This window comes from Lysobacter antibioticus HS124 (genome assembly GCF_000336385.2).
Classification (GTDB): Bacteria; Pseudomonadota; Gammaproteobacteria; order Xanthomonadales; family Xanthomonadaceae; genus Lysobacter; species Lysobacter firmicutimachus.
On the sequence record NZ_HG424503.1, the window covers coordinates 1 to 50849 of the forward strand.

Here is a 50849-nt window from a genome sequence, read left to right on the forward strand (position 1 = left end):
GAAAACGCCATGGCCGTTTCGAATCAAAAGCCGCTATGGGACGCCGCTGACGCGGGGCTGCTCCGCACAGGCCCTCCCTGGCCTGGCTGTGCACGGCCCGCCTCCCTGCGGGCCGCCCTCCGGGGCTTCAGTGGTTCTCGCGAGATCGAAGCGGCGCCAAGCTATCCATAGCAACAACAACAGCGCCCGCCGGCGCTGTTGTTGTTGTGGGGGTAGGAGCGGCGCAAGCCGCGACCGCGGAGCTTCGATCTCGCGCCGCCAGCAGGGCAGGGGAAGGACGTCCCCGCTCGGCCCTGCACGCGCTCGCCGCCCCGGCCTTCGCCTGCAACCGCCCCGCCCGGCAAAGCCCGTCGCGCGGCGCCGGCTATAGTGGCGGCCATGACGCCCGAGACCTCCGACCCCGCCCTGCAGACGCTCGCCGCCGGCATCGGCGAAGCCGCCCGCCTCAACCACCATATGCTGGTCACCGCCGAAAGCTGCACCGGCGGCTGGATCGCCAAGACCCTCACCGATATCGCCGGCTCCTCGGCCTGGTTCGAATGCGGCATCGTCGCCTACAGCTACGAAGCCAAGCAGGCCTTGCTGAGCGTGCGCCCGCAGACCCTGGAACAGTTCGGCGCGGTCAGCCGCGAGACCGTGATCGAGATGGTTTCCGGCGCCCTGGCCAACACCGGCGCCACCGTCGCGGTCGCGGTCACCGGCATCGCCGGCCCGGGCGGCGGCACCGAAGGCAAACCGGTCGGCACGGTCTGGATCGCCTGGAAGCGCCGCGGCGGTTACCCGCATGCCGAAGCCTTCCATTTCGACGGCGATCGCGAAGCGGTGCGGCGCCAGACCGTGGCCGCGGCCCTGCACGGGCTGCAAACGCTGACCGTCTGAGCCGGGCAGGGCAGGCGTGGTCTCAGGGCAGCGCGCGTTCCCAGGTCTGCCCGACCAGGTTGTGGCCGAAGCTGCGGTGCCGGTTCTCCTCGACCAGGACGAAACCGCTGCCTTCGTAGAGGCGCCGCGCCGCGACCAGGACATCGTTGGTCCACAGCCGCATGCGCGCATAGCCGGCCTCGCCGGCGAAGCCGATGCAGGTGTCCACCAGGCGCCGGCCCACGCCAAGCCCGCGTGCGCGCGGGTCCACCAGCAGGCAGCGCAATTGCGCGACCTGGGGATCGCCGGCATGGGCGACCACGAACACGCAACCGACCCGCTCGCCGTCGATCTCGGCGATCCAGCAGCGCTCGCGCGCCGGATCGCGCCGGGTCGCGAACTGCGCGAACAGCGTCGCCACCAGCGCCTCGAACTCATGGTTCCAGCCGTACTCGTCGGCGTACAGCCGGGCATGGCGCTCGATCGCCCAGCCGAGGTCGCCGATCGCGTGCTCGCGCACGCGCAGCCGCTGCGGCGCCGGCAACGCGTGCGGGGTCAGCGCGCGCTCGGCGTCGGCGATCGCGCGCAGCAGGCGCTCGCGATCCAGCGGCGACAGCGCCGTCAGCATCGCCGCGGTGGCTTGATGCGAGTCGCGGTCCAGCGATGCGAACGCGGCGCGGCCGGAGGCGGTGAGGCGCAGCGCGAAGCTGCGCGCGTCTTGTTCGGAGCGTTGTTTCTCGACCAGCCCGGCCTCGACGAAGGCCTGCACGATCCGGCTCAGATAGCCCGGATCCAGGCCCAGGGTCTGGCCGATCTCGTGTGCCGCCACCGGCTCGCGCTGGGCCAGTTCGAACAACACCCGTGCCTGAGTCAGGGTGTAGGGGCTGTCGAGCAAGTCCTCGCGCAGCACGTCGATCCGGCGAGTGTAGAAGCGGTTGAAGGCGCGGACGGCGTCGACCTGGGACGGGGCGATTTCGGACGTCATGACGCAGACTCGCGGGAGGATGAGGGCAGCCTGCGGCATGTAATTGACTCAGTCAATTTAATTCGCGGACGAGCGGTCTTGCCCGGGTCGCGAGTTAGTAGTATTACTACTAACCATGAGCCTGACCGACACCCAGCAAGCCATCCTGGCCCTGATCGCCGAGCGCATCGATGCCGAGGGCCTGCCGCCCTCGCAGACCGAAATCGCCAAGGCCTTCGGTTTCAAAGGCGTGCGCGCCGCGCAGTACCACCTCGACGCGCTCGAGGCCGCGGGCGCGATCGAGCGCGTGCCCGGACGGGCGCGTGCCATCCGCGTGCTGCAGCCGCCGCCGCAGACCCAGCGCGAGCTCAGCCTGGTTCCGGCCAACGAAGAGGCGTTGCGCCTGCCGGTGCTGGGGCGGGTCGCGGCGGGCGCGCCGATCGGTGCCGGCGCCGGGGTCGAGCCCGACGATTACGTCCTGCTCGATCGCAACATGTTCTTCCCGTCGCCGGACTACCTGCTCAAGGTCAAGGGCGACTCGATGCGCGACGAGGGCATTTTCGACGGCGACCTGATCGGCGTGCACCGCACCCGCGACGCGCGCTCCGGCCAGATCGTGGTCGCCCGCATCGACGACGAAATCACGGTCAAGCTGCTCAAGATCGGCAAGGACCGCATCCGTCTGTTGCCGCGCAATCCCGACTACGCGCCGATCGAAGTCCAGCCCGACCAGGACTTCGCGATCGAAGGGCTGTATTGCGGCCTGGTGCGGCCGAACCGCTGAGCCATGGGCTGCGTCGATCCCGCCTACGACGGTTACGGTACGCCACGCGACTGCGTCGCGGTGCACGCCGCCGATGCCGCGCAGCGCGCGCTGGGCGCGGTTTCCTGGGCCGCGGCGCGGACAAATCCGACCCGGGATGCGGCGGTTTCCCGGCAGCCGGCATCGGCCGGTGCAGATAACTTGAATCTAGGCGCCACGATCTCAGTCTCTGCGATACGAGCCCTCTAACGTACCCCCACCACGACAAGACTTAGCAAGGACACCACGATGGACGAGAACAAGAAGCGCGCGCTTGCGGCCGCCCTGGGCCAGATCGAGAAGCAGTTCGGCAAGGGCTCGGTGATGCGCATGGGCGACCGCGCGGTCGAGGCCGCCGAGGTCGTCGGCACCGGTTCGCTGATGCTCGACATCGCGCTCGGCATCGGCGGCCTGCCCAAGGGCCGCGTGGTCGAGATCTACGGGCCGGAGTCTTCGGGCAAGACCACCTTGACCCTGCAGGCCATCGCCGAGTGCCAGAAGAACGGCGGCACCGCCGCCTTCATCGACGCCGAGCACGCGCTCGACCCGATCTACGCCGGCAAGCTCGGCGTCAACATCGACGACTTGCTGGTCTCGCAGCCCGATACCGGCGAACAGGCGCTGGAAATCGCCGACATGCTGGTGCGCTCGGCCGCGGTCGACATGGTCGTGGTCGACTCGGTCGCCGCGCTGACCCCGAAGGCCGAAATCGAAGGCGAAATGGGCGACCAGCTGCCGGGCCTGCAGGCCCGCCTGATGAGCCAGGCGCTGCGCAAGCTGACCGGCAACATCAAGCGCTCCAATGTGCTGGTGATCTTCATCAATCAGCTGCGCATGAAGATCGGCGTGATGATGCCGGGCCAGAGCCCGGAAACCACCACCGGCGGCAATGCGCTGAAGTTCTATGCCTCGGTGCGCCTGGACATCCGCCGCATCGGCTCGATCAAGAAGGGCGACGAGATCATCGGCAACCAGACCAAGATCAAGGTGGTCAAGAACAAGCTGGCACCGCCGTTCAAGCAGATCGTCACCGAGATCCTCTACGGCGAGGGCATTTCGCGCGAAGGCGAGCTGATCGACATGGGCGTGGAGGCCAAGCTGGTCGAGAAGTCCGGCGCCTGGTACAGCTGCGACGGCGAGCGCATCGGCCAGGGCAAGGAGAACGCCCGCCAGTACCTCAAGGAAAACCCCGAGATGGCCGCGCGCCTGGAAACGGCGCTGCGCGAGAAGTACGTCCCCGGCGAAGCGCCGCGCGGCGATGAAGACGAGGGCTGAGCGGGCTGAGCGTTCGCAGCGATGACGGCGGATCGGAACTCTTCCGGCGGCCGTGGCCGCAACGACGATCGGGCGGCCGGGCAGGGCGACCTGCCGGCCGGCTCGGCTGCGGCCAGGCAGCGCGAAGCGCTGCGTGCGCGGATTCGAGCGATCGAGGCCGGTCGCGCCGCTCGCGTCGCCAGCGAGCGTGCCGGCGCGCGACCGCCGACGCCCCGCGTCTCTGACGAACGCGACGCCCCAGGCGAACGCGTCGATGCCCCCGGAGGGCTGGATCCGGAAACGGCGACCCGCCGGGGGAGCATGGAACCGCGCTCGGTGCCGTCGTCGCGTCGTGCCGATGCGGACGGGCAGGGCGACGAGGAGCTGTCGCATGTCCGCCCGCGGCTTGGCGGTGGCGCCGGGCGTCGGGGTGTGGGCTGCGCGGGCGTCCCCGGCCTCGATCCCGACGAGAGCCAGGCCGCCTGGCTTCGGTCCGGTTCCGATGCGGAGCCCGCTCCGGGCTCCCCTCGCGGCCCCGCTCCGGATTCGGCGCCCGCCCCGGAGTTCGAAGATCCCGCTGCGGCGCCGCCCACCGGCCTGTTCGATCCCGAGGATGCCGCGACGGCACGTGGCCGGCGCCGCGGCAGCCGCGAGCAAAGCCCGACCCAGCGCGCTCTGGGCCTGCTGACCCGGCGCGAGCATTCGCGGCGCGAGCTGACCCGCAAACTGACCTCGCGCGGCCTGGACGCGGGCGAGGTCGAAGAGGCGGTCGACCGCCTCGCCGAAGCCGGCTGGCAGAACGACGAGCGCTTCGCCGAAAGCCTGGTCCGCAGCCGCGCCGGCAACGGCTACGGGCCGCTGCATATTCGGGCCGAGCTGGCCATGCACGGCCTGCCCGCCGACGCCGTCGCCGCCGCCCTGGCCGGCTACGAGGGCGACTGGGCCGAGAACGCCCGCGACCTGGTCCGGCGCCGCTTCGGCGAGGACCATGCGGCCGACCCCAAGCTGCGCCGCAAGGCCGCCGATCTGCTGCTGCGGCGGGGCTTCGACGGCGAAACCGCGCGGAATGCGAATCGTTCCCGGGACCCGGACTGAACGTCCGGAGACTTTTGTGTCGAACCCTTGCGCATTAGGGCCCTCGGCCTGCTAGGCTTACCGGCTTTCGGGTCCCCGGGTTGCCTGTTCCAGTCGATGCCCCCATAGACGGTGGCATGGGTTCGGTCGAGCGCCGCGCTCCCGACCAGGCGATTATCCCAGGCATGAAGACCACCACTGAAATCCGCAGCGATTTCCTCGAGTTCTTTCGGGGCAAGGGCCACACCATCGTGCCGTCGGCGCCGCTCGTGCCGGCCAACGATCCGACCTTGCTGTTCACCAACTCGGGCATGGTCCAGTTCAAGAACGTGTTCCTCGGCAGCGAGAAGCCGGGCTACGTGCGCGCGGCCGACGTGCAGCGCTGCCTGCGTGCCGGCGGCAAGCACAACGATCTCGATCAGGTCGGCTACACCGCGCGCCACCACACCTTCTTCGAGATGCTCGGCAACTGGTCGTTCGGCGACTACTTCAAGGAAGACGCCATCGTCTGGGCCTGGGAGCTGCTGACCGGCGTGTGGAAGCTGCCGGCCGAGCGCCTGCTGGTCACGGTCTACCAGACCGACGACGAAGCCTACGAGATCTGGAACAAGAAGATCGGCATCCCGGCCGAGCGCATCGTCCGGATCGGCGACAACAAGGGCGCGCCGTTCGCCTCCGACAATTTCTGGCAGATGGCCGATACCGGTCCCTGCGGCCCCTGCACCGAGATCTTCTACGACCACGGCGCGCACATCGCCGGCGGCCCTCCGGGCTCGCCGGACGAGGACGGCGACCGCTACATCGAGATCTGGAACCTGGTGTTCATGCAGTTCGACCGCCAGCCCGACGGCAGCCTGGTACCGCTGCCGGCGCCCTGCGTCGACACCGGCATGGGCCTGGAGCGTCTGGCGGCGGTGCTGCAGGGTGTGCACGGCAACTACGAAATCGACCTGTTCCGCCATTTGATCGCGTCCGCGGCCCAGGCCACCGGCACCGCCGATCTGGAGAACAAGTCGCTGCGGGTGATCGCCGATCACATCCGCGCCTGCTCCTTCCTGATCGTCGACGGCGTGCTGCCGTCCAACGACGGCCGCGGCTATGTGCTGCGCCGGATCATCCGCCGCGCTCTGCGCCATGGCTGGATGCTGGGCCAGAAGGGCACCTTCTTCCACAAGCTGGTTCCGGCCCTGGTCGAGGTGATGGGCGACGCCTATCCCGAGCTGACCGCCAAGGCCGACTTCGTCGCCGCGGCGCTGGCCGCCGAAGAAGAGCGCTTCGCCGCGACGCTCGACTCGGGCATGCGCATCTTCGACGAAATCGCCGCGCGCTCGCAGGGCGTCATCGCCGGCGCCGACGCGTTCAAGCTCTACGACACCTACGGCTTCCCGGCCGACCTGACCGGCGACATCGCGCGCGAGCGCGGCTTGAGCGTCGACATGGCCGGCTTCGAAGTCGAAATGGAGAAGCAGCGCGAGATCGCGCGCCAATCCGGCAAGTTCGGCAACAAGACCGCGATGCCGGCCGAAGTCGCCGCGCGCCTGGCGCCGACCGAGTTCCTGGGTTACGACCGTCTCACCGAAGGCGGCCTGCAGGTCGTGGCGTTGATCCGCGACGGCGTGGCCGTCGACGAGCTGCGCATCGGCGACGAGGGCGCGGTGATTCTCGACCGCACCCCGTTCTACGCCGAAAGCGGCGGCCAGGTCGGCGACACCGGCGAGCTCGACGAAGCCGGCACCCGTTTCGCGGTCGAAGACACCCAGAAGTTCGCCGGCCAGTTCCACGGCCACGTCGGTCGCCTGACCGCCGGCAGCCTCAAGGTCGGCGACCGCGTGCTCGGCGCGGTCGACCCGGCGCGCCGCGCCGCGACCGTGCTCAACCATTCGGCGACCCACCTGCTGCATGCGGCCCTGCGTCGCCTGCTCGGCGAACACGTGACCCAGAAGGGCTCGTTGGTCGCTCCGGATCGCCTGCGCTTCGACTTCTCGCACTTCAACCCGTTGAGCGATGCCGAGCTCGCCGAGCTCGAGCGCCAGGTCAACGCCGACGTGCGCCGCAACTACGCAGCCGAAGTGCATCACATGGGCATGCAGGAAGCCCTGGATTTCGGCGCGATGGCGCTGTTCGGCGAGAAGTACGGCGACAACGTGCGCGTGCTGCGCATGGGCGAGGCGTCGACCGAACTGTGCGGCGGCACTCACGTGTCGCGCACCGGCGATATCGGTTTGTTCAAGATCGTTTCCGAAGGCGGCGTCCAGGCCGGCGTGCGCCGGATCGAGGCGGTGACCGGGCAGGGCGCGCTGGACTACGTCGCCGAGGAAGAGCGTCGCCTGGAGCAGGCTGCGCGCCTGCTCGGCGGCAACGCCGCCGACGTGGCCGACAAGCTGCGCGCGCTGCTCGACCGGCAGAAGAAGCTCGAGCGCGAACTCGAAGCGATCAAGGCCAAGGCCGCCTCCGGCGCCGCCGCGGACCTGGCCGCTTCGGCGACCGAGATCGGCGGAGTCCGGGTCGTGGCGACCCGGTTGGAAGGTTTCGACGCCAAGGCGTTGCGCGAGGCGGTCGATCGCCTCAAGCAGCAGCTTGGCGACGCGGTGATCGTGCTGGCGGGAGCCAGCGACGGTAAGGCGGCTTTGGTCGCCGGTGTGAACGGAAGCGCGTCTGGCAAGGTCAAGGCGGGGGAACTCCTCTCGCACGTGGCCAGTCAGATCAACGGTAAAGGCGGCGGACGCCCCGACATGGCGCAGGGCGGCGGCGACGACGGCCCGGCTTTGTCGACGGCTCTTGCGGGCGTCGCGCATTGGGTTGAGAGTAGGCTTGTCTGAACGGCGAACAGTGATCCCTATCGCTTGCGACCATGTTTGGCCGGTCGCTAATATGGTTCACGTTTGTGTACAAATTGAAGCATTCGTCCTAGTGGAAAAGAATGCCAACGCCGGCACCGCGGTGCCGGCTCGAGGAGGTTTTCAATGCTGATCCTGACGCGTCGCGTCGGCGAAACCTTGATGATCGGCGACTCGGTGACGGTCACCGTGCTCGGCGTCAAGGGTAACCAGGTGCGCATCGGTATTACCGCACCCAAAGATGTCGCGGTCCATCGCGAGGAAATCTATCAGCGCATTCAGCGCGGCGAGGACGCGTCGGACGATTCGGGCAAAAACAGCGGCGGTTAAAAAAAAATCGTCGCGAGACATTGCCGCGGACTGGGTGAGCCGTTATGCTTCCCGCCCGCATTGCTTCATCGATGCGGAGAGTTGCCCGAGAGGCTGAAGGGGCTCCCCTGCTAAGGGAGTATAGGGTCAAAAGCTCTATCGAGGGTTCGAATCCCTCACTCTCCGCCAGTTGTACCGAAGCCGCCTCCGGCGGCTTTATTTTGCCGATCCATCCCGTGCGACACGGTCGGGTCGGCAAACGGTTCGAAAGGTATTGACGGAAAGCGGTTCGTTCGTCATAATTTTTCAACTAAGCGCCCGTAGCTCAGCTGGATAGAGCACCAGGCTACGAACTTGGGGGTCGGAGGTTCGAATCCTTCCGGGCGCGCCATTATCAAGAAGCCGGCAATCGCAAGATCGCCGGCTTTTTCTTTGTCCGCTTTCCTTCCGGCAGACGAGCCGCATCCCGGCACACAAGCCGCATCGTTTCGGCGTACCCGGCCGGCTCGGATTGCTGCAATCCGCCTGCTTTCCAATCGGGGCGGTACTGGCCGGCCCCGAGGCCGTTTCGTACCGACGACCCATCGGACGGACTGGATTTGCCTCGCTGATCGTGCCCGACGCGGCCAGCCGCCCTGGCAGGAGCGGCGCAAGCCCCGACCCACCGTAGCAGCGCCCGCAAGCGTTCTGTCCGCAGCCCCGATAGCCGGATGATTTCTCGGCGTCGGCCTGCGCGCAACCAGCCCCAACCGCGATCGCCGAGCGCCGCCGCACCTCATCGCCGCACGAAGAACAGGGTAGGAGCGGCGCAAGCTGCGACCCACCGCAGAGGCGCGCGCAAAAAACGTTCTGTCCGCAGCCCCGATAACCGAACGAACTTTTTGGCGTCGGCTCGTGCGGAATTCGAAAGCGATGCGCCCGAAGCCCGCGCAACCGCAAGGCGCCGCGTCCACCATGCCGTTTGCCCAGACTTCGAACCGAACGCGTGCGCGCCGCCACGATAGCGCCAGGCTCGTACCGTCCTCATGGGCTGCACTTCGTGCGGCGGCGCGATGCTGCGCCGATGCGGGGCTTGTCTGCGCCTGAGGTGCGGGGCTTGTCTGTGCCTGAGGTGCGGGGCATCGGCGATACGCATGACGTCGATGCGCGACATGCCCGCCATGCCGCGCAGAGACTTCCCGTCGCGTGAATTACACGGCATAATTCTTCGCCTTGGGCGCCCGTAGCTCAGCTGGATAGAGCACCAGGCTACGAACTTGGGGGTCGGAGGTTCGAATCCTTCCGGGCGCGCCACTTTTTTCGAACCCGGCAATCGCAAGATTGCCGGGTTTTTCTTTGCCCGCGCGTCGCACGCAGGCCTGGGCATGCGCACAGCGCACGCCATTCGCGCTTATGCGCGCAGCGAAGACGCTTGCGCCAGAATCGGCAAACGCATGCAGCGCACGCCGCCCTGCGGCCACGCGCAGCCAGCGCATCCGAATCTCCTGTAGGAGCGGCGTAAGCCGCGACGACGCGCAGCGCAGCCGTTCTGTCCGATATCCGGCCAAGCGGCGCCGGCATCGGGACGCCATCCGGCTCCCGGGTTTCGGCCGCATCGCTTCCGATCGTCGCTGCGGCTGTCGCGGCTTGCGCGGCTCCTACAAGGGCGACGCCGCCGCGTCGGCAGGGCTCAACGCTTGTCGATGAAGCGCAGGCCGACGCCGGGTTCGGTGGCGATGTAGCGCGGCGCGGCGGCGTCGTCGCCGAGTTTGTGTCGCAGCTTGCCGACCAGGATGCGCAGGTAGTGGGTGTCTTCCTGGTGCGTCGGCCCCCACAGCTCGCGCAGCAGCTGCGGCTGGGTGACCACGCGCCCGGCATGCTGGAACAGTAGCGCCAGCAGGGCGTATTCCTTGCGCGCCAGCGCCAGCGGTTCGCCGTGCAGTTGCACTTCGCGCCGGGCCAGGTCGATGCGCAGGCGGCCGTCGTCGAACACCGGCAAGGTCTCGCCTTGCGGGCCGTGTGCGCGCAGCAGGGCGCGCACGCGCGCCATCAGCTCCTGCACGCCGAACGGCTTGGTCACGTAGTCGTTGGCGCCGCCGTCGAGCGCGGCGACTTTCTCGGCCTCGCTGGAGCGCACGGTCAGCAGGATCACCGGTACGCCCGACCATTGACGCAGTTCGCGCAGTACGTCGTGGCCGTCGCGATCGGGCAAGCCCAGATCGAGGATCACCAGGTCGGCGCCGCGCGTGGCCAGGCGTTCCAGGCCGGCATTGCCGCTGTCCGCCGACTCCACCGCATAGCCTTGCGCGCGCAGGGCGATGTCGAGGAACTTGCGGATCTGCGGTTCGTCGTCGATCACCAGCACGCGCGCGGGCGCGGCGGAGGCGGGGGCGGCGTGGTCCTCGGTCATGGCGCGGGGGCGGAGTCGGCCTTGGGTTCGGGTTCGATGGGCGGCAGGGTAATGCGGATCGTGGTGCCGCGGCGACCCGGGGCGTCGGGCTGGCCGGGCAAGGCCACCACGCTGCCGCCGTGGGCGCCGATCATGCCCTGGCAGATCGCCAGCCCCAGACCGGTGCCCTGGCGGCCGCGGTCGCCGCGCTCGACGCTATAGAACATGTCGAAAATCCGTGCCCGCTCGTCCTCGGGTATGCCCGGGCCGCGGTCGGCGACATCGATCCGCAACACGCGTTCCGGACCATCGGGCTCGCCGTCGACGCGGCGCGCGTCCACCGTCACCGGAGCATCGGCCGGAGAGAACTTCACCGCGTTCTCCAATACGTTGAACAAGGCCTGTTCGATCAACGCCGGATGCACCCAGATCGGTCCGAGGCCGGGTTCGATGCGGATGTCGAAGCGCGCGCCCGGCTGGTAGCGCTGCAGTCGCGAGACCGCCGAGCCGATCAGTTCGTCGACGCCGATCCAGTCGCGATTGAGCGCCAGGCCGCCATGGCCGAGCCGGGTCATGTCGAGCAGGTTCTGGATATAGCGGTCCAGCCGCTCGCCTTCGATGCGGATGGTGTCGAGCAGGGCGTGGCGATCCTCGCGCGGCATCGCTTCGGCGTAGTGGTCCAGACTGCTGGCGGCGCCGATGATCGAGGCCAGCGGCGAGCGCAGGTCGTGCGAGACCGAGGACAGCAGGGCCGAGCGCAGGCGTTCGGTCTCGCCGCTGACGCGCGAGTCCTCCAGGTCGGCGACCAGGCGCGTGCGCAATACCGCCTGGGCGATGTCGTCGGTCATGGCCTCGGCGAGCCGGCGCTGTTCTGGGCCGAGCCGCGTCAGCGAGGGTGCGAAGCGCAGCCCGACCAGGCCCGCGGCGGGCTTGTCGCCGGCGTCGCCGCTCAGCGGCAACAGCCACCAGTCCGAGCCGGCCAGGGTATCGGTGTAACGGCCGGCGGGCTGGCGGTGCTTGAGCGCCCAGTCGGCGGCGGCGCGGTCCTTGTCGCTGAGTTCGGGCAGGTTCGATCCGGCCAGCGGCGCCGCGCCGACGTAAACGAACACCTCGGCGCCGAGCGAGCGTTTGAGCGCGCGCTTGCCGGCGCGTACCACCTGGCCCGCGTCCGCGGCCGTGGCCAGCTCGCGGCCCAGCGTCTGCAGTTCGGTGGCGTGCGCATTCGCCGCGCGCAGCGCCAGCACCTGCATTCGCAGCTTGGACGCCAGCCGCCCGGCGACCAGGGCGGCGACCAGGAACAAGGTCACCGTGGTCACGCCCTGGCTGGCGCCGATCAGCAGGGTGTAGCGCGGTTCGATGAAAAAGAAGTTGTAGGCGAGGAAGCACAGCGCCGAGGCGAGCACCGCCGCGGTCATGCGGGTGCGCGCGGCCACCATCACCACCGCGACGATGAACACCAGGGACAGGTCGTCCAGGCCGATCCAGCGCTCGGCGAAGCCGGCGAGCAGGGTCGCGATGGCGACCGCGACCACCGCCAGCGCGGCGTCGCTGCGGCTGAGCAGGCCACGCAGACGGCTGCCGCTGTCGCGCAGCGAACGACGCGCGCGGGCGCGCGCTTCGGGCGTGCTGACGATGGTCAGCTCGTAATGGGCGCCGCGTTGGATCAGTTGTTGGGTCAAGGTGCGGTTGATCATCCGCGCCAGCGGCCGCTCGCGGGTGCGGCCCAAAACGATCGTCGATGCGCCGGCGCGTTCGGCATGATCGAGCAGCGCGTCGACGATGCTGTTGCCGTGCAGGACCACGGCCTCGCCGCCGAGCCGCCGGGCCAGGGCGAAGGCGCGGTCGAGCTCGCTCTGCCGCGGTGCGTCGGGCGCGCCGCCGGTCTCCACCGTGACTACCAGCCAGGGCGCATCGCGCCGCTCGGCCAGGCGCCGCGCCACCCGCACCAGGTACTCGGACTGGCCGAGACCGTCGATCGCCACCATCACCGCGCGCCGCAGCGGCACGCCGGGCAGGCCGCGCGCGGTCTGCGCCTCGCGCAGGTCGCTGTCGACCCGGTCGGCGGCGGTCTGCATCGCCAGCTCGCGCAGCGCGGTGAGGTTGGACGGGGAGAAGAACGCCTGCAACGCGTGCGCGGCCTGTTCGGGCACGTAGACCTTGCCCTGTTGCAGGCGCTCGATCAGTTCTCGCGGCGGCAGGTCGACCAGGACGATGTCGCGCAGGCGATCGAACAGCGCATCGGGCACGGTCTCGCTGACGCGCACGCCGGTGATCCGGTGGACGACATCGTTGAGGCTTTCCAGATGCTGGATGTTGACCGTGGTGTAGACGTCGATGCCGGCGTCGAGCAATTCCAGCACGTCCTGCCAGCGCCGCTCGTGGCGGCTGCCGGGCGCGTTGCGATGAGCGAGCTCGTCGATCAGGGCGACCTGCGGGCGGCGTGCGAGCAGGGCGTCGAGATCGAGTTCCTCCAGGGGGCGGCCCTGGTAGTCGATGCGCTTGCGCGGCAGCAGGTCCAGGCCGTCGAGCAGGGCGGCGGTTTCGGCGCGGCCGTGGGTCTCGACCACGCCGACCGCGACGTCGCTGCCGCGCCGCTGCAGTTCGCGCGCGCGGCCGAGCATGGCATAGGTCTTGCCGACGCCGGGCGCGGCGCCGAGGAAGATGGTCAGCCGCCCGGCGCCCTGGCGTTGCAGTTCGCCCATCAGGGCATCGGCTTGGGCGCTGCGGGGATCGCTCATGGGGAGATTGTGCGCCGGGCGGGTGATGGGTGTGTAGTTGGACGCGGCGAGGACGTGGCTGTCCGGGGCACGGATCGGCACCGCGACAGCCACAGCGAACTCCCCGCGTTGCTGTGCGAGCGCCGTCCCCTTTTCGAGGGATGCCACAGCAAAAGCTGCGCTTCCATCTCAACCAGGAAGCGCCAGCATGAGCTTTGCTTCCCTTGCCACGGGGTCAGTTGCAGGAGCTGCGCCTTTCTTTCAAAGGGCAACGGTCGAATCCGCGAACCCCCCAGCCATGCAACGACCACCGAAGCATTCCCCCTTCGATAAGGCGGCTAGCGGGACTGGCTTTGGCTCAACGCAATGCCTGCATCGCATCCAGGGCCAGGTTGAGCTGCAACACGTTGACCCGCGGCTCGCCGAGAACGCCGAACTGCGGCGCCTCGATATGCCGCGCGATCAAGCTATCGATCGCGGCGACGCTGAGCCCGCGGGCGCGGGCGACGCGGGCGGCCTGCACCCGCGCCGAACGGGGCGAGATGTGCGGATCCAGGCCGCCGCCGGATTGCGTAGCCAGTTCCGCCGGCACCTCGCTCGGCGCGATGCCTTCGCGCGCGGCGATGGCGGCGGCTTCTTCGCTCAGACGCTTGCGCAGATCCGGGTTGCTGCGCGCCTGGTTGCTGCCGGACGCGGCCATCGGGTCGTACTTGGCCGCCGAGGGGCGCGGCTGGAAGTAGCGAGCGTCTACGAAGGGCTGGGCGACCAGGGCCGAGCCGATGGCGCGGCCTTCGCGTTCGATCAACGAACCCTGCGCCTGATCCGGAAAGGCGGTGCGGCCGATCGCGGTGCCGGCCAGCGAATAGGCCAGACCGAAGCCGAGCAGCGATACCAGGGCGAACAGCACCGGCGCGCGCAGGGACTGGCGGTCGTCGATGTTCGGGGCTTGCGTGGATGCGACGTTCATGGGAACTCCTTTGCGTGGGGAGGGGACGAGCCTCGCTCCAACCCCTCTCCCGCAAGCGGAAGAGGGACTTACGTGGTCAGAAAATCGACGACAGCGCCATGTCGATGAGCTTGATCGCCGCGAACGGCAGCAGCACCCCGCCGAGCCCGTAGACCAGCATGTTCCGGCGCAGCAGGGCGACCGCGGTCGCCGGCTTGAAGCGCACCCCGGCCAGGGCCAACGGAATCAGCGCCGGGATGATGACGGCGTTGAAGATCAGCGCCGCCAGCACCGCATGGGTCGGGCTCGACAGGCGCATGACGTTGAGCGCGGCCATCTGCGGGATGGCTGCGGCGAACAGCGCCGGCAGGATCGCGAAGTACTTGGACACGTCGTTGGCGAGCGAGAACGTGGTCAGCGCGCCGCGAGTGATCAATTGCTGCTTGCCGACCTCGACCACCGCCAGCAGCTTGGCCGGGTCCGAATCCAGGTCGACCATGTTGCCGGCTTCCTTGGCGGCTTGGGTGCCGGAATTCATCGCCAGGCCGACGTCGGCTTGGGCCAGCGCCGGGGCGTCGTTGGTGCCGTCGCCGACCATCGCCACCAGCCGGCCGCCGGCCTGCTCGGCGCGGATCCGGGCCAGCTTGTCCTCAGGCTTGGCTTCGGCGATGTAATCGTCCACGCCGGCTTCGGCGGCGATCGCCGCGGCGGTGAGCGGGTTGTCGCCGGTGATCATCACCGTGCGCACGCCCATCGCCCGCAGTCGCGCGAAGCGTTCCTTGACGCCGTGCTTGACCACGTCCGACAACTCGACCACGCCCAGCACGTAGCGGCCTTCGGCGACCACCAGCGGGGTGGCGCCGCCGCGCGCGACTTGTTCGATGCGCCCCGCCAATTCGGGAGTGACTTCGCCGCCCAGCGAGCGCACATGGTTGCCGATCGCATCGCCCGCGCCCTTGCGGATCGAGCGCGCACCGCCCGGGTAGTCCTGCGGCAGGTCGACGCCGGACATGCGGGTCTGCGCGGTGAACTGGATGTAGTCGGCGCGCTCCGGCTCCGGCACCGCGCTGTGCTGTTCTCGCGCCAGACGCACGATCGACTTGCCTTCCGGGGTCGGGTCGGCGAGCGAGGCCAGCAGGGCGGCGTCGCGCAGTCGCGAACGATCGATGCCGGCGAGCGGATGGAAGGCGGTGGCCTGGCGGTCGCCGTGAGTGATGGTGCCGGTCTTGTCGAGCAGCAGCACGTCGACGTCGCCGGCCACTTCCACCGCCTTGCCCGACTTCGCCAGAACGTTCGCCGATAGCGCGCGGTTCATGCCGGCGATGCCGATCGCCGGCAGCAGACCGCCGATGGTGGTCGGGATCAGGCACACCAGCAGCGCGATCAGCAGCAGCGGATCGAGCCTGGCGCCGACGAAACCGGCGAACAAGGGCAGGGTCGCGACCACGATCAGGAAGGTCAGGGTCATCGCCGCCAGCAGCATGGTCAGGGCGATCTCGTTGGGCGTCTTCTGCCGGTTGGCGCCTTCGACCAGGGCGATCATGCGGTCGAGGAAGCTGTGACCGGGCTCGGCGCTGACTTCGATCACGATTTCGTCGGACAACACCTTGGTGCCGCCGATGACGCCGGAACGGTCGGTGCCGGCTTCGCGCAGCACCGGGGCGGATTCGCCGGTCACCGCCGATTCGTTGATCGTGGCCAGTCCCTTGACGATCTCGCCGTCGGCCGGAATCAATTCGCCGGCCGACACGATCACCCGGTCGCCGGGCTTGAGCGTCGACGCCGGTACGCGGGTTTCGTTGCGGCCGACGGTATCGAGCTTGCGTGCGACCAGGTCGCGGCGTGCGGCGCGCAAGGACGCGGCCTGGCCGCGGCCGCGCGCTTCGGCGACGGCTTCGGCGAAGTTGGCGAACAGCACGGTCACGAACAGGATCGCCGTGACCGCGGCGCCGAAAGCGAGGTGGCCGGGGACGAAGAGGGTGATCAGCGCCGACAGTACGGTGCCGAGCAGCACCACCGCCATGATCGGGCTACGGACCGCGTGCTGCGGCGCCAGCTTGACGAAGGATTCGAGCATCGCCGCGCGCAGGCCGGCGGCGTCGAGGCCGGCGACCGCGCCTTGGCGGCGTTGCGCGCCGAGGTGGCTCTGGCGCGTTTGCGCGCCGGGATGGAGCATGTCGTTCATCGGGCTTTTCCTCACAGAACCTTGCTCGCCAGGGTCAGGTGATCGGCGATCGGGCCGAGCACCAACGCGGGCATGAATTGCAGGACGGTCAAGATCGCGATCACCGCGATCAGGGTCAGGGCGAAGGTCGGCGTTTCGGCGTGCAGCGTGCCGCCGGTCTGCGGTGCCACGCGTTTGCGCGCCAGCAGGCCGGCGACCGCGAGCGGCACGATCAGGGCCGGGTAGCGGCCCAGCGCGAGCACCGCGGCGCAGCTCAGGTTCCACCAATAGGTCGCGTCGCCAAGGCCTTCGAAACCCGAGCCGTTGTTGGCGAAGGCCGAGGTGTACTCGTAGAAGACCTGGCCGATGCCGTGGAAACCCGGGTTGGAGTTGCCGGTGAGCGAAGGAAAGGCCATCGCGACGGCGCTGAAGCCCAGCACCACCATCGGCTGCAACAGGATCAGCAACGCCAGCAGGCGCACTTCCGGCGCTTCGATCTTGCGTCCGAACAATTCCGGCGTGCGTCCGGTCATCAGCCCGGCCAGGAACACCGACAGCAGCAGATAGACCAGGAATTGCTGCAGGCCGCAGCCGATGCCGCCCCAGATGGCGTTGATCAGCATGTTGACCATCGCCACGCCGCCGGTCAGCGGCGCCAGCGAATCGTGCATGGCGTTGACCGAGCCGTTGCTGCTTTGCGTGGTCAGCGCCGACCACAAGGCCGAGCCTTCGGCGCCGAAGCGGGTCTCCTTGCCTTCCATCAGGGCCGCATCGGCGCTGCCCGACGAGTAGGCCTCGGACCACACCGACAAACCGGTGGACAGCAGCGACATCAACAGCATGCTGCCGAACACCAGCGCGGTGAGTTTGCGCCGGCCGGTGAGCGGACCGACCATGAAGGTGACCGCCACCGGAATCAGGATCAGCGCCAGCGCTTCCAGCAGATTCGAAAGCGGGGTCGGATTCTCCAGCGGCACGGTGCTGTTGGGGCCGTACCAGCCGCCGCCGTTGGTGCCCAGCTGCTTGGCCGCGACCATGGCCGCGACCGGGCCGACGGGGATTTTCTGTTGCTCAAGCTCGGCGCTCCGGTCCAGCGGCGAAACTGTCGCGCCGCTTTGCAAGGTCGACGGAACGCCCTGCCAGGTCAGCAGCGCAGCCCACAGCAAGCACAGCGGAATCATGAAGCGCAGGGTGGCGCGGGTGACGTCGACCCAGTAGTTGCCGAGGTCGCGGGGCTCGCCCTCGCGCATCGCCGCGCCGGGACCGGCCAGGGCCTGACGGCCGCCGAACAGGCCGCGCAAGGTGGCGACCACGATCGCCAGACCCATCATCGGGGTGACGACCTGCAGGCCGACGATGCCGACCATCTGCGAGAGATAGCTCAGTTGCGCCTGGCCGGAGTAATGCTGCTGATTGGTGTTGGTGAGGAAGGACACCATGGTGTGCAGCGCGGTGTCCCAACGCAGGTTGGGCACACCGTCGGGATTGAGCGGCAGCCAGGCCTGGGTCATGAACAGCGCCCAGACCAGCACCGCCAGTACCGCATTGCTGAGCGCGAACGCCAGCGCATAGCCCCGCCAGCTCATGCCGCGCGCGGGGTCGGTGCCGACGGCACGGTAGATCGCGCGTTCGATCGGCGCGAACAGGACGTCCAGGCGCGAGCGGTCGCCGCGCATGACGCGCGCCAGGTACAGGCCCAACGGCCAACCCAGGCCGATGGCGAGCGCGAATACGAGAAAGATTTCGATCATGACGAACACCGGACGGTGATGACGCCGTGGCCACGCGTCCGGCGCGGCTGCGGCTTGGCACGCGTCCGCTCAAGCGCGGACGCGCGTCGGTAGAGTGGAACCGCGTCGCGCTCCGTGCGGCGCGGGCGCGCGCTCAGAAGTCCTCGGGGCGCAGTACGACGTAGAGCAGATAGGCGCCGGTCACCAGGACCGAGATCGCGCACAGCATCGAGAGCCAACCGGGCATGTCGTGTCTCCTTCAGAAGCTCGCCTGGACCGCGGCTTCGATGCGCGAGCCGGCCAGGGCGTCGCCGAAGATCCGTTCGGCGCTGCGATCGGTGGCATGGGCGGTCAGGCGCAGCTCGAGGTTCGCGCTGGAGGCCGTTTTCGCCGTCCAGATCGCGCTGAGCTGGCCGTGGCTGTAGCTGCGGTCGTAGACGTCGTCCAGGACGTAGTGGCCTACCGCCGCTTCGAAGCGAATGGCGTCGTTGACCGGGAAGCGCGCGCCGAGCTGCGCGTACAGGCCGCGGTCCCGACTGCCCAGCGCTAGGTTGGAATAGGCCAGCGACAGCCAGTAGTCGTCGCGCCAGGTGAGCGTGCCGTTGAGCTCGGTCCAGTTCAGATCGGCCGTGGTCGAGGGATAACGGTAGTGCAGGAGGTTGACGTCCAGGCTCCAGTCCCGGGCGATCTTGCCGGCCCAGCCGACGCTGAAATCGAATTCGCTGCTGGCGTGCGTGCCGGGCGCGAACTCGACGTTGGAGCCCCACACCGAGGCGTAGACGCCGCTGCGGTGGGCGGCCTTGAAGCCGGCCTGCACGGCCGCGTCGCCCTGGGTCTGCGAACTGCCGCGCCAGACATAGTCGCTGGTCAGCGCGGCCGAACCGCTCAGGCCGAGGGCCGAGGCTTCCTCGGTCTGAGCGTTCGCGCCCAGTGCGAGCAGACCGAGTCCGGCGCAGAAAGCCGATAGCAGCGGGGCCGCGGCCTCGCGATGGCGGAACGGATGATGCGACGACATGGAGGTATCCGGAGAATGCATACGAGGCCGGTTCGGCCACGCGCTCATTCTCGGAAGGGGCGGCGTAAAGCCGCTATTTCGCGACCGCCGCCGCGGCATAAATTCGCCGTAAACAATCCCGGCCTCGGCATAAACCGCAGCATGTGAAGTGCGGGTTGCAGGGACGACGCAAGTCGCGACCACGGGACGCGCGGCCCAGCCGGGGCCTGCTGCGTTGATCGAAGCCCGAAATAGCGGCCTTCGAAGCGACCTGGGCCGCAGCACCCGCAGCGATGAACCGCCACGCAGCCGGCCGCAGCGGGCATGCGAAAGAAAACATCGGCCCGGCGGCCCAGGCTTCGGCTCCGGCGCTGTCGTGCGTCGCTGCGATTGTCGCGGCCGATGCCGTTCCTACGCAGAGCGGTCGCGCAGCAGGGCGGCCACGACCGCTTCGGGCTGCTTCATCCAGGCGAAGTGATCGGCGCGCGCGCCCAATTCGCGAGCGTCCATGTCGGTCGACTCGGCGCGCGCCCGGGGCAATTTGGACAGCAGGTAATCCTGCGAAGCGCGCGGCACCAGCCAGTCGTCGTCCAGGCGCACGCTGCGGGCCTGGATCTCGACCCGGGCCATGCCGGCTTCCAGGTCCTCGCCGACGCCGTGGGCGGCGTAGCGGCCGCTGAGCCCGGTGCCGGCCCAGTCGCGGATCAGGCCGCGCGCTTCGCTGCCGCCGAAGCCGATCCGGCGCCCCGGCAAGGTGCCGTTGACCTGGGCCAGCCAGGGCAGGAAGCGGTACATCCAGGACAGGCCGAGCTTGCGCGGCATCGGCCAAGTCCGCCAGTACGGCGAGCCGCTGGCGACCAGCCACAGCGCTTCCGGCATCGCTCGCCCGTGCAGCGCCATCAGGCCCAGGCGCACGCAGGCGAGTTGCCCGCCGAGGCTGTGGCCGCCGATCGCGCGCGCCACGCCCGGCAGGGCCGCCGCGGCCGCGGCTTCGCTGACCGGCAGGTCGTCGAGCAGGATCTGGCGGTAGCCCCAGTCGACCTTGCGGCCGGCGCGCAGGTTGCTGCTGCCGTTGCCGCGCCATTCGTGCAGGAACACCGCCACGCCGCGTGCGGCCAGGGCTTCGGCGAAGGGCAGGTAATGGCGCGCGGCGACGCCGAGCGCGGGCAGCCACAGCAGGCTCAGACGCGGTTGCGCGGGAACGCGCGCGAGCAAGGACCAAGCGTGGCCGTCGCTGGCCTTCAGGCCGATTTCCTTCGGCCCGGAACCGTCCGGCCCGCTCTGGGGCGGTGTGCTCTCGATCCGCCTGTTTTCGTTCGGCCTGCTCCCGTCCGGCATGCTCCCGTTCGGCATGCGTTCGTCGGCCGCGGCGCGGCCGCGGTCGGGAACTTTATGGTCGGCCATGCGGCGCCGCTCCGAAATGATCCAGCACCAGTACTTCGCCGCGACCTGGGCGATAGCCGCCGCGCAGGGCGGCATGGACATAATCGGCCGCCGCCGCGCAAGCCGGCTCCAGCGCCAGGCCGCGGCACAGGTTCGCCGCCACCGCCGAGGCGAGGGTGCAGCCGGTGCCGTGCGCGTCCACGGACAAGCGCGGGTGGGCGATTTCGCGCCGCGTGCCGGCGTGCGCGAACAGATCGACGACATCGCCGCCTCCCGGCAGATGACCGCCCTTGAGCAACACCGCCTGTGCGCCGATCGCGAGCAGGGCTTCCGCCGCCGCGCGCATGTCGGCGCGGTCGCCGATCCGGCGGCCGAGCAACAGTTCGGCCTCGGGCAGGTTGGGCGTGACCAGGCTGGCCAGCGGCAACAGGCGGCCGCGCAGCGCGTCCAGCGCGTCGGGCTCGAGCAGGCGCGCGCCGGAGGTCGCGACCATCACCGGGTCCAGCACGATCTGCGCCGGACGGTAATGCTCCAGCGCATCGGCGACGGCGTGGATCACCGCGGCGTTGGCGAGCATGCCGAGCTTGACCGCGCCGATCGCGAAGTCGTCGAAACAAGCGTCGATCTGGGCGCGCAGAAAGCCGATGTCGGGCACGTGCACCGCGCTGACGCCGCGGGTGTGCTGGGCGGTCAGCGCCGCCAGCGCGCTGAGGCCGTGCACGCCGTGCGCGGCGAAGGTCTTGAGGTCGGCCTGGATGCCCGCGCCGCCGCCGGAGTCGGAGCCGGCGACGGTGAGGGCGGAAACGGGGCGCTGGGTCATCGGATACGGTCGGCGGATAGGGTCGGACGGGCGCGGCGGCCATTCGCCACGACGGCCGCGCACGGCGGCCGCCGGACGCGCGGCCGCCCCCATCTTATCGGCCCGGCCGGTGCCCGTGCTTGCTAGTCCTTGCCGTCGTCTGTCCAGGCCCGGGCCATCAGCGAACCGGCAGCGACTTCACCGCCCAGGGCGGCTCGGCGTCGACCTGCAGCATCCCGCTCAATGCTTCGGCCATCACGGTCAGCATGACCGCGGTCACGCCGGGCGCGAGCTGCTGTCTCCGGTTCGATCGGGTAAGGCGACGGAAGGCCGGCGGATTCGCCGGCCTTCCGTTCGTTTGCGCGGCCGTGCGCCGCTTACAACACTTCCGACGCGTAATCGGCCAGGCGCGAACGTTCGCCGCGGCGCAGGGTGACGTGGGCGCTGTGCGCCCAGCCCTTGAAGCGGTCGACCGCGTAGGTCAGGCCCGAGGTGGTCTCGGTCAGGTAGGGCGTGTCGATCTGCTCCACGTTGCCCAGGCAGACGATCTTGGTGCCCGGGCCGGCGCGGGTGATCAGGGTCTTCATCTGCTTCGGGGTCAGGTTCTGCGCCTCGTCCAGGATCAGCCAGCGGCTGAGGAAGGTGCGCCCGCGCATGAAGTTCATCGAGCGGATCTTGATCCGCGAGGCGAGCAGGTCGTTGGTCGCCGCGCGGCCCCAGGCGCCGCCTTCCTGGTTGTGGGTCAGCACTTCCAGGTTGTCGGTCAGCGCGCCCATCCACGGGGTCATCTTTTCCTCCTCGGTGCCGGGCAGGAAGCCGATGTCTTCGCCGACGCTGACCGTGGCGCGGGTCATGATGATCTCGCGGTAGCGCTGCTGATCCATGGTCTGGGCCAGGCCGGCGGCCAGGGCGAGCAGGGTCTTGCCGGTGCCGGCGGTGCCGAGCAGGGTGACGAAGTCGATCTCCGGGTCCATCAGGGCGTTGAGGGCGAAGTTCTGCTCGCGGTTGCGCGCGATGATGCCCCACACCGCATGTTGGTTATGGCGGTAGTCGTCGACGATCTGCAGGGTCACGCGCTCTTCGCCGACCTTGACCACCTTGAGTTCGGACTCGTCGTCGCCGGGCAGGTACAGGAACTGGTTCGGGTACCAGTCGTCGTCCGGCGCGCGGCTGAGTTCGTAATAGGTGCGGCCTTTCTCGGTCCAGGACTTGAGGTCCTTGCCGTGGCGCTGCCAGAAGTCCTCCGGCAGCGCGGTCGCGCCGGTGTAGAGCAGGCTGAAGTCGTCGAGGGCGCGGTCGTTCTCGTAGTCCTCCGACACGATGCCGGCGATCGAGGCCTTGATCCGCAGGTTGATGTCCTTGGACACCAACACCACCGGCACCTCCGGCTCGGACTCCTTCAGCGCCAGGATCGAGCCGAGGATGTGGTTGTCCGGAATGACCGCGCCGAAGCGCTTGCCGGCATCGAAGGCGCTGGTCTGGAAGCGCAGCTTGCCGATGCTCTGCGCGCCGCGCAGCTGCAGCCCCTGCGGGCGGTTGAGGGTGATGCCCGAGGCGATCTTGGCGGTGCCTTCGGCTTCGATCAGCTCGTTGAGGAAGCGACTGACCTGGCGCGCGTTGCGGCTGGCTTCGGAGGTGCCCTTCTTGCCGTTGTCGAGTTCCTCGATGACCTGCATCGGCAGGTACACGTCGTGTTCCTCGAACTTGAACAGCGCGGTGGGATCGTGCATCAGCACGTTGGTATCCAGCACGTAGATGCGCTTGCTTCTGGTCATTGAGCGGTCTCGTCGGAGTAGTGCGTGGAAAGCGGGGCGGGACATTGCGCCGGGACGCGGTGCGGGCCGCGCACGGACGGCGCCCACGGTCGCGCCGCCGTGGCCCGCGGGGCGGGACGGCTGGCGAACGTGGACGGGGAGGGCCTCACTGGGCGTTGCGCTCCTAGGCGGAGTGTTCCTTGAGCGAATCGAGTACGGCCTGGGCATGGCCGGCGACTTTCACCGGACGCCATGACGCCACGATGACGCCTTTCGGGTCGATCAGGAAGGTGCTGCGTTCGATGCCCATGTACTTGCGGCCGTAGAGGTTCTTTTCCTTGATCACGCCGAACGCGTTGCACAGCGATTCGTCGCCGTCGCTGACCAGGTCGAACTTGAAGCCTTGCTTGGCGCAGAAGTTCTGGTGCGAGCGGATCGAATCGCGCGACACGCCGAGCACGGTCGCGCCGAGCTTCTTGAACTTGGGCAGCAGGGCGTTGAAATCCAGGCCTTCGGTGGTGCAGCCCGGGGTGCTGTCCTTGGGGTAGAAGTACAGCACCAGCCACTGCCCGGCGTAGTCGGCGAGGCGGACGGTTTCGCCGCTGGACAGGGCCAGTTGCAGCGCGGGCGCTTTCTTGCCGTATGCGTGATCGCCGGTGTCGAGCATGGTCAGAACTTCATCGGGTCCATGATGGCGTCGAGATTCAGATGGTCGCAGAACTCGAGGAAATCGTCGCGCAGCGCGGCGATGTGCATGCTCGACGGCACGCCGATGGTGATCTGGGCCGAGAACATGTCCGCGCCGGTCTGCATCGCGCGGTAGCGCGAGCAATGCAGGCTTTCGATGGTGATGCCCTGGCGGTCGAAGAAATCGGCCAGCTGGAACAGGATGCCGGGCTTGTCGGCGGCGACCACCTCGACCACATAGGGCAGCAGGCTGGATTGGACCTGTTTGGCGCCGGTGCGGTACCACACCAGCTTCAGGCCTTCCTCGCGCTCCAGGCGCGACAGCATGGCCTCCAGCTTCGCGACCGCGTCCCAGGAGCCCACCGCCAGCGCCGTCACCGAGACGTCGCGGCCGACCGTGGACAGGCGTGCGTCGACCAGGTTGCAGCCCGAATCGGCGATCCGGCGCGTCACCGACAGCAGCGGCGACTCCGGATGCGTCGTATAGGCGTTGATCAGGAGGTGGTTTTCGTTCGGCGACGGCCGGGAAGCGGAATCGGTCAAGGCGGCGCCTGCAAGGGAGCGTAAGGCTCGGAAATGAACGGCGGCCCGGGCTCGGGTCGCGGCTGTAAGGCAGCATACTTGCCCCCGCTTTCGGGCCGCAAGTAACATCGCCCCGTACTTGGCGGCACCGCGCACGTTTTTCCAGGCCCGGACGCTCCGCCCGGAACACTGGCCCGGCGGTCCGCCGCCCGACGGCGCGGACGCCTTCATCACGATCATTGGTAGGTTTTCTCTTGCGACTTTCCGGCAGCATCACCGCGCTGGCGACGCCGTTCACCGCGGCCGGCGAACTCGACCTGGACGCCTGGCACAAGCTGCTGGCGGCGCAGTTGCAAGGCGGCACCCAGGCGGTGGTCGTGGCCGGCTCGACCGGCGAGGCCGCGGCGCTGTACGACGCCGAGTACGACCTCCTGCTGCGGACCGCGGTCGAAGCGGTCGCCGGACGCATTCCGGTGCTGGCCGGCACCGGCCTGTCCAATACCGCCAAAACCATCGAACTGACCCGCCGCGCCGCCGCGCTCGGCGCCGACGCCGCCCTGGTGGTGACGCCGCCCTATGTGCGTCCGACCCAGGCCGGTCTGATCGCGCACTATCGCGCGATCGCCGACGACGGTGCGCTGCCGATCGTGCTCTATAACGTGCCGGGCCGCACCGGTGGCGATCTGCTGCCGCAGACCGTGGCGGCGTTGGTCGACCACCCGCGCATCGTCGGCATCAAGGAGGCGGTGGCCGAGGCCGCGCGCATGGATGCCCTGCTGGCGTTCAAGTCGGACGGTTTCGCCGTGCTCAGCGGCGACGACCCGACCGCGTGCCGGGCCATGCTCACCGGTGCCGACGGCATCGTCTCGGTCGGCTCCAACGTGCTGCCGGCGGCGTTCCGCCGCCTCGCCGATCTGGCCCGCGCCGGCCGCCGCGAAGCGGCCGAAGCCTGGGACGTGCGCCTGCGTCCGGCCTACGACTTCCTCGGCGTGGAGCCCAACCCGATCCCGGTCAAGGCGCTGCTGGCCGCGCAAGGCCTGGGCCACGGTCTGCGCCTGCCGCTGCAATCGCTGTCGCCGGCGCACGACGAGGCGGCGCGCCGCATCGCCGCGCTGGTGATCGAACTCGAACATGCCGGTCGCGAGCCGATCGCGGCCTGACCCCCTTTCCGCAGGAGATGCTCATGCGTTGCAACCCCAATCTGTCCCGAGCGCTGGTCGCCGGTCTGCTGCTGGCGGTGGTCGCCACTTCGGGCTGCAGCTGGTTCCGCAAGGGCAACAAGCTGTATGCCGAAGCGCCGGAAAACCGCCCGCTGGAAGTGCCGCCGGATCTCGACCAGCCGCGTACCGACGGCGCCATGGCGGTGCCGGGCGGCTCGGTGACCGCGTCCGGCCTGGCCGCCTCGCGTCCGACCCAGGCGGCCCCGGCCACGCCGGCGTCGGCGGCGAACGGCTTCACCGTCAGCGGCAACCGCGACGACATCTTCAACAAGGTCGGCGACGCGCTGGGCAAGGTCGAAGGCCTGAGCATCGCCAGCCGCGCGCAGCTGCTTGGCGCTTACGACGTCAACTACCAGGGCAGCAACTTCCTGGTCCGGGTCAGCGCGGTGGAAGCCGGCGCCTATGTCTCGGCGGTCGACCCGCGTGGCCTGCCGGCCGCCGGCGATGCGCCGGCGCAGCTGATCGCCAGCCTCAAGGGCACGCTCGGCGGCCGTTGATCGCCAGCGTCGCTTGCGACACCGGACGGGCGCCGCGAGGCGCCCGTTTTCGTTGCGGCGGACACCGCGAGCCCCCGCCCGGCGCAACAGGAGGGGCGGGCGCAACCGGTGCGACAGGCGCTGCAGCCGGTAGATCGGCTCTTGTAGGAGCGGCGCGAGCCGCGAAGGCCGGAGCGGTTTGCGCGAGCGCAGGTCGCCGAAGCCAGGATAAGCGGGCTTCACGCGGGGCCTGGTGGTTCGGCCCGGTCGGCCGGGCTGCGGAAGCCAGCGTGGTATCGCATCGCAGCGGTTGTCGCGGTTTACGCCGCTCCTACAAAGTCCGGGCCGGCATAGGGCGCGGCGTGGGCCGCGACCATCGGGCCGGGCAGCGCTCAGCGCTCGCTCGGCAGTCCGCGCGCCAGGCCTTCGTGCAACAGCAACCGGGTCGCTGCGGCGCGTTGCGCCATCGGCATCTGCGCCAAGGCATCGAGCACCCAGCCGAAGGCGCGGCAACGCGCCTGGCGCGCTTGCGGCGCCTGGCCTTCGGCGCCGAGTTGGGCGGCGAAGTCGTCGTGCAGCAGCAGGGCGGTGGCGCCGGCGCGCTTGAGCGTCTGTTTGGCCGCGCCGGCGTCGTAGGCCTGCGGCGGGTTCTGCAGTCCGCCCAGTGCGATGCGCAGCAAGGCGTCGAGGAAGCCCTGCCGGCTGTCCTCGCCAAGCTGTTGCGCCGCACGGGTCAGCGCCTCGGGGCTGCGATCGGCTTGCGGGTCGAACACGCCGCACAGCACCTCGGCATCGGCCGGGGTGCGCGCGGCGCGGTGCAGGGCCTGGAACAGGCGGTCCAGGTCGGGGTCGGCGGCGCGGGTCAGCAGATCGGCACTGCCGCTGCGCAGCGCGTCCGGGTCCAGCCGCGGCAGGTCCAGCGCGCTCAGATCGAGGTCGCCGAGGCCCAGCGCGCCCAGGTCGAGCGCACCGCGGTCCGGCGCGGTCGAGCCGGAGCGGGGCGTGGATGGCGGGGCGGTTCTGGATTGGCCGCCGGCACCGGCCGGGGCCAGGCTCAGGGCGAGCAGCAGCGCGGGCAGGACGTGCGCGGTTCGGCGGGGGCTGGGCACGGCATCGGTCTCGGGCGGCGCGGTCGGCCCGAGTCTAGGCGGCGGTCGATGAACGCCCGCAGGCGGCCCGGGGCCGCCGGCGCCGGCTCAGCGCTCGAGCAGGTCGAGCTTGCCGGTCTTGCCTTCCCAGTCCTTGGCGTCGGGCAGGCTGTCCTTGCGCGTGGTGATCACCGGCCAGGCCTGGGCCAGCTCGGCGTTGAGGGCGACGAAGGCCTCCTGGCCGGCCGGGACGTCGTCCTCGGGGTAGATCGCATTGATCGGGCATTCCGGCTCGCACAGAGTGCAGTCGATGCACTCGTCCGGATCGATCACCAGGAAATTGGGGCCTTCATGGAAGCAGTCGACCGGGCACACCTCGACGCAGTCGGTGTACTTGCATTTGATGCAGTTCTCGGTGACGACGAAGGGCATGAGCGAAATCCTGGGGTCTGGGCCGTGCCGGCGGGTCGGCGGCGATAGTGTAGCCATCGCTGCGCAACGACCCAAGGCGCGGCTTGGCGGATGCGTGACGGGCGCCGCGGGCGCGGAGCGCGACGGCGTCGCCGATCGCCCTGCCGGCGAGCGAGCAAGAAAAAGCCCGCGCACGCGCGGGCTTTTTCGGCGACATGGTCGCGGGTTTGGCGCTCCCTACGGGATTCGAACCCGTGTTTTAGCCTTGAGAGGGCCACGTCCTAGGCCTCTAGACGAAGGGAGCAGGGGATTGCAGCGCCGACGGGGGAGCGGGCTCCTCGCCGGACCGCAGGGACTCTCAATCCGGTGCGGCCTGCTAGTATATGCGCCGCCGTTGCCGCGGGCAACGGCCATCCCGAATTCCTTTACAGGCGGCGCGCCCGCTCGATGCAAGCCGATAACTTCTCATTCCAACCCACGCTGCGGGTGATTCCGCGCGACCAGCACAACGTCTCGCGCAAGGAGATCAGCCCCAATGCGCTGCGGGTGCTGTACCGATTGCGCGACAGCGGCTTCGGCGCCTATCTGGTCGGCGGCGCGGTGCGCGACATCCTGGTCGGCGGCCACCCCAAAGACTTCGACGTCGCCACCGATGCGACGCCGGAGCAGGTCAAGGGCCTGTTCCGCAACTGCCGCCTGATCGGTCGCCGCTTCCGCCTGGCCCATGTGGTCTACGGACGCGAGATCATCGAAGTGGCGACCTTCCGCGCCAACAGCGACGACGGCAGCGGCGACCGCGAAACCGACACCGGCGGCCGGCTGGTGCGCGACAACGTCTACGGCAGCATCGAAGACGACGCGGTGCGCCGCGACTTCACCGCCAACGCGCTGTACTACGCGGTCGAAGACTTCTCGGTGCGCGACTACGTCGGCGGCTTCGAAGACGTGCAGAACCGGCTGATGCGCCTGATCGGCGACCCGGAGACGCGTTACCGCGAAGACCCGGTGCGCATGCTGCGCGCGGTCCGGCTGGCGGCCAAGCTCGGCTTCGAGATCGAGCGCGCCACCGCCGAGCCGATTCCGCGCCTGGCGCCCTTGCTGGCCGACGCCGCGCCGGCGCGCTTGTTCGAGGAATGCCTGAAGCTGTTCCTGTCCGGTCACGCCGTCGAGAGCTTCCTCGGCCTGGAGCGCTACGGCCTGCTCGGCGCACTGCTGCCGGAGAGCGCCGCCGCGCTGCGTTCCAACCGCAGCGGCGCGTTGCGGCGGATGGTGCTGGAGGGCCTCAAGGGCACCGACGCGCGCGTCGCCGCCGACGAGCCGGTATCGCCGGCGTTCCTGTTCGCCCTGCTGCTGTGGCCGGCGTACTGCCGTGCGCTGATGGCGTTGCAGGCGCAAGGCGTGCACACCGCCGAAGCGCAGCGCCGCGCCGCCGACCGGGTGACCCTGCATCAGTTGTCGACGATCGCCCTGCCGCGGCGTTTCTCGCTGCCGATGCAGGAGATCTGGCTGCTGCAATCGCGCTTCCAGCAGCGTCAACGCAAGCGCGTGTTCCGGCTGCTGTCGCATCCGCGCTTCCGCGCCGCGTTCGATTTCCTCAGCCTGCGCCTGGCGGCTTCGCCCGAACACGCCGCCGACGTCGAGTTCTGGCGCGAGGCGCAACTGCACCCGAACGAAACCCTGGCGCAGCAGGACGCCGCGCCGCACGCCGACGAGGACGAGAGCGGCGAAGGCCGCGCGCCGCGCAAGCGCCGGCGCCGTCGCCGCGGCGCGCCGGTCGAGGAATGACTGCGGGGAGCGGGCGTGTAGGCGCGGGCGAAATCCCATAGCCGGCGCTCGCTTCGCTCACTCCTCGTTCCTCTGCGCTCACTTCCGCTTTCCCGCCATGCAAACCGCCTATATCGGCCTCGGCAGCAACCTCGGCGACAGCGCCGCGGTGCTGCGCGCGGCCCTGCGTTCGCTCGACGGCCTCCCGCGCAGCCGGCTGCGGCGCGCCTCGCAGCTGTACCGCACGCCGGCCTGGGGCCGTACGGACCAGCCGGATTTCCTCAACGCGGTCGCCGCGCTGGACACCGAACTGCCGGCGCAGGAACTGCTCGCGGCGATGCTGGAGATCGAGCGCGAAGCCGGGCGCTCGCGCCTGGCCGATCGCAGCGACCGGTGGGGGCCGCGCACGCTCGATCTCGATCTGCTGTTGTACGGCGAGGCGACGATCGAAGCGCCGGGCCTGCACGTGCCGCATCCGCATCTGCACGAACGCGCCTTCGCCCTGGTGCCCTTGCTCGAAATCGCGCCGGACGCGCGCATCCCCGGCCTCGGCGCGGCGCGCGATTGCCTGGCCCAGCTCGGCGCCGGCGACATACGCCCCCTGCCGGCGGACGATCTTTGACCGCTGCCGCCTCGCGTACGGTCTGAACGAGCGCCGGTACCGCGCTTGGCCGCGGGTTGGCCGCCGTTTGCCGGCCCCACTGCGTTGCGCCGGGGAGGGCCGCGGTCGTGCGGCAACCTGTTAAGTTATGGCGCCACCCCACAGACGTCCGTCGCCACCGGACGAGCCGCCCATGTACACCTCGGCTTCCACCGACAAGCCGGCCGCCAAGGCCTGGACCGTGCCCATGCTCGCCGACGCCAAGCGCGACGGCCGCAAGCTGGTGATGTTGACCGCCTACGATGCAAGCTTCGCCCGCACCATGGACGCGGCCGGAATCGATCTGGTCCTGGTCGGCGATTCGCTGGGCATGGTCGCGCAGGGCCACAGCAGCACCTTGCCGGTGACCGTCGCCGACATGGTCTACCACACCGCCTGCGTCGCCCGCGGCCTGGCCAAGGCGTTGTTGATCGCCGACCTGCCGTTCCAGTCCGACGCCACGCCGGCGCGTGCGCTCGACGCCGCCACGGCGCTGCTGCAGGCCGGCGCGGCGATGGTCAAGATCGAAGGCGCGGCGCACAAGCTGGAGACGATCCGCTTCCTGGTCGAACGCGAGATTCCGGTCTGCGGCCACCTCGGCCTGACCCCGCAGTCGGTGCTGCGCCTGGGCGGCTACAAGGTCCAGGGGCGCGACGACGCCGCGGCCGCGCGCCTGCGCGAAGACGCGCGCGCGGTCGAGGAGGCCGGCGCGCAGCTGCTGGTGCTGGAATGCGTGCCGACCCCGGTCGCCGCGGCGATCAGCGCCGACCTGCGCATCGCCACCATCGGCATCGGCGCCGGCCCCGCCTGCGACGGCCAGGTGCTGGTGCTGCACGATCTGCTCGGGGTCAACTCCGGCCATCGCCGGCCCAAGTTCGTCAAGGATTTCCTCGCCGAGGGCGGTTCGGTCGCGGGTGCGTTCTCGGCCTATGCCGAGGCGGTGCGCAGCGGCGCCTTCCCCGACGCGGCCCACTCCTACGACTGAGCCGCGCGCGGCTGGTTTCGGACGTCATCGCGCAGGGATTCGCGCTCCGCTCCGGCGGATATCCATTTCGAGTACCTCATGCTGACTGTCGATCAACTCGGCGCCCTGCGCGCCACCCTCGGCGCCTGGCGCATGGCCGGCCAACGCGTGGCCTTCGTGCCGACCATGGGCAACCTGCACGAAGGCCACCATTCGCTGATCCGGATCGCGCGCGAGCGCGCCGACCGGGTCGTGGCCAGCGTGTTCGTCAACCCGACCCAGTTCGGCCCCAACGAAGACTACGGCCGCTATCCGCGCACGCCGGAAGCCGATGCCGACGGCCTGCGCGCCGCCGGCTGCGACCTGCTGTGGCGGCCGTCGGTCGAGACCATGTACCCGTACGGGGTCGAGCACACCGTGCAGGTGCGGGTGCCCCAGGTCACCGACACCCTCGAGGGCGCGCACCGGCCGGGTCATTTCGACGGCGTGGCGACCGTGGTCGCGCGCCTGTTCAATCAGGTCCGCCCGGATGTGGCCGTGTTCGGGCGCAAGGACTACCAACAACTGGCGGTGATCCGCTACCTGGTCCGCGACCTGGCCTTTCCGATCGAGATCGTCGGCGCCGACACCCGGCGCGAGGCCGACGGCCTGGCGCTGAGCTCGCGCAACCAGTACCTGTCCGAGACCGAGCGCCCGCGCGCGGTCGAAATCCACCGCTGCCTGCAGTGGATGCGCCAGGCCGCGCAGGCCGGCGAGCCGCGCGCGGCGATCGAGGCCGAAGCCGCCGAACGCCTGCGCGCGGCCGGTTTCGAGGTCGACTACGCGGTGTTGCGCCGGCCCGATCTGGGCCTGCCCGAGGACGAGGCCGGCGAACCGGCGCGGGTGGCCCTGATCGCCGCCCGGCTGGGGCGCACGCGGTTGATCGACAACCTCGAATTCGACGCCTGAACGGGGCGTCCGGCCAGGCCGGCGCTAGCGCCCGGAGGGGGCGGCTGAACGGGAAATCTCCGTTCCGCCGGTAAGGCCCCGGGGCCATGTTGCAGCGCGCCATGCGCTGCTAGACTTCTGGCCTTTCGCGCCCGCGCGTCTGCGGACGGAGTACCGACCATGCAACTGAACCTGCTCAAGGCCAAGATCCACCGCGCCACCGTCACCCATGCCGAGCTGCACTACGAAGGCTCCTGCGCGATCGACGGCCGCCTGCTGGACATCTCCGGCATCCGCGAATACGAGATGGTCCACATCTACAACATCAACAGCGGTCACCGCTTCTCCACCTACGCCATCCGCGGCGAAGAGGGCAGCGGGGTGATCTCGGTCAACGGCGCGGCCGCGCACAAGGCCCAGCCCGGCGACCTGGTGATCATCTGCGCCTACGGGATCTGCGACGAGGCCGAGGCGGCCAAGTACAAGCCGACCCTGGTGTACGTGGACCGGCACAACCAGCTGACCCACACCAACCACTCGATGCCGGCACAGGCCGCCGCCTGACCGACCGCCCCCAAGAGAGCCTTCGCACACGATGAGCGATGACGTCCGACTCCACGAGCTGCGCGCCGAGGTCGGGCGCGTCGGCATCATCCCGCTGGCGCAGCTGATCGCCGCCGATCCGGCCCGCGCCGCCGATTTCGCTCTCCAGGTCGGGCCGGTCTACGCCAGCTTCGCCCGTCAGCGCTACGACCGCGCCGCGCTGGACTGGTTGTTCCGCGCCGCCGCGGCGGCGCACAGCGAGCGGCGCCTGCGGGCGCTGTTCGACGGCGAAACCGTCAACGTCACCGAGGGCCGCGCGGCCCTGCACACCGCCTTGCGCGGCGACTTGTCCGCCAGCGATACCGCCCGCGCCGCGCACCGCCAGGCACTGGAGGCGCGCAGCCGGATGCGCGCGGTGGTCGAGGCGCTGAGTGCGGGCGAGGTCACCGACATCGTCAGCGTCGGCATCGGCGGCTCCGATCTCGGTCCGCGCCTGGCCGTGGACGCGCTCAGCGGCGCGACCCCGGGCCGGTTCCGCGTCCATTTCCTGTCCAATGTCGACGGCCACGCCGCCCAGCGCCTGCTGGCGGGGCTGGACCCCAAGCGCACCGCCGCGCTGCTGATCTCCAAGACCTTCGGCACCCAGGAGACCCTGCTCAACGGCGCGATCCTGCGCGACTGGCTCGGCGACGCCTCGCGCCTGTACGCGATCAGCGCCAACGTCGAGCGCGCCGGCGCCGCGTTCGGCATCCCGCCGGAGCGGCTGCTGCCGATGTGGGACTGGGTCGGCGGCCGCTACTCGCTGTGGTCGGCGGTCGGCCTGCCGATCGCGCTGGCGATCGGCATGGACGCGTTCGAAGATTTCCTCGCCGGCGCCGCGCAGATGGATGCGCACGTGCTGGAAACCCCCTTGCCGCGCAATCTGGCCGCCTGGCACGCGCTGACCGCGGTGTGGAACCGCAACGGCCTGGGCTATGCCACCCAAGCGGTGCTGGCTTACGACGACCGGCTCAAGCTGTTGTCGAACTACCTGCAGCAGTTGGTCATGGAAAGCCTGGGCAAGTCGGTGCGCCTGGACGGCTCGGCCGTGGCCGGCGACACCGTGCCGGTGTGGTGGGGCGGGGTCGGCACCGATACCCAGCACAGCTTCTTCCAGGCCCTGCACCAGGGCACCTCGATCGTGCCGGCCGATTTCATCGGCGTGGTCCGCGCCGACGCGCCGTACCCGCAGAACCATCGCGCGCTGCACGCCAACCTGTTGGCGCAGACCGAGGCCTTCGCCAACGGCCAGGCCAGCGACGACCCGCACCGCGCCTACGCCGGCGGCCGCCCGAGCACGACGATCCTGCTCGACGCATTGACCCCGCAGTCGCTGGGCGCGCTGCTGGCGATGTACGAGCACAGCGTCTATCTGCAGTCGGTGTTCTGGGGCATCAACGCTTTCGACCAGTTCGGCGTCGAACTCGGCAAGCAGGTCGCCAACAAGCTGCTGCCGGCGCTGGCCGGCGACGCCGAGGCCGACGACCCGGTGACGCGCGAGCTGTTGCGCAAGCTGCGCGGCTAGTACCCGCTTCTTGTAGGAGCGGCGTCCCACGGGGATTTCCTTCGGTCATGAGCCGCGACCGCGCTGCTTCGGTCTCGCGATATCTGTCGTTCGAGGCCTCAAGAGCAAGGCTTCCGCCCGCAAGCGGACGGGTAACTTTCTTTTGGCGCCCCAAAAGAAAGTCGCCAAAGAAAAGCGCATTCGCGCGAAGCTCCCCTGCGAGTTCGATGCTTGCGCCGGGATTTTTCGATAAGACATCCCTGTCTTATCGAGTCGTGCTCTTTAACGGCGGGGCGCACGTCCTGTGCGCCGCCCTCCGGGTCTAGGGGAACTCTCGCGGGCGCGATGCTATGCCAAGTGCTTGTAGCAATAACAACGATAACGTTGGTACTGGGCGGCACCGCGATTCAGGCCGCGCCGTGGCGCGCCAGCGCCCATTCGACGTGCTCGCGCACCAGCGCGCTGGGATGCTCGCGGCGCGAGCGCAGTGCGGCGATCGTCTCGGGCGTGCCCGGCGCGTTGCCGAGCGCGACGGCGATGTTGCGCAGCCAGCGCTCGTGGCCGCTGCGGCGGATCGCCGAGCCCTCGGTGCGGCGCAGGAACTCGTCCTCGTCCCAGGCGAACAATTGCGCCAGGCTGGCCGTGTCGAGCCCGTTGCGGGCGCGGAAATCCGGCTCGTCGTTGCGCTTGGCGAACTTGTTCCAGGGGCAGACCAACTGGCAGTCGTCGCAGCCGAAGATGCGGTTGCCGATCGCCGGGCGCAGTTCCTCGGGAATCGCGCCGTCGTGTTCGATGGTCAGATAGGCGATGCAGCGGCGCGCATCGAGCCGGTGCGGGGCGACGATGGCCTGGGTCGGGCAGATGTCGATGCAGCGCGTGCAGGTGCCGCAGTGCGCGCTGGCCGGCGCATCGATCGGCAGCGGCAGGTCGACGTAGATCTCGCCTAGGAAGAACCAGGAGCCGCCGTCCTTGTCGATCAGGCAGGTGTGCTTGCCGATCCAGCCCAGCCCGGCGTTGCGCGCCAGCGCGCGCTCCAGCACCGGTGCCGAATCGACGAATACCCGGTGGCCGAACGGGCCGACCACTTCGCCGATGCGGTCGGCCAGACGCTGCAGGCGCTGGCGCATCAGCTTGTGGTAGTCGCGGCCGAGCGCGTAGCGGGCGACGTAGGCGCGCTCGCGGTCGGCCAGGGTGGCCCAGGCGTCCTCGTCGTCGCGGCGGCCGTAGTCCAGGCCGACCGAGATCACCCGCACGGTGCCGGGCAGCAGCCGGTCCGGGCGGCCGCGCAGTTCGCCGTGGCGGGCCATCCAGTCCATCGAGCCGTGCAGGCCCTGTTCCAGCCAGTCGAGCAGGTAGCCTTCGTCGTCGTCGAGTTCGATCCCGGCGATGCCGCAGCGCTGGAAGCCGAATTCGCGCGCCAGCTCGCGGATGCGCGCGGCCAGCGCCGGGTAGTCGGGCGGCGCCGGGTTGGGCGCGGGGCGGGGCGCGGAGCTGGAATGGGCGTCGGGCTGGTTCACGATCCCGCAAGTATAGAATCCGGGCATGTCGCCCAACGCTGAAATCGTCGGCCGAACCGCTGCCGCGCCCGGGACCGCGCTGTACGACGCCGTGGCGTTGCGCGCGATCGAGGCGCGCGCCGCGGCCGAACTGGGCGATGCCTACGTGCTGATGCAGCGCGCCGGCGCGGCGGCCTGGAGCGAGTTGCTGAACCATTGGACGCGCGCGTTCCGCCTGCTGGTGGTGTGCGGTCCCGGCAACAACGGCGGCGACGGCTATGTGCTGGCGACCCTGGCCCGGCAAAGCGGGCGCGACGTTTCGGTGCTGCGCCTGCCCGGGCACGCGCCGCGCAGCGCCCTGGCGCGCCGCGCCGCGGCCGAGTACGCGCAGGCCGGCGGCGCCACGCTCGAATTCGACGGCACGCTGCCGGCGGCGGACGTGGTGGTCGACGCGTTGTTCGGCATCGGCCTGTCGCGCGCGCCGGACGCGGCCTCGGCCGATCTGATCGCGGCGATCAACGCGCACCCGGCGCCGGTGCTGGCGCTGGACGTGCCGAGCGGCGTCGACGCCGACAGCGGCCAGGCCCACGTCGCCGCGGTGATCGCGCAGCGCACCCTGGAGTTCATCGCGCCCAAGGCCGGCCTGCGCAGCGGCGCAGCGCTGGATCACGTCGGCGCGCTGGCGGTGGCGCGGTTGCAACTGGACCCGGAGCATTACGGCGTCGAAGCGGTTGCCGAAGCGCTGGGCGCCGCCGATCTCGGGCGCTGGCTGCGGCCGCGCCGGCGCGACAGTCACAAAGGCCGCAACGGCCGTGTGCTGTGCGTGGGCGGCGATCACGGGCACGGCGGCGCCTTGTTGTTGTGCGCGCAGGCCGCGCTGCGCAGCGGCGCCGGTTTGCTCGATGCGGCCACGCGTGCGGCGCATGTGGCGCCGATGTTGGCGCGCCTGCCCGAGGCGATGCCGCGCGCGGTCGAGAGCGGCGAGGAACTCGCCGCCGCGATCGACGCCGCCGATGTCGTCGCGATCGGCCCCGGCCTGGGTCAACAAGGTTGGGGGCGGGCGCTGTACGCGCGCGTCCTGGCCAGCGCCAAGCCGCGTCTGTTCGACGCCGATGCGCTCAATCTGCTTGCCGCGCAACCGCGGGCGCTGCCGGCCGACTGCGTGCTGACGCCGCACCCCGGCGAAGCCGCGCGCCTGCTCGGCAGCGCTGCCGCGCAGGTGCAGGCCGACCGCTTCGCCGCGGTGCGCGCGCTCGTCGATCGCTACGGTTGCGCGGTGGTGCTCAAGGGCGCCGGCAGCCTGATCGCCGCACCGCAACGGCGCACGCGCCTGATCGCCGCCGGCAATCCGGGCATGGCGGTCGGCGGCATGGGCGACGTGCTCAGCGGCGCGATCGCGGCCTTGCTCGCACAGGGCCTGGATGCGTTCGATGCGGCCTCGTGCGGCGCCTTGCTGCATGCGGTCGCCGGCGACGAAGCCGCGCGCGAGGGCGGCGAGCGCGGCCTGCTGCCGAGCGATCTGATGCCGTGGTTGCGACGCTGCGCGAATCCGCGCGGCGCGGCTTAGAATCGCGCGATGACCGCAGCGCGCACGATCCTCACGCTCGCCGACGCCGACGCCACCGACGCGCTCGGCGCCGCGCTCGCGCGCACCCGCCCGCAACGCGATGGCGCAGTGCTGCGCGTGCATCTGCACGGCGATCTGGGCGCCGGCAAATCGACCCTGGCGCGCGCGCTGTTGCGTGCGCTCGGCGTGCGCGGCGCGATCCGCAGCCCGACCTACACCCTGGTCGAGCGCTATCCGCTGGCCGGTGGGCGCGAAGCCTGGCACCTGGACCTGTACCGGATCGGCGACGCCGGCGAGCTGGAATTCCTGGGGCTGGATGGCGGCGAGGCCGAGTTGTGGCTGATCGAATGGCCCGAGCGCGGCCGCGGCTGGCTGCCCCCGGCCGACCTGCGCGTCGACCTCGCCGTGGCCGAAGGCGGCGCCGGTCGCCGCGCCGAGTTGTCGGCCGATTCAGAGGGCGGGGCGGCCTGGCTGGCCGGCCTGGCGGCGGAAACCGGCCCCCAGGAGCTTGCGGCCGACTCCTGAACGATTCCCTAGGAAGTGTCCCCAGGTACCGGATTTGCAAGGAAAAAATACTTGCAATTGTGATTTTCCGGTGCTTGACTTATGCGCATGCGAGTCAAAGGGGCCACCGTTCAGAAGTTCCTGCTCGGCCTAGCGCTGCTGGCGGCGCTGGCTTGGAATCTCGCGCATGCGAGTGAAATCAAGGGCTTGGAGCTGCGTAACGGGGCCACCGGCACCCGCGCTGAGATCGCTCTGGACGGCGCCGGCCAGTACAAAGTGCTCAGCCTCAAGGGCCCCGATCGCCTGGTGGTGGATCTGCCGGCCTCGCACCTGAGCAAGGCTTTCAAGCTTCCCGCCGCCGCCGGCATCGTCAAGGCCGTGCGCACCGGCGAGCCGCAGCCCGGCACCGCTCGGATCGTGTTCGACTTGGCCCAGCCGGTCGCGGCGCTGAAGCCGCGCATCGAGCAGGGCGCCGGCGGTTCGCGCCTGGTGCTGGAATGGCCGGGCGACGGCAACGAGACGACGGCCGCTGCGCCGAAGCCGGCCGCCGCCAGCGTCGCTACCACCGCGACCCCGCCGCCGAAGCCGGCCGCGCCGTCGCCGATGGTCGCGGCGCCCGCCGTCGCGACTGCGCCGGCGCCAGCCGCCGAACCCGATCCCGCGCTGGCCTCGAATGCGGCCACCAGCAAACTGATTTCCGAGCTCGCCGCGCGCAACGGCGCGGCGCCGGCGGCAAACGCGCCGAGCGTCGCGGGCAACCCACCGCCCGTCACCCATGCGCCGAGCGCGATCGCGACGGCGCTGCCGGCGGCGAACCCGATCCACGCGGCCGCGCGACCGGCGACTGCGCAGCCCGCGCCGACGCCGACGCCTGCGCAGCGCGCCGCGAGCCAGGCCGTGTTCGAACAGGCCGCACAGGCGCCGGTGCCGACCACGGTCGCGACCGGCGTGCCGACCCGCATTGCGACCGGCGTGCCGACGCCGATGCCCGGTGCCGCGGCAGCGGCCCCGGCGCCGGTCGAGACCGCGCCGCCGCCGGGTGCGGTCAAGACGCTCAAGGACGTGATGCGCGGCCGCGGCATGCGCCCGTTGATCATCGCCATCGATCCCGGTCACGGCGGCCAGGATCCGGGCGCGATCGGCCTGGCCGGCAAGCGCGAAAAGGACGTGACCCTGGCGATCGGCCGCGAACTGGCGCGCCAGATCAACGCCACGCCGGGCCTCAAGGCCTACATGACCCGCGACACCGACGTGTTCATTCCGTTGCCGCGGCGCGCCCAGCTCGCGCGTCACGCCAAGGCCGACATGTTCATCTCGATCCACGCCGACGCGGCCGAAAACCGCTCGGCGAACGGCTCCTCGGTCTACGTGTTGTCGCTGAAGGGGGCGTCCTCGCAGCGCGCGCGCTGGCTGGCCGACAAGGAAAACGCCTCCGACCTGATCGGCGGCGCGCGCCTGCCGCAGTCCGACAACACCCTGACCTCGGTGTTGCTGGACCTGACCCAGAGCGGGCACATGAAGGCGTCCGAAGACGCCGCCGGGCATGTGCTCGACGGGCTGCGCCAGCTCGGCCGCAACCACAAGCCGAACATCGAGCGCGCCAACTTCGCCGTGCTGCGCACCTCCGACATGCCGGCGATGCTGGTCGAGACCAACTTCATCTCCAATCCGGAAGAAGAGCGCCGCCTGACCGATCCGGCGCACCAGCGCGCGTTGGCGCGGGCGGTGCTGGACGGAGTCAACACCTATTTCACCCGTCAGCCGCCGCCGGGCACGATGTACGCGGCGCGCGCCGAAGCGCAGCAGGGCGGGTTCGGCGGGGGCGGCAGTCCTTAACCCCGCAACGATATCGACGGTTCTTGCGCGGCCCCGAGCGATCGGGGCCGCGATCGTTTCGGGGAAGGCAAAGCGCGAATCCCACCGTTCCACGTTTCAAAAGGAGGGGGCGTCGTTTCGGCGCAATGCCGGTCGCGACGTCACCGGGCTCCTGAGCGAGGCCGTGCGATGCCGCGGAAGCCGGGCCGTAGCTCCGGGTGCGCAAGAGCGGGCGCCGGCCGTTGCCTCCTTTGCAAGGGGGCGGGTGGCCGCGCAGGGCGCGCAGGCGAGGCGGCTTTTGCCGTTGCTGTTGCTTCGCCCCTGAATCCGCGCGCCGGGCCGATCCGCCGCATCCGGCGCAAGCCCCGGATCGCGAAGCCGCGCCGGCAGCGGCTATCATCGTTTCCCATCCCCCCGCCGGTGCCGCCGCACCGAATGCCGCCCGTGAGCATCCGTCAACTGCCCGACACCCTGATCAACCAGATCGCCGCCGGCGAAGTGGTCGAACGGCCCGCGTCCGTGGTCAAGGAACTGGTCGAGAACGCGCTCGACGCCGGCGCACGCCGGGTCGACATCGATCTGGAGGAGGGCGGCGTGCGCCTGATCCGGATCCGCGACGACGGCAACGGCATCGCCGCCGACGAACTGCCGCTGGCGGTGTCGCGCCACGCCACCAGCAAGATCGCCTCGCTCGACGACCTGGAAGGCGTGACCACCCTGGGCTTCCGCGGCGAGGCGTTGCCCTCGATCGCCTCGGTCAGCCGTTTCGCCCTGTCTTCGCGCCGGATCGGCGAGGACCGCGGCGCGGTGCTGGAGATCGACGGCGGCCGGGTCGGCGACGTCGTCCCCAAGCCGCATCCGCAGGGCACCACGGTCGAGGTGCGCGACCTGTTCTTCAACGTGCCGGCGCGGCGCAAGTTCCTCAAGGCCGAGCGCACCGAGCTGGGCCATATCGAAGAATGGCTGCGCCAGCTGGCCCTGGCCCGGCCCGACGTCGAGCTGCGCGTCTCCCACAACGGCAAGCCGACCCGGCGCTGGAAGGGCGAGGGCGACCTGGTCGAGGTCGGGCTGTCGGACCTGCGCATCGGCGAGGCGCTGGGCGAGGAGTTCGCCCGCAACGCCCTGCGCGTCGACCACAGCGGCGCCGGCCTGCGCCTGCACGGCTGGATCGCTCAGCCGTCCTACAACCGCGCCAGCGCCGATCAGCAGTATTTCTACGTCAACGGCCGCGCGGTGCGCGACCGCAGCGTGGCCCACGCGGTCAAACAGGCCTACGCCGACGTGCTGTTCCACGGCCGCCAGCCGGCCTACGTGCTGTTTCTGGAGCTGGACCCGCGCCGGGTCGACGTCAACGTGCACCCGGCCAAGCACGAGGTGCGCTTCCGCGACGCGCGCCTGATCCACGACTTCGTCTACCGCACGCTCAACGACGCCCTGGCCGAAACCCGCGCCGGCAGCCTGCCGTCGGCGCAGGCGCCTGGCGCCGACGGTTTGGTCGCCGGCAGCGCTCAGACGGCGGGCGCGGCGACGTCCGCGGCCAACGCCTATCAATGGCGTTCGACCGCGCCGCTGGGCCTGCAGGTCGCCGAGACCCGCGCCGGCTACGCCGCGCTGTACGGCAGCGGCGGCGCGGGCGGTCCGGCAGGCGGTGCGTCCTATGGCGGCGGCTCGGCGTCCGGCGGCGGCAGCGCCTACGCCGCGCCGGGCCTGGGGCTGGGCGCCGCGCCGGCGCTGCCGGCCAGCGACGACGCGACCCTGCCGCCGCTGGGCTATGCGATCGCCCAATTGCACGGCATCTACGTGCTCGCCGAAAGCGCCGAAGGCCTGATCGTGGTCGACATGCACGCCGCGCACGAACGCATCGGTTACGAGAAGCTCAAGAGCGCGCACGACGGCGAAGGCCTGCGTACCCAGCCGCTGCTGGTGCCGGCGACGCTGGCGGTGTCCGAGCGCGAGGCCGAGGTCGCCGAGCGCGAAGAAGCGACGCTGGTCGAACTGGGCTTCGAAGTCACCCGCAGCGGTCCGCAGTCGCTGACCCTGCGTGCGGTGCCGGCGTTGCTGGCCCATGGCGACGTCGAGGCCTTGCTGCGCGACGTGCTGGCCGACTTGCGCGAACACGGCGAATCGCGCCGGGTCGCGGCGGCGCGCGACGAATTGCTGTCGACCATGGCCTGCCACGGCGCGGTGCGCGCCAACCGCCGTCTCACTTTGCCGGAAATGAACGCCCTGCTGCGCGAAATGGAGGCGACCGAACGCTCCGGCCAATGCAATCATGGCCGCCCGACCTGGGCTCGCTTCAGCCTGCCCGAAATCGACCGCTGGTTCCTGCGAGGGCGTTGATGATGTCCGTTGCGCGCAAGCCGTTGTTCGCTTCGTCCCGCCCGGCGTTGCTGGCGCTGGCGCTGTTGCCGGCCTTGGCGGCGTGCGACTCGCCCGAGCGGCAGGCCGCGCGCCAACGCGAGGCCGAGCGCGTCGCCGCCGCCAACCACGCCTTCGATCGCGACCAGCAGTTGTGGCGCGAACAGCGCAAGACCGAGCTGCTCAAGCCCGACGGTTGGGCCAGCCTGGTCGGCCTGCATCCGATCGAACCGGGTTCGCACTATCTGGGCAGCGACCCGGACAACGGCATCCGCCTGGGGGTGGGGCCGGCGCATTTCGGCCTGATTTCGCTCAACAACGGCCGCCTGCGCTTCGTTCCCGAACGCGGCGCGCCGCTGACCTTCAACGACCAGCCGATCAAGGGCGCGGTGACCCTGCTCGCCGACGATTACCCGGCCGGCCCGACCCGGATCGGCTTCGACGAGGGCAAGGGCGGGCTGACCGTGATCAAGCGCGGCGAGCGCTATTTCCTGCGCGTGCGCCACTCGCAGGCGCCGACCCTGACCGGTTTCAAGGGCATCGATTACTGGGCGCCGCAGCAGGACTGGAAGCTCAACGCCAAGTTCGTCGCCCATCCGGCCGGCAAGACCATCGACATCGCCAACATCATCGGCACGATCGAACCGACCCCGAACCCGGGCGCGATCGAGTTCCAGCGCGACGGCCGCAGCTTCCGCCTCGAGGCCCTGGACCAGGGCGGCGAGCAGTTGCTGCTGGTGTTCGCCGACCGCACCAGCGGCCACACCAGCTACAGCGCCGGGCGGTTCCTCGAGGTCGCGCGGCCCAATCTGCAGGGCGGGGTGGTGATCGACTTCAACAAGGCCTACAACCCGCCGTGCGCCTTCACTGCGTACGCGACCTGTCCGCTGCCGCCGCAGGAAAACCGGCTCGACCTGGAGATCCCCGCCGGCGAAAAGACCTACAAGCCGCCGGCCGCGCCGGCCCACGCCACCTAAGCCCCGTTCCGGAATCTGCGCATGCGGTTGTTGAAGCTGTTCCTCGCCCCCTTGACCGCTGCGGTGCTGCTGAGCGCGCCGCTGACCTCGGCCACCACGGTCGCCGCCGAAGCCGCCGCGGCCGCGCCCAAGACGCCGCCGGTGCCGTTGCTGTGGAAGGTCTCCGACGCCGACAACGCGGTGTATCTGCTGGGGTCCTTCCACCTGCTGCGTCCCGACGACTACCCGCTCGCGGCGGACGTCGACCAGGCTTTCGCCGACTCGGCCAAGCTGGTGTTCGAAGTGCCGCCGGATCAGATGTTCGACCCCAGCGTGGCGCAGCGTTTCATGGCTCGCGCCCGTTTCGACGACGGCCGCAGCCTGAGTCAGGTGCTGCCGGGCGACCTGCGCGAGAAGCTCAATCGCGTGCTGGCCAAGAACGGCGCCTCGCTGGCGCAACTCGACCCGCTGGAGCCGTGGTTCGTCAACCTGTCGCTGGTGCTGGGCGTGTCGCAGTCGCTGGGTTTCAGCCCGCAGTTGGGCCTGGACCAGTACCTGATGCGCCAGGCCGCGGCGGCGGAGAAGCCGACCGCCGGCCTGGAAAGCATGGATGCGCAGCTGCAGGCGATGGACTCCGGCCCCCTGCCGGAACAGATCAAGGCGCTGCGCGAGTTCGTCGACCAGCCCGAGGAAGTGCCGGGCATGCTCGAGGACATGCACACCGCCTGGCGCCGCGCCGACCTGGCGACGCTGGATGCGAAGGCGCGGGTGGAGATGCGCGACAAGACGCCGGAGACCTACCGGATCGTCAACGTCGAGCGCAATCGCGCCTGGCTGCCGCAACTGCAGAAGATGCTCGACGAGTCGCGCCAGGGCAACACGCTGGTGGTGGTCGGCGCGCTGCACCTGCTCGGCGACGACGGGCTGATCGAATTGATGCGCGGCAAGGGCTACAAGATCGAGCGCGTATGCGGCGCCTGCGCTGCGGGCACGGCGGATTTGCCGGCGCCGGTTCCCGCGGCGGACCCCGCTGCGGGCGAGAAGGCTGCTCGCGGAAAGGCCGGGGCAAGCAAGCCGGAAGCAGGCTAGGAGCAGCGCGAGCCGACGCGCGGAGAAGCCAACGCCGACGTCATCGGTCGACGCCTGAAACCCTCGCGGGGCAGAAGCGGCGTAAGCCGCGACCGTGCTCTCTCCCGCTCGCCGCGTCTTTGTCCTGGGCCCTCTGTCGGAGCGGCGTAAGCCGCGACGGCGCTCTTGCGACCTCGCGGCGTCTGTCGTTCGAAGGCTGTGAAGCCTGAAAGCTTCAAGCAAAGCTTCCGTCCGCAAGCGGCCGGGTCACTTTCTTCGTCCAAGGCGACAACGTCCTACGGGATTTCCTTTGGTCAAAAGTCACCAAAGAAAACGCCATGGCGGTTTCGAATCAAGAGCCACTACGGTTCGGAGCGTGCGCGGGGCTGCTCCGCACCGGGCCTTTCCTGGCCTGGCTGCGCACGGCCCCTCCCTGCGGGCCGCCCTCCGGGGCTTCGGTGCGTTCTCGCAAGATCGATGCGGCGCCAAGCTCTTTACGGCAACGGCAACGGCAACGGCAACGGTGCCTGCAGGCGCTGCGTTGTTGCTGAGGGGATGGAGCGGCGCAAGCCGCGACCCGGGATGCGCAGAAGACCAGCGCCGTCGTTCACCGAAGCCGGAACCCGCCGTCTGCAGGCGATGGGTCAGCGCGCTTGCTCGGGCACCATCACGATGCAATCCACCGGGCACGCCGGTACGCACAGTTCGCAGCCGGTGCACAGCGGCTCGATCACGGTGTGCATGTGCTTGGAACCGCCGACGATGGCGTCGACGGGACAGGCCTGGATGCACTTGGTGCAGCCGATGCAGTCCGCTTCGACCACCAGCGCCACCATCGGCGGCTTGTGCTCGCCGCGGCTGCGGTCGTAGGGAAGCGCGGGCAGGCCGAGCAAATGCGCCAGCGCGCGTGCGCCAGCGTCGCCGCCGGGCGGGCAATGATCGATCCCGGCCTCGCCGCGCGCCATCGCTTCCGCATACGGCCGGCAACCGGCGTAACCGCATTGCCCGCATTGGGTCTGCGGCAGCAGTCGATCCAGCCGTTCGGTCAGCTCGAGGGGGCGCGATTCGGAGTTCGGGATGGGCATGGGCTTATCCGGCACAGCGTCCGCGGCGCGCTTTACGAATCCCGAATCCCGAATCCCCAATCCCGGCTCAACGCACCGGCATGCCCGGCGCCACGCCTTCGTCGGCGTCGAGCAGGAACAGATTGCCACCGTCGAAACCGGCCGAGAGGATCATGCCTTCGCTGAGACCGAAGCGCATCTTGCGCGGGGCGAGGTTGGCGATGAACACCACGCTGCGGCCGACCAGCTTGTCCGGTTCGGCGTAGGAGCCGCGGATGCCGGAGAAGATCTGGCGCTGGCCGAGGTCGCCGGCGTCGAGCTGGAAGCGCAGCAGCTTGTCCGAGCCGTCGACGAACTCGCAGGCCAGCACCTTGCCGACGCGCAGGTCGAGCTTGGCGAAGTCGTCGATGGCGATGGTCGCGGCGGTCTCGCTCTTGGCTTCGGCCGGCTGCGCGGCGGCCTGCGGAGCCGGTTTCGCGGCGGCGGCGGGTTCGGCCTTGGCGGCGGGGGCGAGGGATTCCTTGCTGGCTTCGATCATGGTGTCAATCAACTTCGTATCGATACGGATGAACAATGGCGCGTAGGCGCCGATGGTGTGGGCGAGCAACGGCGCATCGAGGTCCTGCCAGCGCGCCACCGGCGCGGCCAGGAAGGCCTCGGTCTGCGCGGCGACGCGCGGCAGCACCGGCTTGAGCGCGCCGGCGAGCACGCGGAACAGGTTCAGGCCCTGGGTGCACACCGCCTGCAGCTGCGCTTCCATGCCGTCCTGCTTGGCCAGCACCCAGGGCTTGTGCTCGTCGATGTACTTATTGGCCTCGTCGGCCAGGGCCATGGTCAGGCGCAGCGCGGTTGCGGCTTCGTTGCGTTCGTAGGCCTGGGCGATCGGCGCCAGCTGGGCGGCGAAGCGCCGGTACATGGCCGGGTCGGGCAGGGCGTCGGCGAGGCGGCCCTCGAAGCGCTTTTCGATGAAGCCGGCGCAGCGGCTGGCGAGGTTGACGAACTTGCCGACCACGTCCGAGTTCACCCGGGCGACGAAGTCGGCCAGGTTGAGGTCGATGTCCTCCACGCCGCCGCTGGTCTTGGTGGCGAAGTAATAGCGCAGCGCTTCCGGGTCCAGGCCGACGTCGAGGTAGGTGCGGGCCTGGATGAAGGTGCCGCGCGACTTCGACATCTTCTCGCTGTTGACCATCAGGTAGCCGTTGACGTGCAGCCGGGTCGGGGCGCGGAAGCCGGCGCCGTGCAGCACCGCCGGCCAGAACAGGCCGTGGAAGGTGACGATGTCCTTGCCGATGAAGTGATGCAGCTCGGCACCGCTGTCGCGCGCCAGGTAGGACCAGAAATCCAGGCCTTCGCGCTCGCACAGGGCCTGCAAGCTGCTCAGGTAGCCGATCGGCGCGTCCAGCCAGACGTACAGGAACTTGCCCGGGTGGCCGGGGATCTCGAAGCCGAAATAGGGCGCGTCGCGGGAGATGTCCCAGGCGCGCAGACCGCCTTCGGCGTCCAGCCATTCGCTGAGCTTGGCCTTGATCCCGGGCGTGGCGACGTCGCCGGCCAGCCACTCGCGCAGGAAGCCCTCGAAATGGCCGACCTCGAAGAAGAAATGCTCGGACTCGCGCAGCTCCGGCGTCGCGCCGCTGACCACCGAGCGCGGCTCCTTGAGTTCGGTCGGGGCGTAGGTCGCGCCGCAGTTCTCGCAGTTGTCGCCGTACTGGTCGGGCGTGCCGCAGTTCGGGCAGATGCCCTTGACGTAGCGGTCGGGCAGGAACATGCCCTTGACCGGGTCGAACAACTGCGCGACCGAGCGCCGGGCGATGTGGCCGTTGTTGTCCAGGCGCGCATAGAACCCTTCGGTCAGGCTGCGGTTACCCGCCGAATGGGTCGAGTCGTAGTGGTCGAAGTGCACGCCGAAGTCGCGGAAATCGCGCTCGTGACGGACCTGGATCTGGGCGATGTAGGCCTCCGGTGTCTGCCCGGCCTTCTCCGCGCCGAGCATGATCGGGGTGCCGTGGGTGTCGTCGGCGCAGATGTAGCGCACCGTGTTCCCGCTCATCCGCTGCGCGCGTACCCAGATGTCGGCCTGCATGTACCCGACCAGATGGCCGAGGTGCAGGTCGCCGTTGGCGTAGGGCAGGGCGTTGGAGACGACGATTTCGCGGGACATGGGCGGGGTGGTCGTGGGCGGTCGTGAATTATGGCATGGGCCCGGGGACAGCCCGGGAACGGCGGCGCAGCGGTCTGTGGCGGCCGCCGTTTACAGGCCGAACGCGGCAGGGCGGCGCGCGTGCAAACACCGCCCCGGCCAAGGCCCGCAGTCGCCCAAAAAAGAAGCCCGGCCGAGGCCGGGCTTCCATGAACGACGGGCCCGCCGGGGTTATTCGCGGCGCATCCAGGTCTGGGTGCGGCCGAGCAGCGAGAAGCCCATGAAGCCGCGCACGTCCAGCTTCTTGCCGGCGTCGGTCGGGGTCACCTTGACCGAATAGACCTTGCCGCTGGCCGGGTCGAGGATCTGGCCGCCTTCCCAGACGTTGCCCTTCTTGCGGATGCCCCACAAGATCACCATGCCTTTCACCGGCTTGTTCTTGCGGTCGCCGGAGCACTTGTCGCAGACCGGGTTGGGGCCGCGGTCGGACTGCAGCACCTCGGTGACGCGGCCGGCCAGGCTGCCGTCTTTGGCCTCGTAGATTTCGACCACCGACTTGGGCTTCTGGGTCTTGTCGTCGATGGTGGTCCAGTGCCCGACCGGGGTCTGGGCGAAAGCCGCGGCGGGCAGAGCGAGCAACAGCAGGGCGAGCAGTTTGGTACGCATGAGTCCCCTCCCAGGGATGGAGCGTGGAAACGGTTCGGCCGTACGGTGGGGCGACGGTTGCGACCTTTATACCGCATCCGTCGGCGTACGGAAGGCGATGGCGGGCGCCGTTCAGCTCGCCGTCGCAGGCAGAAAAAAGCCCGGCCGGAGCCGGGCTGGAAGCGGTTGCGGGCCCGGCGCGCGGCCGGGCCCGCGAAGGGCGGATCAGTGGAACTGGTACTCGAACTGGGCCGAGATTTCGCGGCCGATCGGGCTGTACGCCGAATAGAAATACGGATAGCTGTCGTAGCCGTCGTCGCTGGGGTGGAACTTGTTGAACACGTTGTTGACGAACACCGTGACCTTGGCCTTGTCGGTGATCTGCTTGCCCAGGTTCGCGTTCCACAGGAAGTACGGCGCGATGCGGCCGGTTTCCTGCCAGTTCGGCAGGCTGCCGTAGCGGGTCATGAACACGGTGGCGTTCCAGTCGTTCTTCTGCCAGTTCACCGAGCCGCGCACGCGGCTGCGGAAATCGAAGTTGCCCGGATCGTCGCGCCAGTCGCGCTCGACCGGATCGGTCGCCAGCAGCTGACGCTCGTGCTTGAGGGTGTGGGTCCAGCCCAGCTCCCAGCGGTAGTCGCCCCAGCGCTGCGTGCTGAAGCGCCAGTTCAAGGCCGCATCCAGGCCGGCGACATGGCGCAGGGACTGGTTGACCGGGCCGCTGCGCACGCCGGTGACGCGGTCGGTGGGCTCGCCCGGCGCGCCGCTGCGGGTCACGCGGCTGACGATTTCCTGGCAGAACGCCGAATCGGCGGCGAATTGGAACGGCTGGCGGGTGCGGGTCAGGCCGGTGCGGCAACCGCCCTCGTTGTCGAGGATGTAGGTGCTGCTGAGGGTGGTGACCGCATCGTCGAGCTTGATGTCGTAGTAGTCGACCGACATCGACAGGCCGTCGGTGATGTCCCACACCAGGCCGGCGCCCCAGGACTCGCCGGTTTCCTCGGTCAGGGTGGGTTCGCCCTTGCTGGTCGCGAACACCGAGTAGTTGTAGACCGTGCCCGTGCACGAGGACGCGGCCAGGTTGGCGTTGAGGCAGCGGTAGGTGTCGAGTACGGTGCTGAAGCTGCCGCTGCCTTCGTTGAACACGAAGTGCATGTCCGGCGCCTTGAAGCTGGTCGAGTAGTTGCCGCGCACCAGCAGGCTCTCGATCGGGCGCCACTCCAGGCCGTAGCCCCAGGTCTTGGCGTCGTCGACCGCGGTGATGTCGTCGTACTTGTCGAAGCGGCCGGCCAGGCTGGCCTTCAACGACGGCAGGATCGGAATGCTGAACTCCAGGCCCGCGGCGTAGCGGTCGCGGTCGCCGCCGCCGTTGGTGCCGGTCAGGCCGTAGGTCTCGACCACGGTCGGCAGGATGCTGCGCGGCGAGTTCAACTCGTAGCCCTGCTGGGTGAAGTCGACCACCGCGGCGAAGCCCAGCGGTCCGGCCGGCAGCTCGAACAGGTCGCCGGACAAGGTGGCGCTGCCCTGGGTCACCCAGGACTCGGCTTCGTACTTCAGCGTGGTCGACATCGCCCGGTACTGGGCCGGGGTCAGCGGGGTGTAGAGGCGGTCGAGGTTGATTCGGTAGCGCGGGGTGCCGGTGGTGTTCAGGCGCGGACCGAAGAACCAATCGGTCACCGCCGAGCCGTCCAGGCGCGGACGGGTGCGGTCGGCGCGGTACTCGGCGCGTCCCAGGGTCACGTCCCAGTCGAAGCGGTCGGCGAGGGTGCCGCGCAGGCCGACGGCGACGTCGAGCGACTTCTCGGTGAAGCGCTGGTACATCGCGTCGAAGCCGCCGTACTCCTGCGGCGTCAGCAGACGCTGCATGTTGAGATTGGTGTTGAAGCCGGTGTCGAACCAGGTGGTGACGCGGCCGGTGCGGTCGATGTGCGGGCCGCTGATCGCCTCGGTGCCGCCGGACAGCTTGGACTTGGAGTGATAGCCCTGCAGGCTGGTCCAGGCCTGCAAGCCGTTGCCGAAGGTGTAGGTGCCGTACAGATAGCCCGACCAGTCGCTGTTGCCGTTGGCGATGGTCTGGTAGCCGACATCGCCCCAGGAACCGCAGGCCGGGCCGAGGTTGGTCACGGCGCGGGTGCCGGCGACCACGGTGCGGTAGTTGAAGCGCACGAACTCGCCGTCGAAGCGATCGCAGACGCCGGCGGGCGGGGCGATGTAGGAGTTGGCGGCATTGCCCGGGCGATTGAGGCGGATCGCCGCGGTGGGCTGGTTGTTGCCCAGTTCCGGGGTCGGCCGCGGGTTGTCGTCGGTGGAGTCCATGAAGTCGCGCTGGAACGCGAACACCGGCTCGTCGGCGAAATACTCCAGGGCGTAGGTCACGCTCCAGTTGTCGCCGGAACGGCCGCCGACCCACTGCACGTTGCCGAAGTCGCCGCCGCCGGTGGTCGAGGTGCCGCCGCGCACGGTCAGCTTGTCGCCGTCGAAGTTGGTCTTCAGCACCACGTTGACCACGCCGGCGACCGCATCGGAGCCGTAGATCGCCGACGCGCCGCCGGACAGGATCTCGATCCGGTCCACCGCCGCGGAGGGAATGTTGCCGAAGTTCTGGAAGTTGCTCTGGCCGTTGTACGGGAACGGGTAGTCCGCGGCGCGGCGACCGTTGATCAGCAGCAGGGTGCGGCCCGGGCCGAGGCCGCGCAGGTTGACCGGGCTGCCGTTGGGCGTGAAGCCGCCGGCCGAGTTGAGTTCGTTCTGTACCGTGCCGCCGTTCTGGGTCAGCGTGGACAGCGCATCGAACACGGTGACGAAGCCTTCGCGCTGGATCTGCGCCGAGCTGATCACGGTGACCGGCGAGGGCCCTTCGATCTGGGTGCGCTTGATGCGCGAGCCGGTGACGACGACGCCGGCGACGTCGGTGGGCTTGTCGGAACCGCCGGCGCTGGCCGCGGCCGGTTCCTGGGCGAACGCGGCGCCCGCGGCGCCGAACAGCATCGCGGACGCAACCGCCCGCGACAGCCTGCTGCGACGCAGGCCGTGGTGATTGGACGACATCTGGTGAATCCCCCGAAGCGAAGCGAAATGGACTGAGCTATGTGCCGACCTTGGCAATCCCCTGTTCCTTCGCAGGCAAAATTAACATGCGATTAACCAATCTGCCATCGAATTGCAATTCTGCGGTGGATGATCGTTTTTCATGACGATAGGTGCTTGATTTATCTGGATTCGTGGCGGTTTTGGCCGCTCGCGGCGAGTCCTGCTACGCAACGGCGGCCTGGGCCTGGGCCCGGTTTCGGTCGGCGAATCCCCGGTTTCGTCGCGACAGATGCCTATTTTCGGTTGCAGGTGTAACCGGCGACCCGGCCGGCGGTGGGGCGGGTAGAGAGGGCAGGCCCCTGCAGGAGCGGCGTTAGCCGCGACCGCCATCCTTCACTCGCCGCGCTTTGTCCTGGGCCCCTGTAGGAGCGGCGTAAGCCGCGACCGCGTCCTTTCGGCCTCGCGGCG

40 protein-coding genes and 4 tRNA genes are annotated in these 50849 nt (G+C 69.7%); 23 read left to right on the top strand and 21 right to left on the bottom strand.

Annotated elements, in window-relative coordinates:
- Window positions 1–378: 378 nt before the first annotated feature.
- Window positions 379–879 (top strand): CinA family protein, encoded by a 501-nt coding sequence (locus TX83_RS11415; RefSeq protein WP_064748075.1) that lies wholly within the window; start codon window positions 379–381, stop codon window positions 877–879.
- A 22-nt stretch (window positions 880–901) separates the two neighbouring features.
- Here the strand turns inward: TX83_RS11415 and TX83_RS11420 are convergent, their stop codons facing one another.
- Window positions 902–1843 carry a bifunctional helix-turn-helix transcriptional regulator/GNAT family N-acetyltransferase gene (locus TX83_RS11420; protein WP_064748076.1) on the bottom strand — a complete coding sequence of 314 codons (942 nt, stop codon included), beginning with the start codon at window positions 1841–1843 and terminating at the stop codon, window positions 902–904.
- A 115-nt stretch (window positions 1844–1958) separates the two neighbouring features.
- Here TX83_RS11420 and lexA point away from each other — a divergent pair, with 115 nt between their 5' ends.
- The 8 genes from lexA (at window position 1959) to TX83_RS11460 (ending at window position 9391) form a co-directional block, all read left to right on the top strand.
- Window positions 1959–2606 carry a transcriptional repressor LexA gene (gene lexA / locus TX83_RS11425; RefSeq protein WP_064748077.1) on the top strand — a complete coding sequence of 216 codons (648 nt, stop codon included), beginning with the start codon at window positions 1959–1961 and terminating at the stop codon, window positions 2604–2606.
- A 267-nt stretch (window positions 2607–2873) separates the two neighbouring features.
- Entirely contained in the window at window positions 2874–3899 is a 1026-nt protein-coding gene (gene recA / locus TX83_RS11430) for a recombinase RecA (protein WP_064748078.1), read from the top strand.
- A gap of 576 nt (window positions 3900–4475) precedes the next feature.
- Window positions 4476–4973, top strand: coding sequence for a recombination regulator RecX (gene recX, locus TX83_RS23885; protein ID WP_064748107.1), 498 nt, complete (start codon window positions 4476–4478; stop codon window positions 4971–4973).
- Between the two features lie 164 nt (window positions 4974–5137).
- Entirely contained in the window at window positions 5138–7771 is a 2634-nt protein-coding gene (gene alaS, locus TX83_RS11440) for an alanine--tRNA ligase (protein WP_064748079.1), read from the top strand.
- Between the two features lie 144 nt (window positions 7772–7915).
- A complete protein-coding gene (csrA, locus tag TX83_RS11445; protein WP_064748080.1) occupies window positions 7916–8119 on the top strand; it encodes a carbon storage regulator CsrA in 204 nt (67 codons plus the stop codon).
- A 75-nt stretch (window positions 8120–8194) separates the two neighbouring features.
- Window positions 8195–8287: transfer RNA gene (locus tag TX83_RS11450), tRNA-Ser, on the top strand.
- A gap of 125 nt (window positions 8288–8412) precedes the next feature.
- Window positions 8413–8489, top strand: a tRNA-Arg gene (locus TX83_RS11455).
- A gap of 825 nt (window positions 8490–9314) precedes the next feature.
- Window positions 9315–9391: transfer RNA gene (locus tag TX83_RS11460), tRNA-Arg, on the top strand.
- 376 nt (window positions 9392–9767) lie between these two features.
- Here the strand turns inward: TX83_RS11460 and TX83_RS11465 are convergent.
- From TX83_RS11465 to TX83_RS11520, 12 genes are all read right to left on the bottom strand, one after another.
- Window positions 9768–10487, bottom strand: a complete 720-nt coding sequence (locus TX83_RS11465; RefSeq protein WP_064748081.1) for a response regulator — start codon at window positions 10485–10487, stop codon at window positions 9768–9770.
- Window positions 10484–13204: a sensor histidine kinase gene (locus tag TX83_RS11470; RefSeq protein WP_064748082.1), complete on the bottom strand. Its 2721-nt coding sequence runs from the start codon at window positions 13202–13204 to the stop codon at window positions 10484–10486. The genes TX83_RS11465 and TX83_RS11470 overlap by 4 nt, the downstream gene beginning before the upstream one ends.
- Window positions 13205–13541: 337 nt before the next feature.
- Window positions 13542–14150, bottom strand: a complete 609-nt coding sequence (kdpC, locus tag TX83_RS11475; protein WP_064748083.1) for a potassium-transporting ATPase subunit KdpC — start codon at window positions 14148–14150, stop codon at window positions 13542–13544.
- Between the two features lie 76 nt (window positions 14151–14226).
- The gene (kdpB, locus tag TX83_RS11480) at window positions 14227–16305 is read right to left on the bottom strand and encodes a potassium-transporting ATPase subunit KdpB (RefSeq protein WP_064748109.1); all 2079 of its coding nucleotides are present in this window, start codon (window positions 16303–16305) and stop codon (window positions 14227–14229) included.
- 20 nt (window positions 16306–16325) lie between these two features.
- Window positions 16326–18044: a potassium-transporting ATPase subunit KdpA gene (kdpA, locus tag TX83_RS11485; protein WP_064748084.1), complete on the bottom strand. Its 1719-nt coding sequence runs from the start codon at window positions 18042–18044 to the stop codon at window positions 16326–16328.
- Window positions 18045–18177: 133 nt separating this feature from the next.
- Entirely contained in the window at window positions 18178–18270 is a 93-nt protein-coding gene (locus TX83_RS11490) for a potassium-transporting ATPase subunit F (protein ID WP_064748085.1), read from the bottom strand.
- 12 nt (window positions 18271–18282) lie between these two features.
- The gene (locus TX83_RS11495) at window positions 18283–19038 is read right to left on the bottom strand and encodes a TorF family putative porin (protein ID WP_064748086.1); all 756 of its coding nucleotides are present in this window, start codon (window positions 19036–19038) and stop codon (window positions 18283–18285) included.
- Window positions 19039–19428: 390 nt separating this feature from the next.
- On the bottom strand, window positions 19429–20262 hold the full coding sequence (locus TX83_RS11500) for an alpha/beta hydrolase family protein (RefSeq protein WP_064748110.1): 834 nt from the start codon (window positions 20260–20262) through the stop codon (window positions 19429–19431).
- Window positions 20263–20407: 145 nt separating this feature from the next.
- Window positions 20408–21220 carry a bifunctional hydroxymethylpyrimidine kinase/phosphomethylpyrimidine kinase gene (thiD, locus tag TX83_RS11505; protein WP_064748087.1) on the bottom strand — a complete coding sequence of 271 codons (813 nt, stop codon included), beginning with the start codon at window positions 21218–21220 and terminating at the stop codon, window positions 20408–20410.
- Window positions 21221–21576: 356 nt separating this feature from the next.
- On the bottom strand, window positions 21577–22974 hold the full coding sequence (locus TX83_RS11510) for a PhoH family protein (RefSeq protein WP_064748088.1): 1398 nt from the start codon (window positions 22972–22974) through the stop codon (window positions 21577–21579).
- 163 nt (window positions 22975–23137) lie between these two features.
- Window positions 23138–23620 carry a peroxiredoxin gene (locus TX83_RS11515; protein ID WP_064748089.1) on the bottom strand — a complete coding sequence of 161 codons (483 nt, stop codon included), beginning with the start codon at window positions 23618–23620 and terminating at the stop codon, window positions 23138–23140.
- Between the two features lie 2 nt (window positions 23621–23622).
- Window positions 23623–24291 carry a glycine cleavage system protein R gene (locus TX83_RS11520; protein ID WP_087960721.1) on the bottom strand — a complete coding sequence of 223 codons (669 nt, stop codon included), beginning with the start codon at window positions 24289–24291 and terminating at the stop codon, window positions 23623–23625.
- A gap of 125 nt (window positions 24292–24416) precedes the next feature.
- Between TX83_RS11520 and dapA the strand changes: the two genes are divergently transcribed.
- A complete protein-coding gene (dapA, locus tag TX83_RS11525) occupies window positions 24417–25322 on the top strand; it encodes a 4-hydroxy-tetrahydrodipicolinate synthase (protein WP_064748091.1) in 906 nt (301 codons plus the stop codon).
- A 23-nt stretch (window positions 25323–25345) separates the two neighbouring features.
- The gene (locus tag TX83_RS11530) at window positions 25346–25879 is read left to right on the top strand and encodes a hypothetical protein (protein WP_064748111.1); all 534 of its coding nucleotides are present in this window, start codon (window positions 25346–25348) and stop codon (window positions 25877–25879) included.
- A 371-nt stretch (window positions 25880–26250) separates the two neighbouring features.
- Here the strand turns inward: TX83_RS11530 and TX83_RS11535 are convergent, their stop codons facing one another.
- The 3 genes from TX83_RS11535 to TX83_RS11545 all read right to left on the bottom strand — a co-directional run bounded on the left by TX83_RS11535 (window position 26251) and on the right by TX83_RS11545 (window position 27661).
- Window positions 26251–26967: a hypothetical protein gene (locus TX83_RS11535; RefSeq protein ID WP_064748092.1), complete on the bottom strand. Its 717-nt coding sequence runs from the start codon at window positions 26965–26967 to the stop codon at window positions 26251–26253.
- An 87-nt stretch (window positions 26968–27054) separates the two neighbouring features.
- Window positions 27055–27378 (bottom strand): ferredoxin FdxA, encoded by a 324-nt coding sequence (gene fdxA, locus TX83_RS11540; RefSeq protein WP_064748093.1) that lies wholly within the window; start codon window positions 27376–27378, stop codon window positions 27055–27057.
- Window positions 27379–27585: 207 nt separating this feature from the next.
- Window positions 27586–27661, bottom strand: a tRNA-Glu gene (locus TX83_RS11545).
- Window positions 27662–27804: 143 nt separating this feature from the next.
- Here TX83_RS11545 and pcnB point away from each other — a divergent pair.
- The 6 genes from pcnB to pgi all read left to right on the top strand — a co-directional run bounded on the left by pcnB (window position 27805) and on the right by pgi (window position 33759).
- Window positions 27805–29142, top strand: coding sequence for a polynucleotide adenylyltransferase PcnB (pcnB, locus tag TX83_RS11550; RefSeq protein ID WP_064748094.1), 1338 nt, complete (start codon window positions 27805–27807; stop codon window positions 29140–29142).
- Between the two features lie 97 nt (window positions 29143–29239).
- Window positions 29240–29743, top strand: a complete 504-nt coding sequence (folK, locus tag TX83_RS11555; protein ID WP_064748095.1) for a 2-amino-4-hydroxy-6-hydroxymethyldihydropteridine diphosphokinase — start codon at window positions 29240–29242, stop codon at window positions 29741–29743.
- Window positions 29744–29915: 172 nt separating this feature from the next.
- Window positions 29916–30746, top strand: a complete 831-nt coding sequence (gene panB / locus TX83_RS11560) for a 3-methyl-2-oxobutanoate hydroxymethyltransferase (protein WP_064748096.1) — start codon at window positions 29916–29918, stop codon at window positions 30744–30746.
- A gap of 78 nt (window positions 30747–30824) precedes the next feature.
- Complete coding sequence (gene panC / locus TX83_RS11565) at window positions 30825–31673, top strand: pantoate--beta-alanine ligase (RefSeq protein WP_064748097.1); 849 nt, start codon at window positions 30825–30827, stop codon at window positions 31671–31673.
- A 159-nt stretch (window positions 31674–31832) separates the two neighbouring features.
- Entirely contained in the window at window positions 31833–32216 is a 384-nt protein-coding gene (panD, locus tag TX83_RS11570; protein ID WP_064748098.1) for an aspartate 1-decarboxylase, read from the top strand.
- A gap of 31 nt (window positions 32217–32247) precedes the next feature.
- A complete protein-coding gene (pgi, locus tag TX83_RS11575; protein ID WP_079248189.1) occupies window positions 32248–33759 on the top strand; it encodes a glucose-6-phosphate isomerase in 1512 nt (503 codons plus the stop codon).
- Between the two features lie 386 nt (window positions 33760–34145).
- On the opposite strand, the gene queG is transcribed toward pgi, so the two are convergent.
- Window positions 34146–35180 (bottom strand): tRNA epoxyqueuosine(34) reductase QueG, encoded by a 1035-nt coding sequence (queG, locus tag TX83_RS11580; protein ID WP_064748113.1) that lies wholly within the window; start codon window positions 35178–35180, stop codon window positions 34146–34148.
- A gap of 100 nt (window positions 35181–35280) precedes the next feature.
- On the opposite strand from queG, the gene TX83_RS11585 reads away from it, so the two are divergent.
- The 6 genes from TX83_RS11585 (at window position 35281) to TX83_RS11610 (ending at window position 43523) form a co-directional block, all read left to right on the top strand.
- On the top strand, window positions 35281–36801 hold the full coding sequence (locus TX83_RS11585) for an NAD(P)H-hydrate dehydratase (RefSeq protein ID WP_079248191.1): 1521 nt from the start codon (window positions 35281–35283) through the stop codon (window positions 36799–36801).
- Window positions 36802–36810: 9 nt separating this feature from the next.
- A complete protein-coding gene (tsaE, locus tag TX83_RS11590) occupies window positions 36811–37326 on the top strand; it encodes a tRNA (adenosine(37)-N6)-threonylcarbamoyltransferase complex ATPase subunit type 1 TsaE (protein WP_064748099.1) in 516 nt (171 codons plus the stop codon).
- An 87-nt stretch (window positions 37327–37413) separates the two neighbouring features.
- Complete coding sequence (locus TX83_RS11595) at window positions 37414–39141, top strand: N-acetylmuramoyl-L-alanine amidase (protein ID WP_064748115.1); 1728 nt, start codon at window positions 37414–37416, stop codon at window positions 39139–39141.
- 423 nt (window positions 39142–39564) lie between these two features.
- Window positions 39565–41460 carry a DNA mismatch repair endonuclease MutL gene (gene mutL / locus TX83_RS11600; protein ID WP_064748116.1) on the top strand — a complete coding sequence of 632 codons (1896 nt, stop codon included), beginning with the start codon at window positions 39565–39567 and terminating at the stop codon, window positions 41458–41460.
- A 2-nt stretch (window positions 41461–41462) separates the two neighbouring features.
- On the top strand, window positions 41463–42455 hold the full coding sequence (locus tag TX83_RS11605; protein WP_064748117.1) for a DUF1684 domain-containing protein: 993 nt from the start codon (window positions 41463–41465) through the stop codon (window positions 42453–42455).
- A 21-nt stretch (window positions 42456–42476) separates the two neighbouring features.
- The gene (locus TX83_RS11610) at window positions 42477–43523 is read left to right on the top strand and encodes a TraB/GumN family protein (RefSeq protein WP_064748100.1); all 1047 of its coding nucleotides are present in this window, start codon (window positions 42477–42479) and stop codon (window positions 43521–43523) included.
- 623 nt (window positions 43524–44146) lie between these two features.
- Here the strand turns inward: TX83_RS11610 and rnfB are convergent.
- From rnfB to TX83_RS11630, 4 genes are all read right to left on the bottom strand, one after another.
- Window positions 44147–44587 carry an Rnf electron transport complex subunit RnfB gene (gene rnfB, locus TX83_RS11615; protein WP_075575122.1) on the bottom strand — a complete coding sequence of 147 codons (441 nt, stop codon included), beginning with the start codon at window positions 44585–44587 and terminating at the stop codon, window positions 44147–44149.
- 67 nt (window positions 44588–44654) lie between these two features.
- Window positions 44655–46727, bottom strand: a complete 2073-nt coding sequence (gene metG, locus TX83_RS11620) for a methionine--tRNA ligase (protein WP_064748102.1) — start codon at window positions 46725–46727, stop codon at window positions 44655–44657.
- Window positions 46728–46937: 210 nt separating this feature from the next.
- Window positions 46938–47372: a DUF2147 domain-containing protein gene (locus tag TX83_RS11625; protein ID WP_064748103.1), complete on the bottom strand. Its 435-nt coding sequence runs from the start codon at window positions 47370–47372 to the stop codon at window positions 46938–46940.
- A 204-nt stretch (window positions 47373–47576) separates the two neighbouring features.
- Window positions 47577–50399 (bottom strand): TonB-dependent receptor plug domain-containing protein, encoded by a 2823-nt coding sequence (locus TX83_RS11630; RefSeq protein WP_064748105.1) that lies wholly within the window; start codon window positions 50397–50399, stop codon window positions 47577–47579.
- Between the last annotated feature and the right edge of the window lie 450 nt (window positions 50400–50849).

Coding starts and splice junctions, on each gene's coding strand:
- TX83_RS11415 (WP_064748075.1), top strand. CDS start 379: ATGACGCCCGAGACCTCCGACCCCGCCCTGCAGACGCTCGCCGCCGGC.
- TX83_RS11420 (WP_064748076.1), bottom strand. CDS start 1,843: ATGACGTCCGAAATCGCCCCGTCCCAGGTCGACGCCGTCCGCGCCTTC.
- lexA (WP_064748077.1), top strand. CDS start 1,959: ATGAGCCTGACCGACACCCAGCAAGCCATCCTGGCCCTGATCGCCGAG.
- recA (WP_064748078.1), top strand. CDS start 2,874: ATGGACGAGAACAAGAAGCGCGCGCTTGCGGCCGCCCTGGGCCAGATC.
- alaS (WP_064748079.1), top strand. CDS start 5,138: ATGAAGACCACCACTGAAATCCGCAGCGATTTCCTCGAGTTCTTTCGG.
- csrA (WP_064748080.1), top strand. CDS start 7,916: ATGCTGATCCTGACGCGTCGCGTCGGCGAAACCTTGATGATCGGCGAC.
- TX83_RS11465 (WP_064748081.1), bottom strand. CDS start 10,487: ATGACCGAGGACCACGCCGCCCCCGCCTCCGCCGCGCCCGCGCGCGTG.
- TX83_RS11470 (WP_064748082.1), bottom strand. CDS start 13,204: ATGAGCGATCCCCGCAGCGCCCAAGCCGATGCCCTGATGGGCGAACTG.
- kdpC (WP_064748083.1), bottom strand. CDS start 14,150: ATGAACGTCGCATCCACGCAAGCCCCGAACATCGACGACCGCCAGTCC.
- kdpB (WP_064748109.1), bottom strand. CDS start 16,305: ATGCTCCATCCCGGCGCGCAAACGCGCCAGAGCCACCTCGGCGCGCAA.
- kdpA (WP_064748084.1), bottom strand. CDS start 18,044: ATGATCGAAATCTTTCTCGTATTCGCGCTCGCCATCGGCCTGGGTTGG.
- TX83_RS11490 (WP_064748085.1), bottom strand. CDS start 18,270: ATGCCCGGTTGGCTCTCGATGCTGTGCGCGATCTCGGTCCTGGTGACC.
- TX83_RS11495 (WP_064748086.1), bottom strand. CDS start 19,038: ATGTCGTCGCATCATCCGTTCCGCCATCGCGAGGCCGCGGCCCCGCTG.
- thiD (WP_064748087.1), bottom strand. CDS start 21,220: ATGACCCAGCGCCCCGTTTCCGCCCTCACCGTCGCCGGCTCCGACTCC.
- TX83_RS11510 (WP_064748088.1), bottom strand. CDS start 22,974: ATGACCAGAAGCAAGCGCATCTACGTGCTGGATACCAACGTGCTGATG.
- TX83_RS11515 (WP_064748089.1), bottom strand. CDS start 23,620: ATGCTCGACACCGGCGATCACGCATACGGCAAGAAAGCGCCCGCGCTG.
- TX83_RS11520 (WP_087960721.1), bottom strand. CDS start 24,291: ATGTTACTTGCGGCCCGAAAGCGGGGGCAAGTATGCTGCCTTACAGCC.
- TX83_RS11530 (WP_064748111.1), top strand. CDS start 25,346: ATGCGTTGCAACCCCAATCTGTCCCGAGCGCTGGTCGCCGGTCTGCTG.
- fdxA (WP_064748093.1), bottom strand. CDS start 27,378: ATGCCCTTCGTCGTCACCGAGAACTGCATCAAATGCAAGTACACCGAC.
- pcnB (WP_064748094.1), top strand. CDS start 27,805: ATGCAAGCCGATAACTTCTCATTCCAACCCACGCTGCGGGTGATTCCG.
- folK (WP_064748095.1), top strand. CDS start 29,240: ATGCAAACCGCCTATATCGGCCTCGGCAGCAACCTCGGCGACAGCGCC.
- panB (WP_064748096.1), top strand. CDS start 29,916: ATGTACACCTCGGCTTCCACCGACAAGCCGGCCGCCAAGGCCTGGACC.
- panC (WP_064748097.1), top strand. CDS start 30,825: ATGCTGACTGTCGATCAACTCGGCGCCCTGCGCGCCACCCTCGGCGCC.
- panD (WP_064748098.1), top strand. CDS start 31,833: ATGCAACTGAACCTGCTCAAGGCCAAGATCCACCGCGCCACCGTCACC.
- pgi (WP_079248189.1), top strand. CDS start 32,248: ATGAGCGATGACGTCCGACTCCACGAGCTGCGCGCCGAGGTCGGGCGC.
- TX83_RS11585 (WP_079248191.1), top strand. CDS start 35,281: ATGTCGCCCAACGCTGAAATCGTCGGCCGAACCGCTGCCGCGCCCGGG.
- tsaE (WP_064748099.1), top strand. CDS start 36,811: ATGACCGCAGCGCGCACGATCCTCACGCTCGCCGACGCCGACGCCACC.
- TX83_RS11595 (WP_064748115.1), top strand. CDS start 37,414: ATGCGAGTCAAAGGGGCCACCGTTCAGAAGTTCCTGCTCGGCCTAGCG.
- TX83_RS11605 (WP_064748117.1), top strand. CDS start 41,463: ATGTCCGTTGCGCGCAAGCCGTTGTTCGCTTCGTCCCGCCCGGCGTTG.
- TX83_RS11610 (WP_064748100.1), top strand. CDS start 42,477: ATGCGGTTGTTGAAGCTGTTCCTCGCCCCCTTGACCGCTGCGGTGCTG.
- rnfB (WP_075575122.1), bottom strand. CDS start 44,587: ATGCCCATCCCGAACTCCGAATCGCGCCCCCTCGAGCTGACCGAACGG.
- metG (WP_064748102.1), bottom strand. CDS start 46,727: ATGTCCCGCGAAATCGTCGTCTCCAACGCCCTGCCCTACGCCAACGGC.
- TX83_RS11625 (WP_064748103.1), bottom strand. CDS start 47,372: ATGCGTACCAAACTGCTCGCCCTGCTGTTGCTCGCTCTGCCCGCCGCG.
- TX83_RS11630 (WP_064748105.1), bottom strand. CDS start 50,399: ATGTCGTCCAATCACCACGGCCTGCGTCGCAGCAGGCTGTCGCGGGCG.